Annotated in this window: 45 protein-coding genes and 1 pseudogene (1 of these 46 running past the window's edge); 33 read left to right on the top strand and 13 right to left on the bottom strand. The window is 48.4% G+C overall.

Annotation, left to right across the window (positions count from 1 at the left end):
• On the top strand, positions 1-1,132 hold the 3' portion of the coding sequence (locus tag H8K38_RS18620) for a methyl-accepting chemotaxis protein (protein ID WP_186883411.1). It extends 476 nt beyond the left edge of the window; the window shows 1,132 of its 1,608 coding nt (coding positions 477-1,608); its start codon lies beyond the left edge, outside the window; its stop codon occupies positions 1,130-1,132.
• A gap of 141 nt (positions 1,133-1,273) precedes the next feature.
• On the opposite strand, the gene H8K38_RS03395 is transcribed toward H8K38_RS18620, so the two are convergent.
• Positions 1,274-3,028: a methyl-accepting chemotaxis protein gene (locus H8K38_RS03395; RefSeq protein ID WP_186883410.1), complete on the bottom strand. Its 1,755-nt coding sequence runs from the start codon at positions 3,026-3,028 to the stop codon at positions 1,274-1,276.
• A 322-nt stretch (positions 3,029-3,350) separates the two neighbouring features.
• On the opposite strand from H8K38_RS03395, the gene H8K38_RS03390 reads away from it, so the two are divergent.
• The 4 genes from H8K38_RS03390 to H8K38_RS03375 all read left to right on the top strand — a co-directional run bounded on the left by H8K38_RS03390 (position 3,351) and on the right by H8K38_RS03375 (position 7,924).
• Entirely contained in the window at positions 3,351-4,580 is a 1,230-nt protein-coding gene (locus H8K38_RS03390) for a pyridoxal phosphate-dependent aminotransferase (protein WP_186883409.1), read from the top strand.
• Between the two features lie 25 nt (positions 4,581-4,605).
• Positions 4,606-5,916: a homoserine dehydrogenase gene (locus H8K38_RS03385; protein ID WP_186883408.1), complete on the top strand. Its 1,311-nt coding sequence runs from the start codon at positions 4,606-4,608 to the stop codon at positions 5,914-5,916.
• Positions 5,917-6,088: 172 nt separating this feature from the next.
• The gene (locus H8K38_RS03380; RefSeq protein ID WP_186883407.1) at positions 6,089-7,330 is read left to right on the top strand and encodes an MFS transporter; all 1,242 of its coding nucleotides are present in this window, start codon (positions 6,089-6,091) and stop codon (positions 7,328-7,330) included.
• A gap of 264 nt (positions 7,331-7,594) precedes the next feature.
• A complete protein-coding gene (locus tag H8K38_RS03375; RefSeq protein WP_186883406.1) occupies positions 7,595-7,924 on the top strand; it encodes an antibiotic biosynthesis monooxygenase in 330 nt (109 codons plus the stop codon).
• A gap of 194 nt (positions 7,925-8,118) precedes the next feature.
• On the opposite strand, the gene H8K38_RS03370 is transcribed toward H8K38_RS03375, so the two are convergent.
• The 3 genes from H8K38_RS03370 to H8K38_RS03360 form a co-directional block, all read right to left on the bottom strand.
• Positions 8,119-8,862 (bottom strand): NRDE family protein, encoded by a 744-nt coding sequence (locus tag H8K38_RS03370; RefSeq protein ID WP_186883405.1) that lies wholly within the window; start codon positions 8,860-8,862, stop codon positions 8,119-8,121.
• Entirely contained in the window at positions 8,853-9,140 is a 288-nt protein-coding gene (locus H8K38_RS03365) for a DUF4936 family protein (RefSeq protein ID WP_186883404.1), read from the bottom strand. The genes H8K38_RS03370 and H8K38_RS03365 overlap by 10 nt, the downstream gene beginning before the upstream one ends.
• A gap of 168 nt (positions 9,141-9,308) precedes the next feature.
• The gene (locus H8K38_RS03360) at positions 9,309-10,367 is read right to left on the bottom strand and encodes a folate-binding protein YgfZ (RefSeq protein ID WP_186883403.1); all 1,059 of its coding nucleotides are present in this window, start codon (positions 10,365-10,367) and stop codon (positions 9,309-9,311) included.
• Between the two features lie 263 nt (positions 10,368-10,630).
• Here H8K38_RS03360 and mltG point away from each other — a divergent pair, with 263 nt between their 5' ends.
• The 14 genes from mltG to H8K38_RS03290 all read left to right on the top strand — a co-directional run bounded on the left by mltG (position 10,631) and on the right by H8K38_RS03290 (position 26,597).
• The gene (gene mltG / locus H8K38_RS03355; RefSeq protein WP_186883402.1) at positions 10,631-11,617 is read left to right on the top strand and encodes an endolytic transglycosylase MltG; all 987 of its coding nucleotides are present in this window, start codon (positions 10,631-10,633) and stop codon (positions 11,615-11,617) included.
• Positions 11,618-11,671: 54 nt separating this feature from the next.
• A complete protein-coding gene (gene tmk, locus H8K38_RS03350; RefSeq protein WP_186883401.1) occupies positions 11,672-12,358 on the top strand; it encodes a dTMP kinase in 687 nt (228 codons plus the stop codon).
• Between the two features lies 1 nt (position 12,359).
• On the top strand, positions 12,360-13,394 hold the full coding sequence (gene holB / locus H8K38_RS03345; protein WP_186883400.1) for a DNA polymerase III subunit delta': 1,035 nt from the start codon (positions 12,360-12,362) through the stop codon (positions 13,392-13,394).
• Positions 13,395-13,413: 19 nt separating this feature from the next.
• Positions 13,414-13,791 carry a PilZ domain-containing protein gene (locus tag H8K38_RS03340; RefSeq protein ID WP_186883761.1) on the top strand — a complete coding sequence of 126 codons (378 nt, stop codon included), beginning with the start codon at positions 13,414-13,416 and terminating at the stop codon, positions 13,789-13,791.
• Between the two features lie 6 nt (positions 13,792-13,797).
• Entirely contained in the window at positions 13,798-14,301 is a 504-nt protein-coding gene (locus tag H8K38_RS03335) for a GNAT family N-acetyltransferase (RefSeq protein ID WP_186883399.1), read from the top strand.
• 78 nt (positions 14,302-14,379) lie between these two features.
• Entirely contained in the window at positions 14,380-15,309 is a 930-nt protein-coding gene (locus H8K38_RS03330) for a 23S rRNA (adenine(2030)-N(6))-methyltransferase RlmJ (protein ID WP_186883398.1), read from the top strand.
• 341 nt (positions 15,310-15,650) lie between these two features.
• Complete coding sequence (locus tag H8K38_RS03325; RefSeq protein WP_186883397.1) at positions 15,651-17,303, top strand: 3-(methylthio)propionyl-CoA ligase; 1,653 nt, start codon at positions 15,651-15,653, stop codon at positions 17,301-17,303.
• Between the two features lie 117 nt (positions 17,304-17,420).
• Entirely contained in the window at positions 17,421-18,656 is a 1,236-nt protein-coding gene (locus H8K38_RS03320; RefSeq protein ID WP_186883396.1) for a branched-chain amino acid ABC transporter substrate-binding protein, read from the top strand.
• A 99-nt stretch (positions 18,657-18,755) separates the two neighbouring features.
• Positions 18,756-19,703, top strand: a complete 948-nt coding sequence (locus H8K38_RS03315) for a branched-chain amino acid ABC transporter permease (protein WP_186883395.1) — start codon at positions 18,756-18,758, stop codon at positions 19,701-19,703.
• A 2-nt stretch (positions 19,704-19,705) separates the two neighbouring features.
• A complete protein-coding gene (locus H8K38_RS03310) occupies positions 19,706-20,992 on the top strand; it encodes a branched-chain amino acid ABC transporter permease (protein ID WP_186883394.1) in 1,287 nt (428 codons plus the stop codon).
• On the top strand, positions 20,989-21,756 hold the full coding sequence (locus H8K38_RS03305; RefSeq protein WP_186883393.1) for an ABC transporter ATP-binding protein: 768 nt from the start codon (positions 20,989-20,991) through the stop codon (positions 21,754-21,756). Before H8K38_RS03310 ends, H8K38_RS03305 begins: the two co-directional genes overlap by 4 nt.
• Entirely contained in the window at positions 21,753-22,460 is a 708-nt protein-coding gene (locus H8K38_RS03300; protein WP_186883392.1) for an ABC transporter ATP-binding protein, read from the top strand. Before H8K38_RS03305 ends, H8K38_RS03300 begins: the two co-directional genes overlap by 4 nt.
• Before the next feature lie 163 nt (positions 22,461-22,623).
• Complete coding sequence (locus H8K38_RS03295) at positions 22,624-24,702, top strand: 3-hydroxyacyl-CoA dehydrogenase NAD-binding domain-containing protein (RefSeq protein WP_186883391.1); 2,079 nt, start codon at positions 22,624-22,626, stop codon at positions 24,700-24,702.
• A gap of 293 nt (positions 24,703-24,995) precedes the next feature.
• Positions 24,996-26,597 (top strand): ABC-F family ATPase, encoded by a 1,602-nt coding sequence (locus tag H8K38_RS03290; RefSeq protein WP_186883390.1) that lies wholly within the window; start codon positions 24,996-24,998, stop codon positions 26,595-26,597.
• 67 nt (positions 26,598-26,664) lie between these two features.
• Here the strand turns inward: H8K38_RS03290 and H8K38_RS03285 are convergent, their stop codons facing one another.
• The 4 genes from H8K38_RS03285 to H8K38_RS03270 form a co-directional block, all read right to left on the bottom strand.
• Entirely contained in the window at positions 26,665-27,252 is a 588-nt protein-coding gene (locus H8K38_RS03285) for a hypothetical protein (protein WP_186883389.1), read from the bottom strand.
• 390 nt (positions 27,253-27,642) lie between these two features.
• Positions 27,643-29,532, bottom strand: coding sequence for a ferrous iron transporter B (locus H8K38_RS03280; protein WP_186883388.1), 1,890 nt, complete (start codon positions 29,530-29,532; stop codon positions 27,643-27,645).
• Positions 29,532-29,822 (bottom strand): FeoA family protein, encoded by a 291-nt coding sequence (locus H8K38_RS03275; protein ID WP_186883387.1) that lies wholly within the window; start codon positions 29,820-29,822, stop codon positions 29,532-29,534. The genes H8K38_RS03280 and H8K38_RS03275 overlap by 1 nt, the downstream gene beginning before the upstream one ends.
• A gap of 168 nt (positions 29,823-29,990) precedes the next feature.
• On the bottom strand, positions 29,991-31,100 hold the full coding sequence (locus tag H8K38_RS03270) for a DNA-binding protein (RefSeq protein WP_186883386.1): 1,110 nt from the start codon (positions 31,098-31,100) through the stop codon (positions 29,991-29,993).
• A gap of 228 nt (positions 31,101-31,328) precedes the next feature.
• Here H8K38_RS03270 and H8K38_RS03265 point away from each other — a divergent pair, with 228 nt between their 5' ends.
• The 7 genes and pseudogenes from H8K38_RS03265 to H8K38_RS03235 all read left to right on the top strand — a co-directional run bounded on the left by H8K38_RS03265 (position 31,329) and on the right by H8K38_RS03235 (position 39,661).
• Positions 31,329-32,279: a tyrosine-type recombinase/integrase gene (locus H8K38_RS03265; RefSeq protein WP_370587047.1), complete on the top strand. Its 951-nt coding sequence runs from the start codon at positions 31,329-31,331 to the stop codon at positions 32,277-32,279.
• 178 nt (positions 32,280-32,457) lie between these two features.
• On the top strand, positions 32,458-34,101 hold the full coding sequence (locus tag H8K38_RS03260) for a Na+/H+ antiporter (RefSeq protein WP_186883384.1): 1,644 nt from the start codon (positions 32,458-32,460) through the stop codon (positions 34,099-34,101).
• A 587-nt stretch (positions 34,102-34,688) separates the two neighbouring features.
• Complete coding sequence (locus tag H8K38_RS03255) at positions 34,689-35,348, top strand: FAD-dependent monooxygenase (protein WP_186883383.1); 660 nt, start codon at positions 34,689-34,691, stop codon at positions 35,346-35,348.
• Positions 35,349-35,494: 146 nt separating this feature from the next.
• A pseudogene (locus tag H8K38_RS03250) lies at positions 35,495-38,494 on the top strand (Tn3 family transposase).
• Entirely contained in the window at positions 38,491-38,853 is a 363-nt protein-coding gene (gene tnpC / locus H8K38_RS03245; protein ID WP_186883382.1) for a Tn3 family transposase post-transcriptional regulator TnpC, read from the top strand. The pseudogene H8K38_RS03250 and the gene tnpC overlap by 4 nt, the downstream one beginning before the upstream one ends.
• A 116-nt stretch (positions 38,854-38,969) precedes the next feature.
• The gene (locus tag H8K38_RS03240) at positions 38,970-39,251 is read left to right on the top strand and encodes a type II toxin-antitoxin system HigB family toxin (protein WP_186883381.1); all 282 of its coding nucleotides are present in this window, start codon (positions 38,970-38,972) and stop codon (positions 39,249-39,251) included.
• On the top strand, positions 39,239-39,661 hold the full coding sequence (locus H8K38_RS03235) for a type II toxin-antitoxin system HigA family antitoxin (protein WP_186883380.1): 423 nt from the start codon (positions 39,239-39,241) through the stop codon (positions 39,659-39,661). The genes H8K38_RS03240 and H8K38_RS03235 overlap by 13 nt, the downstream gene beginning before the upstream one ends.
• 42 nt (positions 39,662-39,703) lie before the next feature.
• Here H8K38_RS03235 and H8K38_RS03230 read toward each other — a convergent pair whose 3' ends face one another.
• The 3 genes from H8K38_RS03230 to H8K38_RS03220 form a co-directional block, all read right to left on the bottom strand.
• Positions 39,704-40,672 carry a site-specific integrase gene (locus H8K38_RS03230; protein WP_186883379.1) on the bottom strand — a complete coding sequence of 323 codons (969 nt, stop codon included), beginning with the start codon at positions 40,670-40,672 and terminating at the stop codon, positions 39,704-39,706.
• Between the two features lie 177 nt (positions 40,673-40,849).
• On the bottom strand, positions 40,850-42,124 hold the full coding sequence (locus H8K38_RS03225; protein ID WP_186883378.1) for a P-loop ATPase, Sll1717 family: 1,275 nt from the start codon (positions 42,122-42,124) through the stop codon (positions 40,850-40,852).
• Positions 42,124-43,188 (bottom strand): hypothetical protein, encoded by a 1,065-nt coding sequence (locus tag H8K38_RS03220; protein ID WP_186883377.1) that lies wholly within the window; start codon positions 43,186-43,188, stop codon positions 42,124-42,126. Before H8K38_RS03220 ends, H8K38_RS03225 begins: the two co-directional genes overlap by 1 nt.
• Before the next feature lie 246 nt (positions 43,189-43,434).
• Here H8K38_RS03220 and H8K38_RS03215 point away from each other — a divergent pair, with 246 nt between their 5' ends.
• From H8K38_RS03215 to H8K38_RS03205, 3 genes are all read left to right on the top strand, one after another.
• Positions 43,435-43,614, top strand: a complete 180-nt coding sequence (locus H8K38_RS03215) for a TOBE domain-containing protein (RefSeq protein WP_186883376.1) — start codon at positions 43,435-43,437, stop codon at positions 43,612-43,614.
• A 388-nt stretch (positions 43,615-44,002) separates the two neighbouring features.
• Complete coding sequence (locus tag H8K38_RS03210; RefSeq protein WP_186897406.1) at positions 44,003-44,260, top strand: hypothetical protein; 258 nt, start codon at positions 44,003-44,005, stop codon at positions 44,258-44,260.
• Between the two features lie 467 nt (positions 44,261-44,727).
• Positions 44,728-44,955: a hypothetical protein gene (locus tag H8K38_RS03205; protein ID WP_186883374.1), complete on the top strand. Its 228-nt coding sequence runs from the start codon at positions 44,728-44,730 to the stop codon at positions 44,953-44,955.
• A gap of 143 nt (positions 44,956-45,098) precedes the next feature.
• On the opposite strand, the gene H8K38_RS03200 is transcribed toward H8K38_RS03205, so the two are convergent.
• Positions 45,099-45,716 (bottom strand): 4'-phosphopantetheinyl transferase superfamily protein, encoded by a 618-nt coding sequence (locus tag H8K38_RS03200; protein ID WP_186883373.1) that lies wholly within the window; start codon positions 45,714-45,716, stop codon positions 45,099-45,101.
• A gap of 17 nt (positions 45,717-45,733) precedes the next feature.
• On the bottom strand, positions 45,734-49,801 hold the full coding sequence (locus tag H8K38_RS03195) for a Pls/PosA family non-ribosomal peptide synthetase (RefSeq protein WP_186883372.1): 4,068 nt from the start codon (positions 49,799-49,801) through the stop codon (positions 45,734-45,736).
• Between the two features lie 422 nt (positions 49,802-50,223).
• Here H8K38_RS03195 and H8K38_RS03190 point away from each other — a divergent pair, with 422 nt between their 5' ends.
• The 4 genes from H8K38_RS03190 (at position 50,224) to H8K38_RS03175 (ending at position 57,602) form a co-directional block, all read left to right on the top strand.
• A complete protein-coding gene (locus H8K38_RS03190) occupies positions 50,224-53,151 on the top strand; it encodes an EAL domain-containing protein (protein ID WP_186883371.1) in 2,928 nt (975 codons plus the stop codon).
• Positions 53,152-53,218: 67 nt separating this feature from the next.
• A complete protein-coding gene (gene pcaF / locus H8K38_RS03185) occupies positions 53,219-54,424 on the top strand; it encodes a 3-oxoadipyl-CoA thiolase (RefSeq protein WP_186883370.1) in 1,206 nt (401 codons plus the stop codon).
• A gap of 303 nt (positions 54,425-54,727) precedes the next feature.
• Positions 54,728-56,122, top strand: a complete 1,395-nt coding sequence (locus H8K38_RS03180; protein WP_186883369.1) for a hypothetical protein — start codon at positions 54,728-54,730, stop codon at positions 56,120-56,122.
• A gap of 484 nt (positions 56,123-56,606) precedes the next feature.
• Positions 56,607-57,602 carry a TonB-dependent receptor gene (locus H8K38_RS03175; RefSeq protein ID WP_186883368.1) on the top strand — a complete coding sequence of 332 codons (996 nt, stop codon included), beginning with the start codon at positions 56,607-56,609 and terminating at the stop codon, positions 57,600-57,602.
• Positions 57,603-57,671 lie beyond the last annotated feature (69 nt).

Raw genomic sequence — 57,671 nt, 5'->3', positions numbered from 1 at the left:
AAATATGGATACGCTTTTGGCATTGCAACTGAGAGTGGGAAAAGAAGAATATCAGGACAGTCAGGCGAATTATCAGCGTTTTATCTGGGTGGCAGGATGTATTGTGACGCTGGGGCTGCTGGTCGCCATTGGTATGCGTTTCTGGTTGGTGCGTTCGATTTCTGAGCCTTTGAACCGTGCTGTAGATTTTGCGGATGCGATAGCGGGTGGGGATCTGACGCGTCAGATCCGGATTGATTCCCATGATGAAATCGGCGGATTGCTGCTCGCATTACAAAAGATGAGCAGCAACCTCCAGGAAATTGTGCGGAAGGTCAGACACGGAACCGAAACGATTACCACAGCTTCGACGGAAATTGCCAACGGTAATTTAGATCTTTCCGCGCGAACTGAGGCACAGGCAGGGTCGTTAGAGGAAACGTCTTCGTCTATGGAAGAACTCAACTCTACTACCAGACAAAACAGTGATAATGCGCGTCAGGCGAATACCCTTGCTGCGTCTGCCTCCGCCATCGCAACCAAGGGCGGGGAAGTGGTTTCCCGCGTGGTCGATACCATGGGTTTCATCAATGCGTCATCGCAGAAGATCGTCGATATCATCAGTGTCATTGACGGCATTGCTTTTCAGACGAATATCCTTGCGCTGAATGCGGCCGTCGAAGCGGCGCGCGCCGGTGAGCAGGGCAGGGGATTCGCAGTTGTGGCATCGGAAGTGCGCAATCTGGCGCAGCGATCTGCCGCAGCCGCCAAGGAAATTAAAACTCTGATTACCGATTCGGTTGGCAATGTCGAACAAGGTAACCGACTGGTCGCCGATGCGGGCAATACCATGCAAGAGGTGGTCAGTAGTGTTCGACGGGTGACGGACATTATGAGTGAGATTACGGCCGCCAGTCGTGAGCAGGAAATCGGAATTGAGCAAATTAACGAGGCCTTAATTACGATGGATGGCGTGACTCAACAGAATGCTGCGCTGGTGGAGCAGGCTGCGGCCGCGGCCAAATCGCTGCAGGATCAGGCCGAAGAACTGGAGCGTGTAGTAAGCGTATTCAAACTGCAGCATCAGCAGGTGGTAAGCACGGCTGGCGGGCGCGCTCCGCAGAACCGGAAGCTTACTTTACTCGCCGGCTGAATGATGTAGTGAATTTATCTGAATCGACTTAAAAAAACAGACCGGTCAACACATGATGTCCGGTCTGTTTTTTTCATTGTTTTCCTTCGATGGGATTGCGCTCAGAAAAAACTCAGCAATTCCATTGACCTCAGTCATTCATCAGAACTCTTCCCATTGATCGGCATCCCCTTTCTTTGGTGGAGCTTGCGTTGTCAGCGTTTTCTTTGCTGGTGAAGTTTTTACGATGTTGCGTGCTGTCTGGCGCGGTGGATTTGCCTTGCTGGCTGGGCGTACCAGTTTAGGTTTAGGTCTGGCTGCATTGCTGCTGCTGGTTGGTGTGGTAGTTTCATTTTTTAATTGAAAGATGCTGACGGCACTCAGTAAATGTGCCGACTGTTCCTGCATCGCTGCGGCTGCAGCAGCTGCCTGTTCCACTAAGGCAGCATTTTGTTGGGTGACGTTGTCCATTTCAACGATGGCCAGATTCACCTGGGATATACCTGCACTTTGCTCGGTGGTTGCTGCTGTAATTTCCGCAATAACATCGGTTACTTTACGTACGCTTTCGAGAATATCGTTCATCGTTTCACCTGCCTGATCGACCAGCTGGCTACCGTGATTGACACTATCTACAGAGTCATTGATCAGCGCTTTAATTTCTTTTGCTGCTGTTGCGGAGCGTTGTGCGAGGTTGCGAACTTCCGATGCAACAACCGCAAAGCCGCGTCCCTGCTCACCGGCGCGTGCTGCCTCGACGGCGGCATTTAACGCCAGGATGTTCGTCTGGAATGCAATGCTGTCAATCACGCCGATGATGTCAACAATTTTTTGTGATGAGGCATTGATGATGCCCATCGTGGAAACAACTTCTGCGACAACAACACCGCCTTTCTTCGCCACATCTGACGCACTCAGAACGAGTTGATTTGCCTGACGTGCGTTATCGGCATTGTGCTGGACGGTGCTGGTCAGTTCTTCCATTGACGATGCAGTTTCTTCGAGCGAGCTGGCTTGTGATTCGGTTCGGGATGATAAGTCCATATTTCCTGATGCGATCTCGGTGGATGCGCTGGAAATTGCTTCTGTTCCGGTACGAACATCACCGATGATTTTTGCGATGCTGTCACGCATCGCCTGTATCGAGTACAGCAGGCTGGACTGGTCATTGGCTTTTAGCTGTATATCTGCCGTCAGATCACCTTCTGCAATTTGTCGGGTGATTTCTGCGGCATAAGCTGGTTCACCACCGAGTTGCGATAACAGCCCTTTTGCGATCAGTAATGAAATAAGTAATAAGATGCCAGTGAGTATTGCTGCTCCGACTGAGAATGAAAACAGCCTTTCATAAAATGTGGCGTTCACCGAATCAATATAAACACCCGAGCCTATGACCCAGCCCCAGGGTTTAAAACCTTTGACAAACGAGACTTTTTCTACCGGTGCCTCGCTGCCGGGTTTCGGCCACATATAGAAAACAAATCCTTCTCCATGGTCTTTTACCGTTTGTACCATCTCTGCAAACAGATGTTTTCCGGTAGGATCTTTATTTTCCGATAAATCTGCACCGTCAAGCGCTGGTTTGATCGGATGCATGACCATGTGAGTATTCATGTCATTGATCCAGAAATATTCATCCGCCCCATACCGCAATGCCCGTACAGCATCTTTCGCGGCTTGTTTGGCATCGGCTTCCGACATTTTGTTTTTACTGGACAGATCGTAGTAATGCGCGACGAGTTTTTCAACGGTTTCTACCGTTTGCCTGACATTGCTTTCACGTTCATGCAGAAGCATGGCTTTTTCGGAGAAAAGAAACAGTCCTGTTAATACAATAATGCCTAACACCGCACTGACGATAATGATGCGTAGCTGTCGGGCAATGCTCAGCCTCTGAATAACTGATAGTAGTGACATGGTGTCTCCAATCAAAAAGTTTTAGTTGCTCTAGCACATCTTTGCCGGTTTTGATACTACTCCGCTTTTGTAAAATAGAATAAATAATTAACAATCTGTGGCAATTCACATTTAATTTCGAATATTCCACTGTTATTAATCTTGGGTTGATGTGAAAAACATCAATTCTTTGCATGAAATCGCGGTTGTGAGATGGATTTTTCGAAAACGAATTGATCAAACAGGACGCACTGTGCAAAAATGTTCCGTTTCGCAATGCAGCAAAAAAAGATGTCGTTTGACTTTGCTGGCTTGCATGCTTATCGATTAAGGATATTTTTCAGTGCGCCCGATACAGAAATCACAAAAGTTAGCGAACGTTTGTTATGACATCCGTGGACCGGTGCTGGAAAAAGCCAAGCAGATGGAAGACGAAGGGCACAAGATCATCAAGCTCAACATCGGCAATCTGGCTGTGTTTAATTTTGATCCGCCGGACGAAATTGTGCAGGATATGATCCGCAATATGCACAATGCTGCGGGCTATACCGATTCCAAAGGCATGTTCGCGCCGCGTAAATCCATCATGCACTACACGCAGGAGAAATTTATTCGCGGCGTGACGATAGAGGATGTTTACATCGGCAATGGCGCGTCCGAGCTGATCGTGATGGGAATGAATGCTCTGCTCAATAGCGGTGATGAAGTGCTGGTACCGGCACCGGATTATCCTCTGTGGACTGCGGCCGTGAGTTTATCTGGCGGCAATCCTGTGCATTACGTCTGCGATGAAAGCGCCGACTGGATGCCGGATATCGACGACATCAAGAGCAAGATCACACCGAACACGAAAGCGATTGTCGTCATCAATCCGAATAATCCGACCGGCGCCTTGTATCCGGTCGAGATTTTGCAACAAATCGTCGAAGTCGCCCGCCAGCATCAGTTGATCGTGTTTGCCGATGAAATTTACGACAAGACTTTATACGACGAAGCCGAGCATGTTTCGATTGCATCGTTAGCTGATGATGTGTTGTTCCTGACGCTCAACGGACTCTCTAAAAACTATCGTTCTTGCGGCTACCGTGCTGGCTGGATGGTGGTTTCCGGTGAAAAGCGTCATGCTAAGGATTATATTGAAGGCCTGAATATGCTGGCCTCGATGCGCTTGTGTGCGAATGCGCCGGGGCAGTTTGCAATTCAGACGGCGCTGGGCGGCTATCAGAGCATTAAAGATCTGGTCGGCCCTGGTGGCCGTTTATTGCGCCAGCGTGACCTTGCTCATAAGTTGCTGACGGCGATACCGGGCGTCAGCTGTGTGAAGCCAAAAGCAGCGCTGTATATGTTTCCGAAACTGGACCCCGAGATTTATCCGATCACGGATGACCAGGAATTCATACATGAACTGCTGACCGAGCAGCGTGTATTGTTAGTGCAGGGAACAGGTTTTAACTGGATCAAACCTGACCACTTCAGGGTGGTATTCTTGCCAAACGCGGATGATCTGACTGAAGCATTCGGACGTATCGATTATTTCCTTGAGGGATATCGTAAGCGTCACGGTACTAATTAATTCCATTTTACTGTTTAAAAATCATATGAAACCCATCAAAGTAGGTCTGTTAGGTATAGGCACTGTCGGTTCCGGCACTTTCAACGTCTTGAAGCGTAATCAGGAAGAAATTACGCGTCGCGCTGGCCGTTCAATTGAAATTGCGATGGTGGCAGATCTGAACATTGAGCGGGCACGTGAACTCACGAATGGTGAAGTGGAAGTCGTCAACGATGCCAATCTGGTCGTGAATAATCCGGATATCGATATCGTGATTGAACTGATAGGCGGTTACGGCATCGCCAAAGACCTGGTGTTGAAAGCGATTGCGAATGGCAAGCACGTTGTGACTGCAAACAAGGCATTGCTGGCAACGCATGGCAATGAGATTTTTAAAGCGGCGCAGGAAAAAGGCGTGATGGTTGCGTTTGAAGCGGCTGTTGCCGGTGGTATTCCTATCATCAAAGCCTTGCGTGAAGGGCTGACGGCCAACCGTATTCAATGGATCGCTGGCATCATCAATGGCACAACGAATTTCATTTTGTCGGAAATGCGTGACAAAGGGCTGGACTTCAATGCTGTGCTGAAACAGGCACAGGCATTGGGCTACGCGGAAGCTGATCCAACCTTTGATATCGAAGGTGTGGATGCAGCGCATAAAGCGACCATCATGGCATCGATTGCGTATGGCATTCCTATGCAATTCGACAAAGCTTATGTCGAAGGCATCACCAAGCTGGAAGCCAGCGACATCCGCTATGCTGAAGACCTTGGCTATCGCATCAAATTGCTGGGCATTACCAAGCGTACCCCTGAAGGCATAGAGTTGCGCGTGCATCCGACGTTGATTCCTGAAAAACGTCTGATTGCGAACGTGGAAGGGGCGATGAATGCCGTGCTGGTGCAAGGCGATGCCGTCGGTGCGACGCTGTATTACGGTAAAGGTGCAGGCGCTGAACCAACTGCTTCTGCTGTGATTGCCGATCTGGTCGATATTACGCGTCTTGCTACCGCTGACCCTGAACATCGCGTGCCGCATCTGGCGTTCCAACCCGCAGCGATCAGCGATCTGCCGATTTTGCCGATGTCAGAAATCGTCACCAGCTACTATCTGCGCATGCATGTCGAAGACAAGCCCGGCGTGTTGGCAGATGTGACCCGCATTCTGGCTGATCTGTCGATTTCTATCGATGCGATGCTGCAGAAAGAGCCGGGCGAGGGTGAAACCCGCACCGACATCATCATTCTGACGCATCAGACTAAAGAGAAAAACATCATCGCTGCGATAGAAAAAATCGAAGCATTGGCGACCGTGACAGGTTCTGTCATTAAGCTGCGTCTGGAAGAGTTGAGTTAAGTTACCCGGCGGCAGACTCTTGATGATCGTCGTCAAGAAATAGCTGTCGTCGCAGGTGTCGTACAGAAAAAGCGTGTTCATGAAATAATGAGCGCGCTTTTTTTTCGTCGGTCTGATCCTTGATACGGTGCGGACGCATAGACGATGAACTCAAACAGAAAGAGACGTGCAGGTGAAAGCTTTTTCGCCCCCCAGATTGCTGGCGTATGGCTTGTTTGGCTTTCCACTGGCCTTGCTGGCTTTGCCGATTTACGTCTACGTGCCACAGTTTTATGCCGAGCGCTTCGGCATGTCGCTCAGTCTGATTGGCTCTGCACTGTTGGTGTCGCGTGTGCTCGATGCGTTCCTGGATCTCTTGCTTGGCGCCTGGATAGACAAGCGTCCGGCGAATCAGGGATACGGGCGCTTTATTCTTTATTCTCTGCCACTGCTGATTCCCGGTTTTTACGCACTGTTTCATCCGCCAGCGGCGACGATGGTGACGCCAATGCTCTGGTTTTTCTGTGCCTTGCTGATGGTGTATGCCGGATTCAGCCTCGCCAGTATCGCATTTCAAAGCTGGGGCGCCGCGCTGACCCAATTGCCCGGTGAGCGTCTGCGCCTGACTGCCACACGTGAATTATGCGGCGTCGCCGGTGTCGTCACTGCTGCATTGTTATCGCAATTCGCTGATATTTCGTGGCTGTCTGCGGTGCTGATCTGTAGCTTGCTGATCGCGACCTTTTTGTTGTTGCGTTTTACCCCTGACATGGTCAATCGCCATCAGGATCAGCAAAGTAGCCTGCGTTGGCGTCATTTGTTCTCGAATCCATATTTTCGCTCATTATTTCTGGTCTTTGTACTCAATGGTATTGCGGCGGCGATTCCAGCCACCTTGTTTTTATTTTTCGCCAAAGACCGGCTGCAACTGGCATCGTATTCCGGTGTGCTGTTGCTGCTGTATTTTGTCGCTGCTGCGATGTCACTTCCGCTATGGGTCAGAATTGCGCAACGCATCCACGAAAGTCGCGCATGGTTGCTGGCGATGCTGTTATCGGTGCTGAGTTTTATCTGGGCTTACAGTTTGCAAGTGGGCGATCTGACTGCCTTCGCGGTGATTTGCGTGTTATCCGGTCTGTGTCTTGGTGCTGACCTCGCTCTGCCGCCCGCCTTGCTGTCGGGCGTGATACGCCAGGCGGGGCATAGCGAACGCTATGAGGGAAGTTATTTCAGCGCGTGGAACTGGGCCAATAAAATGAACCTAGCACTCGCCGCAGGTCTGTCGCTCCCGTTGCTCGATTATCTGGGTTACACACCGGGCGTCAGCTCCGGCAGCGGATTGCAAGCATTGTCATTTGCCTACGCAGTCTTGCCCTGCGTGCTCAAAGGCTTGGCTGCTTTGGTGTTGTGGCGAGCACCGTTGGGTAAAGTTTGATATTTGCAGTCGCTTTCACGTTTTGACGACCGTGTTTGTTAATCTGAGGTCGGCAATTGCTCGTGCATGTTTTATATCCGTTGGGACTGCGGGCGACTGTAACGTGTTTTCCTAAAATCAAGCAATCGCGAGAATTTTTAGGGGATTAAATTCCCATATTGTCTCGTAAGCAATGATGCTAAGATAATATCTATAGGTAGCTCAAGCCTTTTAGCTCCGTACGAATGAAAAAACCTATACACCAAAACCAATATCGCCATTTTGATGAAAAATCCCAATCCTCCCGAATTTATCGTCCTCTATCGCTGGAAGATCAAGCCAGGCATGGAGGATCAGTTTATTGAAGGCTGGTCGCAAGGTACTGCACTTTTCCGAGAAATGGGTTCATTAGGTTCACGTCTACATCGGGGTTCAGATGAACTCTGGTATGGGTATGCTCAGTGGCCAAGCGCCGAGGCACGTAGCGATGCGTTCGGGAGGCCTCTGAATTCACCTTGGTTTGCTATGATGCATGAGGCAATTGAGATGTCGCTTCCAGAAATTATTCTCGAACCAATCTCAGACTTCCTTGTGTTACCGATCGCAGTAAATTGAGCTGGAAGTCTAAAACGTAAAGCGAAAAGTGAGCTACATTCACGCGAGAATAATCAAAGCTATATGGCCTAACTGTTCATCAGCGAAGATGTCTACGATATATTGGATGTTAGTAGGAACGTTGAGCTTGGTTCCTACCTGCATCGTTTCATTCTTTGATCTAAATTCATCTTAAAACCGAAGCCAGTGTAAATTCAACGCAGAATTTTTTCGTGGAATTCTGCCGGGTAATCCTGATGTAGTTTCACCAGAGTCGAGACGCGGGTGCCGTAGTTGGGTGAGACGATGCAGGGCGCGGACAGCAGGCGTTCCATTTCAAACGAGACGCCAGTATCCGGCAATCGGCAATCGGGGGCAGGATTGGTATTGGCGAGCATTTCAAAGAAGGCGTCTTCAGGTGCCAGCTGGCAAAGCAGGCTGCAGAATTCTGCTTTGGTCTTGATCACTTTGTGCCAGCACGTGTCTAGCGCCGCATTTGAAATGCCGTAAATGCCCGGTGCCAACGGCAGGCCGTTACGCGGATCATCGGTGTGGCGGTTCGAAAACCAGATCAGGTCTTGCGCGTCACCGACGAGCAGGTTAAAGCCATTGTAGTGATCAACTTTGCCGCGCAATTGGGCGACGTAGTCCTGCGCAGACATGTCATTTTGCAGATAATCAGAAACCAGACCGCCACGTGAAGGTGCATCGTCACGTTTTTCGGAAGGCGCACGGACGTTAGTGATGGCGGCAAATTTTCTGGCCGGCGCATCGGCTTGTGGGCTTTGTATTCCCAGCCAGGTGCCGCCGGATTGCAGATCGCGCCCTGCATAAATCTGCGGATGGTCTTGCCACCAGCCTGCGGGCGCCGCCGGGCGGTCATAGTATTCATCGCGATTGGCTGCGACCAGCAGCGGCGTGGCGGGGAGTAACTTCCATGCAAAAACGATCAGGCACATACATCTACATCCAAAAAATATTCAGTACGACGTTCACTGTACTGCAATTCAGCTAAGCCCGTTTGCTGCACCAGTTTTTCCAGCAGCACGGAAAAATCACCGGGCACATTCGCGTACACCTCCATCCAGGTGTGCAGATCATTCGCAGATTCAGGGCGTCGTTGCAGTTTCCCCCTGATTCCCAATCGCGCCAGTACGAGTTGTTGCAGGGATTTTTCTGCCGCGATCACTTTTTCCTCCAGCGCGGTTCCGGCTTTGAAATAAATATAACAATCCATCGTGTGTTTTAAGGAAAAAGGGGGAGTATCTGCCAATTTACCGCTAATGTCCGCATAGAATAAGGGCTGTAAAAAATACTCCGGGGAGTATATTTTTGCCCTGAAATCACTTTTCTGAGCTTGTTTTGCGCTTATTTTGTGCGGCCGAGGTCTGGATAAACGGCAGATTTAACGCGTGATATCGGTAATCTCATAGGGTAGTGGCAAGAGTTGTGCCAGCGGGCCGTCTATGCTGCCGCAACGGATCATGCCGCTTTCCTGATCTGCCAGCGTCATTTCGATTAAGGCCAGACTGCTGTTCTCATTGATTTGTTCCGCATTCACGATCACGCCGCACGGCTGTTTGTTGTCGCCAGCATTGGTATCGTCGCCATCGCTGACATGAAAGACATCCATGCCGTCGGTTAGCCCGACAGCCGGAATTTGCGCCAGCGTCATGCGTCGTTTGAGTTTGCCCAGATACTGACTGCGGGCAACGATCTCCTGACCCGGGTAGCAGCCTTTTTTGAAATTCACGCCGCCGACCAGTTCAAAGTTAATCATTTGCGGCACAAATTTTTCCTGCGTATATTGATTGATGTACGCGATGCCTGCCTGAATCTCACTCAGATTCCAGTCAGCAGTATTGGTCGGCTGTAATTGTGAGCTGAGCGAGCCCCAGACCGCACCGGCATTCTCAGTCGGACAGAACCATTGATAGCGGGCGACGTTCAGCACATCGGCACAACGGATCAACGTGCCGTATGTATTGCTGACATGCGCGTTGACCACAGGTATATCTGGAAACCAGTTGGTCAGCGCCTGTGCTGCCTGTGCGCCGCCGAGTGCGAAACTGACATATTGATCGCTGACATCGTTGAGTTTTACCTTGGCGCGCAGAACAAACATGGCCAATCGCTTTTGTACCGGTGCCTGTATAGATTTGGATAACTGTAAAACGATCGCTGCATCGGTCTTCCAATATACAAAGCTGGCCAGCATCCGCCCCTTTGCAGTGCAATACGCGGCACGGCGAACTTCACTCGCGGACAAATGTTCTACGTCATTGCTAAGCTGGTTGTGCAAGAAGCTGGCGGCATCGTCACCGTCGGCTCGAATCAGGCCGGTATCCGGCAGCAGTGTCACGAAGCCCTCTTGAAATGCTGCCTTGTTCCAGACCGATGCTTGTCCGCTGAGTTTGCCATCGTTGATCTGTAGATGCTGTTGCTCTGTAAATTCTTGCCACATGATTAGATTTGCTTTCTGCTGAACTGAATGAAAACCGGCGGCATCTGCGCTGTCTGTGCGCGTTGCCTGCTGACGGTATTTTTGATGAATTATAGTAGCCCCAGCAAATCTTGGTGCAGCAGGCGCATTTTTTGCTGCCCGACAACGGCAGGATCAGAGAATAGCGTAGCGACTTGCGTTACACTACGCGCCTCAGATTTAATTGGCATATTATTTTCGCTATTTTTTTTCGCCATCGTTCCGCTATCAACCCACGCGCTTGTATGAGACTGATCAAAACTCTTTTTCTGTTGTGTCTATTGTCAGGCGCCGCTGCAATTGCAGGCTTTATTTACTGGACTGAGCAACCGATAGCACTGACGTCGGCATCCGTCGAATTTACGATCAAACCCGGTAGCGGCGTTCGCAGCGCGACGAAACAGATACAGGAAGCAGGCATTCCATTGCCGCCGTTTGCATTTGAAATTTTGGCACGCGTGACGGATAAGGCGAATAAGCTCAAGGCAGGTTCTTACGAACTGTTGCCAGGGAAAACACCGGTTGAATTGCTGGATAAAATCGTCAACGGTGATTTTTCACAAGGCTCGGTCGCGATCATCGAAGGCTGGACCTTTGCACAAATGCGCAAGGTCATCGATGCGAGTACGGCATTGAGACACGATACCAAAGGGCTGACGGATTCAGAGTTGATGAAGAAAATCGGTGCTGAATTTAATGCAGGCGAGGGCATGTTTTTTCCGGATACTTATTTATTCGCCAAAGGCAGCAGCGATATACAGCTCTATCAGCAGGCGTATGCAAGTCAGCTAAAGCGTTTAAATGATGCATGGGAAGCGCGTGCTGCGAATCTGCCTTATCAATCGAAATATGAAGCGCTGATCATGGCATCTATCATCGAAAAGGAAACCGGCCAGCCGTCGGAACGCGCACAGATTGCTTCGGTATTTGTGAATCGTCTGAAAACCGGCATGTTGTTGCAGACCGATCCAACGGTGATTTACGGCATGGGTGACAAATATCAGGGCAAGATTTATAAGCGTGATTTGCTCACAGATACGCCGTACAACACCTACACCCGTGCCGGTTTACCGCCGACACCGATTGCCTTACCGGGATTGGCATCGATTACGGCAGCCTTGAATCCGGCGCGCAGCGATGCTTTATACTTCGTGGCACGCGGTGATGGCACCAGTCACTTTTCAGAAAACCTGAGTGAACATAATCGCGCAGTGAATAAGTATCAACGCTAGAACAACGTCAGTGGCAACGCAAATATTGACGCTAACAACCAATAAAAAGAAAAAATGAAAGCAACTGGAAAATTTATAACGTTTGAAGGCATCGATGGTGCTGGTAAATCGACGCATATTGCGTATGTCGCCGAGCGACTCAGACAAGCGCTGTCGCCACGCGGTGTCGATGTCATCAGCTCACGTGAGCCTGGTGGCACGCCTTTAGGTGAAACCTTGCGCGAAGTATTGTTGCAACAAAAAATGCATCTTGAAACAGAAGCGCTGCTGATGTTTGCAGTACGACGCGAACACATCGCACAAGTCATCCAGCCTGCGCTGGAACGCGGCGACTGGGTTATTTCAGACCGTTTCACCGATGCGAGTTTTGCGTATCAGGGCGGCGGCCGTCATTTGTCGCTCGATAAGCTGAACGCTCTCGAACAATGGGTGCATCCGGATTTGCAACCCGATCTGACCTTGTTGTTTGATGTGCCGCTGGCAGTGGCGCGCGCACGTCTGGATGCGACCCGCGAACTGGATAAGTTTGAACAGGAAAAAGCGGATTTTTTTGCCGATACCCGCAATGAATATTTGCGCCGTGCGGCAGAATTTCCTCAGCGTTTCCGTATTATTGATTCCACCCAAAGTATCGCTGCTATCCGTGATGAACTCGACGGCATCATTGATGCGCTGTTATTGTCTGCAACAGAACAGACTCAAGTACATCAGATTCATCAAGTAAAAACGGGTAACGCCTGATATGACCAATCCGCTTTTCAGCTGGCAAACATTTGCGTGGGACTATCTGCAATCATTGCAAGGTCGCATGCCGCATGCATTTTTGTTGCATGGACCTGAAGGCATAGGAAAAACGGTATTTGCTGAACACATGGCAAAGTCTTTGTTGTGTGAGCAGCCGGATGCCGCCGGACATGCGTGTGGTGCTTGCGGTTCCTGCGGCTGGTTCAGTCAATACAGTCACCCTGATTACCGGCGCGTTCGACCTGAATTGCTGGATGAGGAAGAAGCCTCTTCGGCTGACACTGATAGCGAGCCCGCCGCAAAAACGAGCAAAGCGAGCAAGACGCCATCGAAAGAAATTGTGATCAATCAGATCCGGGCGCTGGCGGATTTCATGAACTTGTCCACACACAGACAAGGGCGGCGCGTGATTGTGCTCTATCCTGCCGAGGCGCTGAATATTCCGGCGGCGAATGCCTTATTAAAATCGCTGGAAGAACCCGGCGCGGATACCGTATTTATTCTGGTTTCGAATAGCATTGATAAACTGTTGCCGACGATATTATCGCGTTGCCATAAATTACCGATGGGGATGCCGGAACGATCGGTTGCGCTCGCGTGGCTTAAGCAGCGCGGCGTGAGTGATGCCGATGTCTGGTTGGCACAGCAGGGCGGTGCGCCGCTCGCTGCACTGGCGATGGCCGAGTCAGATACGCGTACAGAGCTGGATGATTTCCTACGACAATTAGCGCGCCCCAGTGTCGATACCAGCCTGAAGTTGGCCGATAAAATGCAAAAAATGGAGATGCCGGTGACGGTTGCGTGGATGCAGCGTTGGCTTTACGATATATTTTCTTACAAACAAAGCGGGAGAATCCGGTATTATCCACGCTATGAAAAAGAGGTAAAGGCGTTGGCTTCCGCTATATCCAATGAAGCATTACTGAGCTTGATCAAGAGCAGTAACGAACGTCAGGCAATCGCGACGCACCCTTTATCGCCGAAATTATTTTTAGAAGATATGTTGCTTGAGTATTCTGCACTCTTCGCATAACCGCAGCGAAAGTATGTCTATGTCAGATTTAGCATTAGAACCGATGCACAATGCACCGAATCGCCCGTCAGTATTATCTCTGGCGATTAAGGAAAAAGCCGCGTTATTTGCTGCTTACATGCCGTTTCTGAAGAACGGCGGTATTTTTGTTCCGACCAATAAGGCGTACCGTCTCGGTGATGAAATATACCTGATCCTGACTTTGCTTGATGATCCTGCAAAATACCCGATTGCGGGTAAGGTGGCGTGGGTGACACCGGCCGGTGCCGGCAATAATAAGTCTCAGGGTATAGGCGTTCATTTTCCCAGCGACGAAAGTGGAACAAGAATACGCTTGCGTATCGAAGATGCGCTTGGTGCCGCTATACGTTCTAATCGGCCTACACACACTATTTAGAGTATCATGCCGGATCATTTTTCATACAGAATCGCCAATTTTGACGATTTGCCAGCGATTGTCGCTATTTATAATTCGACGATCGCCTCCCGCCAGGTGACAGCCGATACGGAACCTGTGACAGTGGAATCACGGCATCAATGGTTTTACGATCACGCGCCAGAGCGTCGGCCTTTATGGGTCAGTGAACAGGATGGTCAAATTACCGGTTGGTTGTCGTTTTCCAATTTCTATGGACGCCCTGCATATGCAGGAACCGCGGAATTATCGATTTACCTGCATGAAAATGCGCGCGGCAAAGGTCTGGGAAAACACTTTCTGAGTCTGGCGATCGGGCACGCGCCGGCAATCAATGTCCATACCTTGTTGGGATTTATTTTTGGCCACAATACGCCTAGTCTGAAATTGTTTGAAAATTTCGGATTCGGAACCTGGGCTCACATGCCACGTGTTGCCACTTTGGATGGGATAGAGCGCGATCTGATTATTGTCGGCAAGCGTGTAGCCTGACATCCCTGTTCAACGGCTTGGTTATTATGGCAATCTGCGCAGGCAGGTTGCCTTTCATTTTTTATAGGAATTCAATTCATGCTCAGTTATCGTCACGGCTTTCATGCTGGCAATCATGCCGACGTACTTAAGCACCTGGTCTTAATTCAGTTGCTGCAATACATGAATCAGAAAGACGCAGCATATACATATATCGATACCCATTCCGGCGCAGGTTTGTATGCACTGGACAGTGGTTATGCCATGAAAAATGCTGAATATGAGACTGGTATTGCTCCTTTGTGGGATAAAAAGGATCTGCCGCCAGCGCTGGCAGAATATATGGCGCTCATCAAAGATCTGAATCCCAGTGGCAAAATGCGTTATTACCCGGGGTCACCATATTGCGCCGATAAGGTCATGCGTGAGCAAGACCGGCTGCGCTTATTCGAGTTACATCCGAGTGAAATCAAGATACTCAGTGAGAACTTCCGTAAGCTCGACGCGCACGCCGCCGAACAGGGGCGACGCCCAACGGTGCGTGGTAAGCGGGTGATTATTTCTGATGGCGATGGCTTTGAAAGTATGAAGGCATTATTACCGCCACCATCGCGTCGTGGATTAGTGCTGATTGATCCACCGTATGAGGTGAAAGACGATTATCGTCGCGTTAAAGTAGCACTGGAAGATGCATTGAAACGCTTCCCGACAGGGACTTATGCCGTATGGTATCCGGCATTACAACGTCAGGAATCGCGACAACTGCCGGAAAAATTGAAGCGACTGGCGTCAAAAGAATGGCTGAATGTGACTTTATCTATCAGTGGGCCATCGCCTGACGGATTTGGCTTGCATAGCAGCGGTATGTTTATTCTGAACCCGCCATGGACCTTGATGGCAACCCTGAAAGAAACGATGCCGTATCTGGTTGCAGCATTAGGACGTGATAAAGACGCCCGTTTTGAACTGGAAAGCGGCGCACCGCTGACGGGCATGAGCGCAAAAGCATTGCGCCCTCAACGCGGATAACACAGAAATAATGAAAACTTGACGGTAGTTACTTGCATAGCAGTAATTATTCTTGCTTGTTTAATAAAAAGGGTGGCAGACATTGCGTGTCTGCCACCCTTTTTTTCATTATCAGGAGCAGCTTATTTTTTCCGTTTTTGCGCAGTGCAATATGCGGGAATGCGTTGCCAGAAAAGAGTTTGTAATGAATAGAGGAAATTCTCTAAGAGCATATGTTGCTATGCAAAAAAAATAGTGATTGACGGATTAGTACGGTCGTACAAAAATCAGCTAAGAATAAAATTTAGAAAATGCAGTTAAAAACGAAGTAAACAACTTAGTAGTTCATCAGAGGAGAACAAATGTCAGCGTACCCTAAGAGTCCGGTCATGGGCCAAATGATGCAAAAGCCTTTGCTTATCTCAAGCCTTATTGAGCATGCGGATCGGTATTTTGGACAAAGCGAGATCGTCTCTCGCCGCGTTGAAGGTGATATTCATCGCTACAACTACACTGAGTGCCATCGCCGCTCGAAAAAGCTGGCGAATGCTTTATCGAATTTTGGCGTCAAAATAGGTGACAGAATAGCGACGCTGGCATGGAATGGTTATCGCCATCTCGAAGCGTATTACGCCGTATCCGGCTCTGGAGCAGTGCTGCATACCATCAATCCACGTCTGCATCCCGAGCAAATCACTTACATCGTGAATCACGCCGAAGATCAGTATCTGATGTTTGACATCACGTTTTTACCGATAATCAAAGCGATTGCAGCACATTGCCCGACGGTAAAAGGTTTCATCATGATGTGCGGGCGTGAACACATGCCCGAAGACAGCGGGGTTCCGAATCTGTTGTGCTATGAAGAATTGATTGATGCGAATACAGATGATTTTGTCTGGCCATTATTTGACGAAAATTCGGCTTCCAGCCTGTGCTACACATCGGGTACAACAGGCCATCCTAAAGGTGCTTTGTATTCACATCGTTCGACTATTTTGCATTCGTATGCGTCGGCGATGCCGGATGGACTGAATGTATCTGCAAGGGACTCTATCGTTCCTGTGGTTCCGATGTTTCATGTGAATGCGTGGGGCTTGCCGTATTCAGCACCATTAACCGGCGCCAAACTGGTTTTCCCCGGTCCGCACCTTGACGGTAAATCCTTGTATGAATTATTTGAGCAGGAAAAAGTCACTTTTTCCGCTGGCGTTCCGACGGTATGGTTAGGTTTGCTGAACTACGTGGAGCAAAATAAGCTGACGTTCTCTACGTTCAGACGCACTGTTATTGGTGGCTCAGCCTGTCCTCCGGCGATGATGCACACGTTCCGCCACACCTATCACGTCGAGGTCGTGCACGCTTGGGGAATGACGGAAATGTCTCCGCTGGGAACGGCTTGTTCCTTGCTGACCAAACATATGGATCTGAGTGAGCCGGAAAAAGAAGCTGTGCTGACCAAACAGGGGCATGTGTTGTACGGCGTTGATATGAAAATCGTCGGCGATGATGGCAAAGAGTTACCTTGGGACGGTAAGACTTACGGCAACCTGTTGGTCAAAGGCCCGTGGATCATTAATTCGTATTATAAAAATGAAGGTGGCGAAGTGCTGGAGGATGGCTGGTTCCCGACTGGCGATGTGGCGACGATCGACGCCGATGGCTTTATGCAGATTACCGACCGCAGCAAAGATGTGATCAAATCCGGTGGCGAATGGATAGGTACGATAGATCTGGAAAACGTTGCAGTTTCTCATCCAGCGGTGATGCAGGCGGCGTGTATCGGTATTTTTCATCCTAAATGGGATGAGCGCCCTTTACTGCTGGTGGTAAAAAAGGCAGGGGCAGAAGTAACGAAAGAAGAACTCTTACAATTCTTTGAAGGCAAGGTCGCGAAATGGTGGCTGCCGGATGACGTCGCATTTATCGATGCATTGCCATTGGGTGCAACCGGTAAAATTTTGAAAAACAAACTGAGAGAACAATTTAAGGAGCACAAACTACCGACAGCATAAAAGATCAGATTGCATTACTTTGGCTGCCTCTTACATAAAACATTCCAATGAGGCAGCCAGCGCAAGACAAGTCAGCAGGGTAAAAAATTTCCATTCCTAAAAAACGGAGAGAGACAAATGAAATTCCCATTACGCGCATCTTTCGTCGCAATTGCATTCGCTTTAACTTCACCAGTGTCGATGGCAGAGAATATTAAAATAGCCTACATCGACCCTTTATCCGGCCCGTTTGCGCCGGTTGGCCAGAACATTCTGAATTCCTTCCAATATATCGCCGATAAGGCAAACGCTGAAAAATGGGCAGGCAATAATACGTTTGAAGTCGTTGGCTTTGACAATAAAGGCAGCCCACAAGAGTCACTGAATGTACTGAAAACAGCGATCGATAAAGGTTTTCGTTATATCACGCAAGGTAATGGTTCTGGCGTCGGTCTGGCATTGCTGGATGCAGTCAATAAATACAATGAGCGCAATCCAGGCAAGGAAATCATTTACCTGAATCATGCCGCTGTCGATCCTGATATGACGAACAGTAAATGCAGCTATTGGCATTTCCGTTTCGATGCCAATTCCGACATGAAGATGGAAGCGCTGACGACTTATATGGCAGCAGATAAGACTGTGAAGAAGGTCTATATCATCGGTCAGAATTATTCTTTCGGTCATCAGGTAACGCGGGCTGCGAAAGAGTATCTCGCACGCAAACGCTCCGACGTACAAATCGTCGGTGACGATCTTCATCCTATCGGCCAGGTCAAGGATTTTTCCCCTTACATTGCCAAAATCAAAGCTTCCGGCGCGGATACTGTCATCACAGGAAACTGGGGTGCCGATCTGGCCTTACTGATTAAGGCAGCCAAAGATGCCGATCTGAAAGCCAACTTTTATACCTACTACGGTTCGACCACAGGCGTGCCGACTGCAATGGGTGCGGCCGGTATAGATCACGTGAAATACGTGGGCTACTGGAATGTGAATAATGAGACCTACGCCGGTAAAGATATCGTCGAGGGATTTAAAGCCAAATATAAAGACGACTACTATTCCATGGCGACGTATTCCATCATTCAGGCAATGTCGCAAGCGGTAAAACAAGCAAAGAGTGCTGAACCGGCGAAAATTGCTGCTGCACTTGAAGGTGCGACCTTTAAGAGCCTCAATGGTGAAGCGGTGATGCGTAAGGTTGACCATCAGTTGCAGCAACCTCTGTACATCGCTACCTGGGTAAAAACCAATGGTAAAGATGTGAAGTTCGATCAGGAAAATACAGGACTGGGCTGGAAAACAAATCAGAAAATTGATGCGTTTGTGGCTTCCCAGCCTTCGTCTTGTCAAATGAAGCGACCAGGTTAATTTTTAAATCTGAAAAGAGAGTCATGCCACAATTGACTCTCTTTTTTTGTCACAAAATAGTACGATCGTTCATAAGATGTCGCTGAAAGGGATGTTGCTGTGGAATTTACCCTTATTACTTTGTTGAATGGGATCAGTTATGGGCTGCTGTTGTTCATGCTGTCATCTGGCCTGACACTGATTTTCAGCATGATGGGTGTGCTCAATTTTGCGCATGCCAGTTTTTATATGCTGGGTGCCTATTTTGCCTACATGCTGAGCTCCAAATTTGGATTCTGGACGGCTTTTTTTATTGCGCCTTTGCTGGTCGGCGTTCTCGGTGCCTTGGTTGAGCGTTACGGTTTGCGCTCGGTCCATAAGTACGGGCACATTCCGGAACTGCTGTTCACGTTCGGATTGTCGTATGTGATCGTGGAAGTCGTGCAACTGATTTGGGGGCGATCCGTTGTTCCTTATGCGATTCCGGCATCACTGGATGGCCCGTTGTTTACTCTCTACACCACAACCTTCCCGATTTATCGCGGCTTCATGATGCTGGTCGCCTTGCTCATGCTGCTGTTTATTTATCTGCTACTCACCAGAACCCGGATTGGTCTCGTGATTCAGGCAGCATTGACACATCCTGATGCGGTGGAGGCGCTGGGACATAATGTGCCGCGCGTTTTCATGCTGGTATTTGGTGGTGGTTGTGCGCTCGCAGGTCTGGCCGGCGTTGTCGGTGGTAACGCATTCGTTACCGAACCCGGCATGGCAGCGACGCTCGGCAGCATTATTTTCGTTGTCGTCGTCGTGGGCGGAATGGGATCGCTGGCGGGGGCGTTTGTCGCGTCTTTACTGATCGGTGTGTTGCAGACATTTGCTGTTGCACTTGACCATTCGTTTGCCACCGTACTGGCTAAGTTTGGCGTACTGATCAGCGCAAGTTCTCCTCTGTATTCTTTGCTGAGTCTGACGATTGCGCAGATCGCTCCAGTGATGCCGTATCTGTTACTGGTGTTGATTCTGATCTTCAGACCGCGCGGTTTGCTTGGCACACGTGAGGGATAAAAATGACTACCACTTTACAATATAAGCCCTTGAATCTGGGCCGCTGGCTGACCTGGAGCTGCTTTGCATTGATTCTGGTCGTCGCTCCGCTGATTTTTCATGAAGGTGCTGCCTTATCTCTGCTGTCGCAGATGGGGACGCTGATGATTTTCGGTTTGTCTTTCAATATGCTGTTGGGACAGGGCGGTATGCTGTCATTTGGTCATGCAGTGTATTCTGGCCTGGGGGCATTTTTTGCAGTCCATGCGATGAACATGATCGCAGAAGGCAGTCTGCCGATTCCCGTCTCCATGATTCCGCTGGTGGGGGGGATTGCAGGAATGGGATTCGGAATTTTATTTGGCTACGTGACGACCAAAAAATCCGGCACTACTTTTTCCATGATCACGTTGGGGATGGTGGAACTGGTCTTTGCATGTTCCCTGATGTTCCCTAAGTTTTTCGGAGGTGAGGGCGGAATCTCGACCAACCGGGTCATAGGACAGGCATTCATGGGTATCACTTACGGGCCGCAAATCCAGGTCTATTATCTGATCGCATTCTGGTTGTTCGTCAGCGCGGTCGCGATGTTTGCTTTTACGCAAACGCCGCTGGGGCGCATGATTAATGCTGTCCGCGACAATCCTGAACGTGCAGAGTTTGTGGGTTACGACACACAATGGGTACGTTATCTGACCCTGATTTTGTCAGCGTTTTTTGCCGGCATTTCCGGTGGTTTGTCTGCGATCAATTTTGAAATTGTGACGGCTGAGAACGTCAGTGCCATTCGTTCCGGTGCGGTATTGCTGTTCACGTTCATCGGCGGCATAGGCTTTTTCTTCGGCCCATTGATCGGAGCTATTCTCGGTGTGTTTTTAACGGTGATGCTGTCGGACTTCACAAAAGCATGGCAATTGTATCTGGGGGTATTTTTCATATTGATCGTGATGTACGCGCCCGGTGGCATTGCCAGCATCCTGATGATGAATCTGCGTCTGGTGAAGTTTTCAAAATTTGGCCGCGTCTGGCCAGTCTTGTGGAAACTGTTGGTTTCATCCTTGATCGGTATCGCCGGTCTGGTGCTGGCCATAGAGATGCTGTATCAACTCTCACTCGAATCAACACAAAATCCTGTGATTTCCATTTTTGGTATGACATTCAATTCTGTTGGCGGTGGCTCGTGGGCCATTGCTTTACTGACGCTGGCGACAGGTGTTGCCGGGTTTGTCCTGTTTAAAGCACCTTTCCAAAAAGTATGGGGCGAGGTGAATACAGAAATAGAAGAAGCTATGCGGAGGGCGCAGGTATGAGTGGTTTTTCGCTGGAATTAAAAGACGTCCGGAAAAGTTTTGGCAGCGCTGAAATTATTCGTGGTGCAAATCTGCAGGTGCCGAAAGGGGAGCGTTTTGCCATTATCGGCCCAAACGGAGCCGGAAAATCAACCTTGTTTAATCTGATTTCAGGACGATTCGGTATCAGTTCAGGTGACATTCTCCTGAATGGCAACAGCATCCGGAATCTGAAGCCATACGAGATTAATCGCAGTGGTTTGTCACGCAGCTTTCAGATTACGAATATTTTCCACCGACTCACTGTCTTTGAAAATTTACGCTGTGCAGTTTTGTGGTCCTTGGGCTATAAATATTCGTTCTGGCAAAGGCTGAACGGCCTGAAAGATGCTCAGGAACGTGCAGAACATGTGCTGGAACAGATAGGTTTAAAACGGCGGCGTGATGTCACTGCTGGCTTGCTTACTTATGCAGAACAACGGGCGCTGGAGATCGGTATTACGATTGCTGGTGGTGCAGACGTGATTTTGCTGGATGAGCCGACTGCGGGGATGAGCCGTTCTGAATCTGATGCGGCGGTTGAACTGATACGCAAGGTCACGGAGGGTAAAACTTTATTGATGGTCGAGCATGATATGAGCGTCGTTTTCGGGCTGGCCGATAAAATTGCGGTGGTCGTCTATGGCGAGGTGATTGCCTGCGATACGCCACAAAATATACGCAACAATCAAAAAGTCAAAGACGCTTATCTTGGTGGTCACGCACCGACGGAGGAACACGCATGAGTGCGCTGCTTGAAATTAAAGATTTAAATGCGTTCTATGGCAAAAGCCATGTATTACATGGCGTCGATCTGCATGTCAATGATAGCGAGATCGTCAGTTTGCTCGGACGTAACGGAGTAGGGCGTTCAACCACGGTCAAAGCAACGATGGGGCAAGTTCATGCAACCGGATCTGTCTTATTCAAAGGCGAGCAGATGATAGGTCTGAAAGCCTTTCAGATCGCGCACAAAGGCCTGGGCTACGTGCCGGAAAATCGCGATATTTTCCCGACGCTGACGGTAGAGCAGAATTTACTGCTAGGTGAAAAATCGAATACCAAGACGAAACCACGCTGGGAAATGGAAGATATGTACCAGATGTTTCCACGCTTACGCGAAAGGCGTAATACCCTGGCTGGCGTGATGTCTGGTGGCGAACAACAAATGCTGACCTTGTGCCGGACGCTGATGGGGGATCCTGATCTGATCATGATTGATGAACCAACCGAAGGTCTGGCGCCGAAGATCGTTGAACTGGTGGCTGAGTATCTGAAAGAGCTGAAAAACCGGGGAGTTTCTGTGTTGCTGGTCGAGCAAAAATTAGCGATTGCACTGCAGATTTCGCAGCGGGTCTATGTCATGGGGCATGGCAGTATCGTGTTTGAAGGGACGCCCGAAGATTTGCTTGCCAACGACAAAATCAGGCAAGAATGGCTGGAGGTGTAATCGGTCTGTTGAATGGCGAAAAAAAGAAAATCAATAAAAATAACACGACCGTACTATTTTTAAGTTATAGTCAAGTTTGTGTGTGTTTTGTTTGAATTCGCCCACCAGATTTGATTCATTTAGAAAAACCAATTCCATTCGTATTTCAACCTTAGGAAGAGACATGAGCGCAGAATACAAAGTTGACGGCAGCATTGCCGTTATTACCCTGAACAATCCACCGGTCAATGGTCTGGGGCATGCGACCCGCCACGCGATCGTCGAAGGCATGAAGCAGGCGCAGAATAACGATGCGGTCAAAGCCATCATCATCACTGGTGCAGGCAAAGCGTTTTCAGGCGGTGCAGACATCAAAGAATTTAATTCTCCAAAAGCATTTGCTGAGCCCAGCCTGCATACCGTGATCAGCGTCATTGAATCGTCAGACAAACCAGTGATCGCAGCAATACACAGCGTTGCCATGGGCGGTGGTTTGGAATTGGCTTTGGGTTGCCACTATCGTGTCGCCAGCCCTGGCGCACAGATTGCGTTGCCAGAAGTGAAGCTGGGCATTTTACCTGGCGCAGGCGGCACACAACGTTTGCCACGCGTCGTCGGACTGGAACTGGCCTTGAATATGATTGTTTCGGGAACGCCGATCGCTTCAGAAAAACTCGCGAAAACAGCGCTGTTCAATGAACTTGCCGAAGGCGATCTGATGGCCGCAGCAACCGCATTTGCGAACAAAGTGGCGGATGTGCGTCCGTTGCCTAAAGTACGCGACATCAAAATCGATTACCCGAACTACGAAGCCTTCCTGCAATTTTCCCGCAATACCGTACGCGCAATGTCAGGCCCATTCCCTGCGCCATTGAAATGCGTCGAAGCGGTGGCCGCTGCGGTAACGAAAAAGTTCGATGACGGTATTAAATTTGAACGTGACTTATTCCTCGAATTAGTACAAACAACAGAATCTAAAGCGCTGCGTCATGCTTTCTTCGGTGAACGCGCAGCCAGCAAGTTGCCGGATGTTCCTGATGACACACCGACTCGTCCGGTGAAATCGGTCGCAGTGATCGGCGCCGGCACCATGGGGGGCGGTATTGCGATGAACTTTGCCAATGCCGGCATTCCTGTACAGATTCTCGAAATGAAACAGGAAGCGCTGGACAAAGGTTTGGCAACGATACGCAAAAATTACGAAAACACGCTGAAAAAAGGCAAGCTGACGCAAGAAAAATTTGAGCAACGAGTCGCCTTAATTACCGGCACCTTATCGTATGAAGCGATCGCTCAGGCAGACATGGTCATCGAGGCCGTTTTTGAAGATATGGGCGTTAAAGAGCAAGTCTTTAAAAAGCTCGATGAAGTCATGAAGCCGGGTGCGATTCTGGCGTCCAATACATCGACGCTTGATGTCGATAAAATTGCTGATTTCACTAAACGTCCGCAAGACGTGGTGGGCACGCATTTCTTCAGCCCGGCCAATGTCATGAAGTTGCTGGAAATCGTACGCGGTAAGAAAACGGCGAAAGATGTGTTGGCAACGGTGCTGGCGATTTCTAAAAAAATCAAAAAAACAGGCGTGGTTTCTGGTGTCTGCGACGGCTTCATCGGCAATCGTATGATCGAGCAATACAGCCGTCAGGCAGGATTCTTACTGGAAGAAGGCTGCACGCCGGAACAAGTCGATAAAGCCGTTGAAAAACTCGGTTTTGCAATGGGACCTTTCCGCATGGGTGACTTGGCAGGGAACGATATCGGCTGGTATATCCGCAAACGTCGTTACGTAGAAAAGCCACACATCACTTATTCAAAAACAGCCGATTTGTTGTGCGAGTTGGGCCGCTTCGGTCAGAAAACCGGCGCTGGCTGGTATGACTACAAACCGGGTGATCGCAAGGCTTATCCATCTGCCGTGGTCAATGACATGATCGTCAAACATTCTGCCGATCTGGGTATCGAGCGCCGCAAAATTTCCGATCAGGAAATCGTTGAACGCCTGATTTATTCGCTGGTGAATGAAGCGGCATACATCCTTGAAGAAGGCATTGCAACACGCGCTTCTGATATCGACATGGTGTATCTGACTGGCTATGGCTTCCCTCTGCATACCGGCGGCCCTATGTTCTACGCGGATACAGTCGGCTTGCCGAATGTAGTGCGGGCTATGGAGAAATATGCCAAAGGTCGCCACGGTGATGCGTGGAAACCAGCGCCATTGCTGGCAAAACTGGCAGAGGAAGGGAAGACGTTTAATTAAGTCTGCCGCAGTTGATTTCAACTGAAGTATTTCAGTTTGAAAACCTGAACAAAAAGCACGACGTTGATCGTGCTTTTTGTTTTAGCAGACAAAAATGATCAAAAAAGGGCGAAATATACTCCCCCCAGTATGTTTGAACCCCCATTGTTTCTGCGGAGATTAAGCGGTTTTATGCGGATACTCCCCCAAAAACCTGATTGAAGCAAAAGACTTCAAGGCCGTAGTGAAAATCCTTCTGTTCAGCAATGTTATAATGCACGGTTAATTCATATCATTTTGCAAAAGGTTTTTCCGTGCTATCTACCGCAAATATCACCATGCAGTTTGGCCCTAAGCCGCTGTTTGAAAATATCTCAGTCAAATTTGGCGAGGGCAATCGTTACGGTCTTATTGGTGCCAACGGTTGTGGCAAATCTACTTTCATGAAAATCCTTGGCGGCGATCTGGAGCAGTCTTCCGGCACAGTCATGCTGGATCAGAATGAACGTCTGGGTAAATTACGTCAGGATCAGTTTGCGTTTGAAGAGATGCGCGTTCTGGATGTCGTAATGATGGGGCACACAGAAATGTGGGCTGCAATGTCTGAGCGCGACGCGATCTATGCAAACCCTGAAGCAACCGACGAAGACTACATGAAGGCGGCCGATCTGGAAGCCAAATTTGCCGAATATGACGGTTACACGGCAGAAGCACGTGCAGGCGAGTTGCTGTTGGGTGTTGGCATTCCGACAGATCAGCATCAGGGTTTGATGAGTGCGATCGCACCGGGCTGGAAGTTGCGCGTTTTGCTGGCGCAAGCCTTGTTTTCTAACCCTGATATTTTGTTGCTCGATGAACCGACCAATAATCTGGATATCAACACCATCCGCTGGCTGGAAGATATTCTGAATCAGCGCAATTCAACCATGATCATCATTTCGCATGATCGCCATTTCCTGAATCAGGTTTGTACCCACATGGCGGATATGGACTATGGCACGCTGAAAATCTATCCTGGCAATTACGATGACTATATGCTGGCATCGTCGCAGGCACGTGCGCAGCAAATGGCCAACAATGCCAAGGCCAAGGAAAAAGTCGCTGAGTTGCAAGATTTCGTGCGTCGCTTCTCTGCTAATAAATCGAAGGCACGTCAGGCAACTTCCCGCGCCAAGCAAATCGATAAAATTAAAATCGAAGAATTTAAACCTTCAAGCCGCCAGAATCCCTTCGTGCGTTTTGATGGCGAGAAGAAGTTGCATCGTCTGGCAGTAGAAGTGCAAGGCCTGACGAAGGCATATGATCGCACGCTGTTTAAGAATGTCGATCTGATGATCGAGGCGGGTGAGCGGGTAGCGATTATCGGTGCCAATGGTATTGGTAAAACGACTTTATTGCGCTGCATTGGTGGCGACGATATCGCTGGTCTGCACGCTGATCGCGGCACTGTCAAATGGGCAGAAAATGCGAATGTCGGATATATGCCGCAAGATCCTACCGAAGAGTTCGCATCAGACAAAAATCTGACAGACTGGATTGGCCAATGGACGCAAGAGGGCGATGATGATCAGGCCGTGCGCTCCATCCTCGGACGCCTTTTGTTTGGCGGCGACGATGTGAAGAAATCAGTGAAAGTTCTGTCCGGTGGTGAAAAAGGACGAATGATGTACGGTAAGCTGATGTTGGGTCGTCACAATGTATTGTTAATGGATGAACCGACGAATCACATGGATATGGAATCGATCGAGTCATTGAATATCGCCTTGGAAAAATATGCGGGAACCCTGATTTTCGTCTCGCATGACCGTGAATTTGTATCGTCGCTGGCAACCCGCGTACTTGAGATCAAGGAAAATGAAATCATTGATTTCCAAGGTACCTACGAGGAATATCTGAGCAGTCAGGGGATTGAATAAACTACTGCGGCAGCGCACGTGGTGCAATAAAAAAAGCCGGGCTATCCCGGCTTTTTTTATGTACTGATTACTTGTTACTAAAGTTGATTGCACTATCACGTAATAATGTATCGCTCTGCTGCACTTGTTCACCTTTGTATAGCAGATAATCGAGTCTGTCCCGCAAGCTGCGCGCCATTTCCCTTCCTTTTGATTTCAGCACCGCTTCCAGATAAGGCTGCCGTAACTTCTTGAAATCATCCAATGTACTTGCACGCTCAACCTTCATCTGTAAGGTGAACCCGCGCAATCCAAGAACACTTTTAATCGTTTCGTTGAAGAAGGTATACACCTCGCGAAATTGTTCAGATTCGCTCATCTCTTCAACCGCAACAGCGACGGGCGGAGGTAAGTCGCTGACGAGATTAATTTCAGGCGCAGCAGCGACGGGCATTTCCCCGGCTTTGCTGACAACGGTGATAAATTCCTGATCTAAAAGTTCCTGTACATTATTTTCATCAAACCCTAATGCGGATACTTTTTTCAATAGATCTGTGGCGCTTTGTTTTCCGTCCACCATGACCAGCAATGTGCGAAGACGGTTAGCCAAGTGATGTTTGCGGGTAGCGATTTCCTCGCGCCCTTTTTCTGTCTTATCGTAAATGCTGTTCAACATATTGAGCATCGGCCCCAAATCATTGTTACACCAGAATCAGTATCTGGAACTCAGCAAAAGAATACAACACACTTGCCGTCGATGCTACAGGTATTGAAGGGGGTAACGGATAAAACACCTGACAATGTCAGATTTTATGGATAGGAATGACAGGTTTAGAGTGTTGGCTCAATTGTGTGGGTTGCGATGTTTCATCGCAACTATGACACGATGAAGAGCAAGAACTGGCGCAGCTTTTCGCCGCACCTTCAAAGTGACTTGCGAGCTTGGGATGGCGACCACTCAGCTTGACGTGTATTTTTTTTCTGACAGACGCTGGCATCCATTTCAGCAGGAGATAGATCAACGCTGCGAATAAAATCAGAAAAGTGATTGCCATTTGTAACATGATTAAGCCCCGGTAAAGAATAGCGCCAATCGATACGTCATAAAAGACGCAATATAGGCAAGGCCAAATAAATACGCTGCCATCAATACAGGATATCGCAAGGTATTCGTTTCACGCTTTACCACACTCAAGGTTGCGATACATTGCGGCGCGAAGACATACCAAGCCAATAAAGATAAGGCGGTTGGCAGACTCCAGGATTGCGCAATAAGCGGCTCCAGCATGCTGCTAAGCTCGTCGCCGGATTGCGACAGGGCATAGACAGTGCCAAGTGCGGCAACGGCGACTTCACGAGCGGCAAGTCCCGGAACCAGTGCAATACAAATTTGCCAGTTAAATCCTATCGGGGCAAAAACGAATTCAAGCAGGCGCCCGAGATGGCCAGCAATACTGTAATAAATCGGTGGTTGCGTTGCATTTTCAGGTGCACCAGGGAAGCTGCTGAGAAACCACAACAGAATCATTAACGCCAGAATGATGGTGCCGACGCGGGTGGTAAAGATTTTTACCCGCTCCCACAAGCCTAACAGTAAATTGCGCGTGTTCGGCAGGCGATAATCGGGCAACTCCAGCATAAGTGAATGCAGCTCGGCTTTACCCCATTGATATTTAAAAAACAGAGCGACCAGCATCGCAGAAACAATGCCGGCAATATATAAGGCAAACAAGACTAAACCTTGTAGGCTCAATATGCCGAAGACTGTTTTTTCAGGAATAAAAGCCGCAATAATCAGAGCATAGACTGGCAATCGCGCTGAACATGTCATCAGAGGGGCGATCATGATGGTGACCAGGCGATCACGTGGATTTTGAATCGTGCGGGTCGCCATGATGCCAGGGATCGCGCAAGCAAAACTGGACAACAAAGGAATAAACGCGCGACCGGATAAGCCCACTTTCCCCATAATTCTATCAAGCAAAAATGCTGCCCGGGGAAGATAGCCAGAGTCTTCCATCACGAGAATGAAGAAAAACAGAATGACAATCTGTGGCAGGAAAACCAGAACGCTGCCGGCACCGCCGATGACACCTTTGACTAGCAGTTCTTGCAATATGCCTGCTGGCAGGGCCGATTCAACCAGGCTACCCAAACCTTCAATGGATGACTTAATCAATTCCATCGGTAACTGCGCCCAGGCAAACACAGCCTGAAATACCAAAAACATGAGACTGGCAAAAATCAGCGGGCCGAATACCGGATGTAATATCCATCGATCTATACGGTAACTGAGTGGGGCTTCTTCTTTGCCTGCATCTTTTACTTGCTGTACGCACGCGGCAATTAATGCATTCACTGAACGTTGAATTTCTTCTGGTGATCGTGTTAATGCAGTCGCTGCGGGCGGGGCATTATCAGTACCATCTAATGATTGCGCAAGTATTTCCAGTTGACGAAGCAAGGCGTCAACACCTTCAGTTTCAACGGCAATCGTCTCAACAACGGGAATATTCAGCGCCGATGCCAATGCATTGATATCTATATTAATCTGGCGTTTTTTTGCCAGATCCATCATGTTGACAGCGAGAATCAGTGGTAAACCGAGGTCTTTAAGTTCAAAGGCAAGTCGCAGGCCCCGCTTGAGATTGGTTGCATCCACGACGCAAAGAATGGCATCAGGCAAAGCTTCGTTAGCGCGCTGACCTTTGACGACTTCTTCTGTGATTTTCTCATCGGGAGTGATCGCATTCAGACTATATGTGCCCGGAAGGTCAAGCACACTCCAGTGACGGCCATTTGGTGCCGTGAAGTGTCCTTCCTTGCGTTCTATTGTTACACCGGCGTAATTGGCGACTTTTTGTCTTGCGCCAGTCAGCCGGTTAAATAAGGCAGTTTTACCGCAGTTGGGGTTGCCGACTAATGCAATGCGCTGTGGCTTGAGATGTTCAGTCATTACGCTGCCTCCGTTTTGCTGACGCCTATCAAGGCTGCCTCAAAATTCCGGAGGGCAAACGTCGATTCTCCGACCCGGACCGCAATGGGTTCGCCGCCAAAGTAACCTTTGTGCAATATTTTGATCTTCTCCCCATGAATAAATCCCAATTCCTTCAAGCGGCGGATGATATCTGTTGCCTGAATCAGATTGCTTTGGGCTGGTTGGAACAGATCAGTCACGATGGCGGCATCGCCGACGCGAAGATGATTCAGGGTGATCGGGGAGGGGGATACAGGCAAACTGCTCATGGCACCAGACGGTAATTGATGTGAAGTAACTCTAAATGATAATGAGAATATATATCAATATCGCAGTCTATTCAATCATTCTTCCGCGTTCTTCCTGCTATTGAAAGTGAAGCGATTGATTTTACTTGGTTAAATTGAATTAAATATCTTCAGATAATATTAGCCGCTTCAGCGATCTGGCTTCGTTGTCGGGATGTCTTGTATGAGATGCTTGCTTTGGCTTTCAAGTGCCGGGTTGTCGTTAAGATTTTCGTTGGGCGTAACATCATTTGCCCTGGTTTTGATGAGCTCTATTATCAGCGCCTGTTTTTCCTCTTCAACCTTTCTTGTTTTTATTTCAGACTGTTTCAGTTGCTCAGTCAGCACGTCTTGCAACTTTGCAGAGACGGCAGTGGATGTCTGTAAACGTTGTGATTCCAGTTGAGTTGCTGATAGATCCTTTTTGAGAAGGAGATTTTCTTGCTTCGTTTCTTGCAAGAGAAAGTCTGTCTGATAATGCTTTATCTGAAGGGCTTCCAGATCTTCTTTACGCTTTTGCGCATTGTTGGCAATTTCAGCGTTAATTAATAGCAACTGTTGAATCTCTGCTTCCTGCTTTGTCTGAGTGCTTTCCAAAGTTTGATTATTTTTTCTGGCAAGCTGCAGCTCGCTTTCTATTTGTGTTATGCGAGCTTCGTAAGCTCTTCTGTCGTCGGCGCGTTGATTCGCTGTTGCGGTCTGGAAATGTTCAAACTGATGACGCATTGCCTCATTTTTCTGTTTTAACTCTTTGACTTCCTGACTTCTGTCGTCAAGCCGCAGCGTTAATCCTTCTTTTTCACTTTGCATGCCAGTGAATTTTAATTGAAGAGTTGAATATTTCTCTTCGATTGACTCCAGCTTTTCCTGCGTTGCTGCCAGTTGTGCCTCAAGAGTGATTTTGCTTGTAGTGAGAGACTCTATGAGGTCGCTAAGCGTTGCCTGCTGGGTCTTTGCGGCCTGAACCAATGCATCGTGCTCTGCGGTCAGAGCAATAATCTTGTTCTCGCAGTCGCTTTGCAGCAACGCGTAAACTCCACGTACCGCATTCAGAATGGATTCGGGCAGGCCAGATTTGGCTGCCTGAGCTTCGTCCTGATGTTCCTCTTTCCATCGTTTAAGCATGGGGGCAATGGTACTTTTGCTCCCTGTGTCGCCCATCATCTTTCGCACATTATCTACGGTAGCGGCTTCTCCTTTTGCCGCAAGTTCAGTGGCGGCTCGTGCAACGTCAGAATAAAGAATGCCTGCTCTTGCCATCACTCACCTCAATAAGATAATAAATTACATAATACGTAATATTACGATAAAAACTAAAAAAGTTATTTTTATTTATTGGAAATATAGGTGTTGATAATGTATATTATCGAATGTTATATATAAATTTAATCCAGTTTTCCCCGTTGCCTGTTACGAAATATGAATTCACTGCCAGAGTCAATCCAACTAACAGATAACATTTCTGAGTCAGGCAGGAGTACGCGGGCAGTGTTGCTGCCTGGTTCGCAAAATGGATCTTTGACTACCTCTGCAAAGCAACTGGCTGTATTTCTCGCGGCAGCAACGTCTGAGAACACCCGCCGGGCGTATCGGTCGGCCATCAGACATTTTTTGGAGTGGGGCGGACTGTTACCCACCGATGAGGCCAGCCTGGTTCGTTATATGGCAGAACATGCCGGGAAACTTAATCCTCGCACGCTATCTTTACGAATTACGGCGTTATCTCAATGGCATAAGCACCAGGGCTTCCCTGATCCCTGCACTCATCCTAACGTACGAAAAATCCTGACTGGCATTACGCGAGTCCATGCGAAACCTAAAAAAAAGGCGAGGGCATTAGCTATCGAAGAGCTGGAGCGCATTGTGCTTTATCTCTCTGAACAGAGCGATATAAGAGCAATAAGGAACAGTGCTTTGCTGCAAATAGGCTTTTTCGGAGGTTTTCGTCGCTCTGAATTGGTGAGTTTGCGATGTGAGGACGTGAAATGGGAAGCAGAGGGAATTACCCTGCTGCTGCCGCGATCAAAAACTGATCAGGCGGGGGAGGGAATCGTAAAAGCAATTCCTTATGGCGATAGCAGTTGTTGTCCGGCGACGGCGTTGAAACGATGGCTTAGCGTTTCGGGTGTTTATACCGGTGCAATCTTCAGGCGGATAGATCAGTGGAAGTATGTCGGCGAACAGGCTTTGCATGCGAACAGCGTGAATAAAATACTGACTGAATGCGCGACTGCAGCGGGTTTGGATTATGTCCCGGAATTCAGCAGTCATAGCTTGCGGCGCGGCATGGCTACCAGTGCTTACCGTGCCGGTGCAAGCTTCCGGGATATCAAGCGCCAAGGTGGTTGGCGTTTCGACGGGACTGTTCAGGGTTATATTGAGGATGCAGATCAATTCAAAGAAAACGCCATGCATAGTCTGTTGCGTCAAAAGAAATAAACTCAATGACAAATCGCTGACGCCATAGTGGCGTTCTGATCCGATAACAAGGTAAGACATTGATGATTTTCTCGTGAATCATAGGAATTACCGAGATAAGCGGTAAATAGCTGTAACTCTTCTGCTATGATAATTGAGATGCTTTCTTGGTCTGGAAAGCAATTTTTCCGGTAGAACGATGCAAATAATAACAATGGTTTTGATTCTGCTGCTTGCTGTTACTGTGAGCGGCTTTATTGTCAGATTGTCTCCGGTCGCACTGCCATTGCCACTGATTCAGATTGCAACCGGCGCCATTATTGCTTCTTTTTCCCCGTTTGATGTCTCGCTAGATCCAGCCATTTTTTTTCTGTTATTTATTCCCCCTTTACTATTTTTGGATGGCTGGCGCATACCGAAAGAAGCCTTTTTTCTCGATATGAAGCCCATACTGATGCTGGCCATCGGCTTGGTCATTTTTACTGTTGTTGGTATGGGGTTTCTGATCGACTGGCTGATTCCAGCGATTCCGTTACCGGTAGCATTCGCCCTGGCAGCAATTTTATCGCCAACTGATCCGGTCGCTGTTTCTGCAATAGCCGCCAAAACACCGATTCCACCGAGGCTGATGCACATTCTTGAAGGTGAGTCGCTGTTAAATGATGCGTCTGGTCTTGTCTGTTTTCGTTTTGCTGTCTTGGCAGCATTAACCGGAAATTTCTCCCTCGCCAAAGCATCCTGGACTTTCATGCTGGTGGCTGGCGGCGGTGCTTTGATAGGAATTGTGCTGACCTACACCATTAATCTGGCAAATCGCTGGCTGATACGGCAAACCGGAGAAGAACCGGGTGTACAGATTATGATTAGCTTGCTGATCCCGTTCGCTGCTTACCTGACAGCCGAACATCTGAATGCATCAGGAATTCTGGCTGCGGTAACCGCCGGAGTTACCATGCATTACTCTGATCTGACCGGGCACACTTTAGCGGCAACCCGCATGCAACGGCGCACTGTATGGGATACGGTGCAGATGATATTGAATGGCATCATGTTTATGCTATTAGGTTTGCAGTTGCCGCGAATACTCGAAAGCATAGAAGAAATTGCGATTGATACCGGTATCGCCAGCCTTGCACATTTATCTGCGTATATTGTTTGCATTACTTTTGCACTGACGACTTTGCGTTTAATCTGGGTTTGGGCTTCGCTCAAACTGACTTTATTTGGCAAAAAGGGAAATGTCGCAGATAAAAAGTCTTTTCCACGGTTATTGCTGGTTACCGCGTTTGCAGGTGTGCGTGGGGCAATTACCCTGGCGGGTATTCTCACTTTACCCTTGACCATGTTAGATGGCACCGATTTTCCGGCTCGTGATCTGGTGATTTTTCTCGCAATGGGCGTTATTTTACTATCGCTGATTGTCGCCAGCATTGCATTGCCTATCCTGGCTGCCGGCTTTGAGTTCTCCGAGCCTGTGGCTCAGATTAATAAGGAAACGGTCGCACGTAATGCTGCGGCATCTGCTGCAATCCGCCGGGTTGAAGATTTGTATCGTGGCATCCCCAATGATCAGCCTGAGAGCCTGGTGCAAATGGAAGCCGCAATGCACGTAATTGAGTTATATCGACGCCGCTTGGCACATGGGTTGCGGCAGAATGGCTCGTCACACCATATTCGGGAATTGGATGTCGAACGGCAGATGCGCATCGAAGCTTTACGTGCCGAGCGCGATCAACTGTATCAATTGCGTTTAAACAGGCAGCTGGATGACGTGTTGCATCGTCAGTTGGTGCATGAAATTGATCTGATAGAAACAGCGCTGACCAAACAAAAACAGCACTAATGTGATGCATCGGTATGATTTCTTGTTTTAAGGCGGCGCCCAAAAAATCATTGACGATCAGTTCCTTCTCAAAAAAATGAATGACGGATAAAAAAATAGCCCGCTACGAGCGGGCTAAAATCCAAACCTTGACGGTGTTGGAGGAGACAGGAATGACTTTACCGCATTGCAGCAAATATTCAAAATCAAATTTACAGATATCGATTATTCATTAATTTAATAATTCTGATCTTTGGGCTCACTTAGATAGGTAGTCGAGATTTTCTAAAATACGCGATTTTCGAACCATGCAACGCCTGGAGTATTGCCCTTATCGACATGTTAGTGTGTGTGATAAAATCTCCGCTGTCGAAAAAGGTGGACTGGCGTGGTGAGCCCCGGTCAGCGTCCAACCATGGGACGCCAAATGCATCTGAAATTGTTTCGGATGACCACGGCGAGAGCGGACGTGCGCCGATTTCTCGTGGAGCCTTTGATCGACAAACGAAACGGTAAATCCCGTTTTCCATCCAAAGTTTTCTTCACGGTAAGCACACGTCCTAATTCTGTTTATGGCTAATTCAATGGCCAAATATTAAGGACGAATCATGTCACTTACTCCTGTTCTCATCGTTGGTGGTAGCCTTGTTGGTTTATCTGCATCTGTCTTTCTCGCTTGGCGCGGAATACCTCATATCTTAGTAGAAAAGCACTCCGGCAGCTCCACTCATCCGCGTGCCATGGGTTATACCGAAACCACGCTGGAGCACTACCGCATGGTTGGTATTGCCGACCGTATACCCCAAACACCTCAAAATTTCCGCTTACGCCGCGTTAAGGCATCAAGTCTTGCTGGCGAATGGCAAGGTGAACAGGCTTGGACGCCCGGCGAAGCCGACACGCACAATACTGGCCTGTCACCCAATACGGGAGCGGCCATTGCGCAGGACAAACTTGAACCTATCCTGCGCATGGCAGCGCTAGAGTTCGGTGCAGATCTTCGCTACAGCACTGAGTTGCTACATTTCGAGGATCGTGGCGATAGTATTGTCGTGCAGTTACGGGATCGAAATGCTGGTCGAGATTATGCAATCTCAGCCGATTACATGATAGCAACAGATGGCGCCGACAGTCCCATTCGCGAACGTCTTGGCATTGCACGGGAAGGTGTGGGAAATATCCGGACAGTCCGCAGTGTACTGTTCAAGTGCCAGGAGGCGGATCAGTATCTGGGGTTGAGCCGAGATACGGGTAAAAATAGCCCATAATACTTTTGGTTATAATGTTTTAAAAATATCTCAATAATTTGAATTAGTGAAGCTTGGAAAAATTTGAGATAAATACACCAAGGACAATATATATTTTTAGTTCGACGTAGTTATAATATTTGCCATTCCAAATATTGGAGGCATGAATGGCATCGATTGAACGTACCGCGTACCCTCGTTTCCCGACCGTGCTTCCAAGCCGGGACATTCAAACATACTACACACCTTCGGCAGAAGAAATCGAATGGGTCGCTACCTTAGCCCGAGGCCAGGGCAGCCAGCTCAGTGTTTTGGTGCTCCTTAAATGTTTTGAGCAGCTTCACTACTTTCCCCAGATAGATGAAATTCCAGCCGAAATTATTTCTCATATTGCTACTGTCCGCGGTTTTCCGACTGCCTCTAATATTCACTATAAAAGCACAACCACGCTATACCGGCATCACGCAGCAATACGCAAATACTTGGGCATTGCTACATTTGAAGGCGCAGAAGCCAGGAAGTTAGCAATACGTATCGCGCGGGAAGCTGCGCAGGTCGCTGACATGCGCACCGATATTATCAATGCGACGGTTGAAGAGTTGATCGGACTCCATTACGAATTACCTGCGTTTAGTACGCTGGATAAGATTGCGGAACAAGTACATACAACTATTCAAGATCAAGTATTTCGACGAGTTGCTAAGCGTCTCAACCAAGAACAAAAGGACTTCTTGGACAACCTGTTAATTACTGATTTTGCACAACGACAGACACAGTTTCATCAGATTAAACGAAGTGCTAAACGTGCATCTAAGAAGCACTTAGAAAATGTTCTGGATCAGTTAATCTGGTTGGAATCTATCATCGACGTGGATAAACCTCTTGAGGGAATTCCGATATCAAAATTAAGGCATTTTTCCAGTCAGGCAATGGCACTTGATGCCGCAGAACTAAAAGATCTGAACTTGGAGAAGCGCTACACGCTTATCCACTCGTTCGCAATATGCGGGTTCGGGCACGAGATGATTTGGCTGAAATGTTTATACGCCGGATGGCCGTCATTCATAAAAAAGCTAAAGAGGAATTGGCCTCTATCCAATTGAAACAAAGAGCATTGTCAGAACGCCTGGTCGCTAAACTTGACGGTGTTCTTGATATTTTGGTCGAGGATCTTGATGATCAAAAAACCGGATTGGAAATCCGGAAACTCTTAGCTCCCGGCGGCGATCTGGAGCGACTGAGAGAAGAATGTGCAGCAATTCGCGTATGGAGTGGCAAAAACCATTTACCCCTTTTATGGAAACCATTCACTAGCCATCGTGCTGTAATTTTTCGCATTGCCCGCGTTTTGGAGTTCAAAGCCGCAACACAAAATCGCGCACTAACAGATGCGCTCAATATTGTCCTCGAAAACGAATCTCGCAGAACTGATTGGATGGAGGACGAAGTGGATATGTCCTTTGCTTCGGATAGGTGGCAAAAATTAGTAAAACGACCGCACGATGAAGGAGAGCCGACTAATCGGCGTTATCTGGAACTCGCTGTTTTTTCTCATTTGGCCAGCGAACTGCGCTCAGGCGACATGTGTGTTGCTGGCTCTGAGACGTTTGCGGACCATCGCGATCAGCTGTTGTCATGGGATGAATGCCAGAAGCTGTTACCAGCCTATTGTGAAAAAGTTGGACTTCCGAATAACGCGAAGGATTTCGTCGCGATGTTAAAGGAAAAACTAACAGAAAAGGCCGAAGAAGTTGATCGTAATTTCCCGGATCACCATGGCGACGTGTCTATAGGCTCGAATGGCGAGCCTATACTCAAACGTGTGGTTGCGAAAGAAATTCCTTCGTCCGCGATAGCTCTGCAAAGTACTATCATGAATCGGCTTCCGACTAGGAACTTGCTCGATGTCCTTGCCAATCTCGAACACTGGTGAAATTCACCCGACACTTTGGCCCAATCTCCGGTAGCGACCCAAAACTTAAGCGTGCGGCCGAACGCTATCTGCTTACGATTTTTGCGATGGGCTGTAATCTCGGTCCCAATCAGGCCGCAAGACATCTGGCCGGCGACGTCACTACCCATATGCTTTCTTTCGTGAATCGTCGCCATATGACAGTTGAGAATCTGGATGCCGCAATTCGCGACTTGAATGAGCTTCATTTACGCCTAGATCTTCCGAAACTATGGGGGACGGTAAATCGGTTGCCGCAGACGGTACGCAATACGATTTTTACGAAGAAAATTTGTTGGCCGGTTTCCATTTTCGGTACCGGAAAATGGGGGCCGTTGCTTACCGCCATGTGGCGAATAACTATATCGCAGTATTCCGCCATTTTATTGCCCCAGGCGTTTGGGAAGCCATCTACGTTATTGAAGGGTTGTTAAAGGCGCAATTATCTGTTGAAGCTGATACCGTTTATTCGGATACGCAAGGGCAATCTGCGGCCGTTTTTGCTTTCACCTATTTACTTGGTATCAATTTGATGCCGAGGATTCGTAACTGGAAAGATCTAGAACTTCACCGCGCCGAGAAAAAAATTCGATACAAGCACATTGACCGACTTTTCACTGCAACAACTAATTGGGACCTCATTGAGTCTGAATGGCAAAACATGATGCGTATTGCGCTGTCAATTCAGGCGGGTCGTATCGCCTCGCCTTTATTACTAAAGAAATTAAGCGCAAAAAATGGACGTAGTAAATTATTCTCTGCCGTGCGTGAAATGGGCGGTGCAGTTCGTACAATCTTCTTGTTGAAATGGATTTCGGATATCAAGATGCGGCAAGAAGTTACAGGTGAGACTAATAAGATGGAGTCGTACAATGGTTTTGCGAAGTGGCTTTCATTTGGCGGTGACGTCATCGCGCAAAACGATCCCGAGGAACAACAAAAGCGTCTGAGATATAACGATCTGATCGCTGCTGCAGTAATTTTGCAAAATACCGTCGACATGATGCGTGTCATTCAAACTTTGATTGCCGAAGGACATAAATTTGATGTGGACGATCTGACTTTCCTAAGTCCGTATATCACCAGCGGCGTCAAACGATTTGGTGACTATCATCTCAATTTAAAACGCGCGCCGGAGCAATGGATTCGCGATTCGCTTTTCCGCAAAGCCGCGGACGATGCAAAGCAAAAGGGAAATGAGGGGAATGCTGAATGACCGTACCAAAAGGGAAAGTGATACCTACGCCATATGGTGACATGAATGCGCTCGTATTAGAACAGCTCAGAGAAAGTTATGACACAGGGGATGTCCTCGAAATGATTGAGCAACTGGACACTATCCGTGTCCGCCTGGAGGGAGTAAATGGCATTCGCGACGATCTGATTGCCCTGCACGCTATGTCACATACTGTGATAAATGGTGCTCGTTTGGCCGTACCACCCCAGGAAACGGCCCTATGGGAAGCGGCTGAGGAGTTAGTTTCTGAATTTTCAGATTTTTCCAGGCTATTTTCAGAATTTTCTGAGCGCTTACGCCCCTTGTCCGAGCTCATGCCATTAGATAACAATGACTGATTGACGTTCGAATGCGATCCGTGCAGCAATTAATTTAATGAATTTTCAGTGTTATAGCAGCGAAAGTATTAAGAAAATGATCGCTAAATAATCTCAAATTGAGATATACTGAGCCCATGAGAGTCATATCCAATAAAGCCCTAACGGATTTTTCTGCCACGTATTCGCTGTCGCATGAGCCGCTGCAGGCCTGGCGAAAAATCATTGAATCCCGGCCATTTGCTAATTTTGCAGAGATTAAAGCCACATTTAACGCAGTCGATAAGGTCGAGACGTATTACGTGTTTGATATTGGCGGCAACAAATATAGGATCGTCAGCGCGATTCATTTTGATACGCAGAAGCTGTTTGTTCGGCAGGTTTTTACACATAAGGAGTACGATAAATGGAAGCCGTAATTGATCGCTCCACAGTCAAGGAAATTTCCGAGCGTTACCAGGCATTGACTGAGTTTGTGCCGCTGAAATCCATACACAACGATGCCGACTATGAGAACGCGATTGTTGCATTGAATCAGTTGATGGATGCCGGCGGTGCAGATGAAAAGTCTCCGTTAGCCGAGCTGGTCAATAGTCTGGGTTCGTTAATCGCAGATTATGAAGACATGCAGCCCGCTGTACAGTCGGTCTCGCCCGTGGCGACACTGAAATTTCTGATGACACAACATCAGCTTACCCAATCAGATTTACCGGAACTGGGTAGCCAGGGCGTTGTATCGGAAGTTTTGCGCGGCATCCGTGATTTAAACGTGCGCCAAATGAAGGCGCTGGCTGATCGTTTTCACGTGCCTGCAAGCGTTTTTTTATAAGTTATTTGCTGTTTGTGCTAAGCTGGAATTTATCTCGATAACCTATTCGGATTTAACCTGTAGCGCCTTAGCCCCGGAGGCAAGCATGGTATTGATTCTGGTCTTGGAAAACGGGTCGGCACTCTCGACATAACGCATGGCCGATTGCACATTTTTCCAGCCCACGTACTCCATCAAGGTTTTGATATCCCAGCCATTGGCCGTCGCCCAATTCGCGAATCCACGCCGCAAGGAGTGTGCGCTATATTGCATTGTCGATTCGACGCCAGATTCTTGAAACAGCGATCGTAGCAAAGGGATCAGGCTGTCCGCATGTAATCCGTCCTGGCTGACATGACCCCAGCGATCAATCGCGCGAAATACCGGTCCGGCCTGCAGACCGGCCAACTCAATCCAATCCAGATAAGCCGACACTGGGCATAATTGGGACGATGCCGGTGCCTTGAAGCTGCTGCCCTTGAATTGCCGGTCAGCTTTCGTTTGCGGAAAATAGCAACTCATTCCTTCCCCGGACACGACGTCGACGTGCTCGATCTGTAGTCGTGTGAGTTCGTCACCGCGAAAACCGCGCCAGAAACCCAGCAATAAAATCGCTTTATTCCGGACATGGCGTAGTTCGTCGGCATGCTTTCCGGTTAGGTGCGACGTCTCGATGGACTGGTCCAGCCAGAGTACGACTTGAGCTAATTGCTCCATTTGCATCGGTTTGGCGCGTTTTCCTTGTGCGGGATGCAGCGCCTGAATACCGCGAAATACTTTACGCACAATAGGAGCCTTGGTGGGATCCGGGAATCCCTGGGTGATATGCCACTGTGCGAGTGCCGCAAGACGTTGACGCAGTGTATTGATGGAAAGCGACTCGGCATGATCGGCCAGATAGCGCGCCACACTGTCTGCCGTTGCCGGCAGAAAGCCACCCCATTCGACCTCAAAATGGCGCACGGCAGATTGGTAGCTGTTACGTGTGTTGTCCCGGGTCGCCGCGTGAACGTACTGATCGAGTTTGCTCATAGGTAGTGCGAAGCTTGAAACGAGTCTGCGATTCGTCACACTATAGCAAACATTAATGATCATACCTTAGTGGTAAGTTTCGATGCAAATGGGGAGTCGGCGTGTTCATTCAAGTGACTAGCCTATTGAGGGGCATTGAGCTCGTCTACGTAATTTGCAATTTATCCGTCTGCCTTTCTATTGTGATGACTGGTCCGTAATGCCCAAAGCATCCCAAAATGCAGGGTTAAATACATAACGGGCGTTTTCACCCAAGCGCTGCGCCCGCGTAGTTAATATTTTTGAATCATAGTTAACATCGAAAATGTATTGAACTCCGGTCTCGGTTTTAAGACCAATCACTCCGTAGTAGAGCAAAAAGCCGAAGATATTCTCTACTTGATCTGCGCTCACGCCACCGTTAGCAAGCGTTGCATTTAGCTCGTGCTTGCTCACCTCGCTTGGCTGATCAATGAAGTGATATAGCAAATCGGGAACATCCGGGCAAACATCAGACAATTCATGGTCTAACTCGATGAGCAAATCCTGGGAAAAGGCTTTGACGCCTTTTTCTATATCACTTTCCTCAATCTTACTGTGGTTAAAGTTAATCGCGAAACCTTTACTATGGGCAAAAATCTTTAATACGTTTCTTGGGCGCATAAGGGATCGCTCAATAAAATAAGCAGAGGTGTCCTCTCCGCGATAATGAGATATACAGATATCGCGCCATATTTTTTCGAAAGTTACGTTTGACTCGACTCCATCCATGCCCGACACCAATCGTAACCTTAGCATTTCCCGCAGCATGTCGGGATCAGTCCAATCCAAAACAGCGCGCATGTCTTTGCCATAGTCGGCGCTGCCTTTCATCAACAATTCGTACACATCATTTCGCACGAAAATGACGCAGTACAATTTGTGTTCGTGCTTTCGCATCTCTCGTTCAATTTTTCTCCCAGCCTCCACGAGACAACGCAGAACAATAATGTCGATTTCATCGACACCACCCGTATTCCAACCCTTATCAAGATTGTCAAACAATATCCAAACAGATTGCTTTGTGCTCAGATAGTCGGACAATTTTTGTCGTAATGATCGAATGTCGTGGGCGTGTACCAAAGACGTCACATCATCAACCGTTAGCTTGACATCTGACGACTCACCAAAACGCGCTCGATACGAGGAGGCTATTCGATTAGATAAAACAAGTAGGCGCTCGGAAAAATCGCCTTCGGTAGAAAAATTTTCCACCTTATAGCTAGCCTCAAGATCAAGATATTTTTCATATATCTCGTGATTGTGTTTATGAGTCGTCCGATCTTTTTCCAAAACCTTGTACGTGACTTCAAGTAGTAAAAGGTATTCCCAAAAAGCCGTTATCAAATGCTGCCGCGATCCTTCGGTGAGATAGGAAAGTAAATCTTCTTTCAATTTTATAAGTTGATAGCCTTCTGGTTTCAGATCGACCATTACGTTTCGCTTGTCAGCTCGTATTCGACGCGTAACTGCAAAAACAAAGCTGTCTTACCTGCCCCCTTTCGCCCGACAACGAGGTTTACTTCTCCGCGCACAGCCCGAGTGAACTGCTCGGTCTGCATATAGTAGGCGCTCAACGTGGTCATTTCGTTTTCTGCCGTTGGGTCGCCGAATGCCATATTTTGTAAAGAATTATGGGAGACCTTTAAAGGGGGTTCCACAAGTTGCAAGTAATCAGTTAGCTCCAAAGCAAAGGATGCAACATGTTCGGCAATGTCATCGGGATGTGCGTAGTGCTTCACGTCATCTCGCACATCAAGCGGAGCCTGGAATCCGTTTGGAGCCAAAATCAGACAAGGTTTATCCATTCCATCTGCCAGGCCCGCCACGAACATGGTTCTGAGGTTATGAATGACGGCCCATTCCTTGCTATCCGGCTCAAAAGAAACCAGCACACCAGCTGAACTAGATACTTGTTTAATGGCATCTGTAGCAGAGAGGCGGGAGTCTTCACTGGGGTTAAAACTCCGATATCTATAGCGAGTTTTCTTCAGTCGCGAAGTCATCATGGTCGCCGCGTCCCCTTTATGTGGGGGTTCAACCACGTATGCAGGTGCCTTATTGTCGATCCCCTCCAATATTTGCAACGGCTTTGGATCGATGTAGCCAGTGAGTCGGTAGGATAGAGCATCGGCGTCCGAATATTCGGAGTACCCAAGCGTATCGAATATGCCGACGCGATTTGCAAGATCTTTGTCCCCCAGGGTTCCGGTATGACGTATTAAGAAAACTCGCTTCTTTTTTCCTATCGCATAACCAATTTCGTATACGACGTTTGAATTTAGATAGGAGATATCTGCGACGATAAAGCTTGATTGGTCAATTTTTTCAATAATTGGGGAAATTAGCGGTGTGCCAGCGATGTCGTTGAACTCCCAAGGTTCAAACCGAATGTTATTGAGTTTTGGCGAAGCCTTGGCTATGCCGTCTTTTATTACGGTTGTTAGATTTTTGTCTCGAGATGAATATGCAACGAAGACTAGTTGAGAGTCGGTCATGACAGGTCCTAGATATTTTGCGGCAATTGAATTCTTCCATTGTCATTATGCCAGCTTGCCAGCCGCTCAGCCCTGATATCTAAACGTTAATTCACAGATGACAAAATTAAAAACAAAGGAGGCATCTAAATAAGGCCTCCCCAAAAACACCCCAAAATGCCGAAATCTTGGTAGTGACGCTAAATTTCACTTAAAAACAAGCAATCATGCAGGATAAATATATATTAGCCCAGCTCAGGAACAGATGTGGAAGCATTCTTCGTGCTACTTTTTCTGAAGCGCGAGTTGATACCTCGGGATCTAAGTCTATTGCTAGGAAACGTCGTATTACTGTCGCGCCTGACCAGGCGAGCAGCGGCATTGCTCGGTATAGCTTCCGGTCAACCAGTGTGGGTGCAGGTGAAATCTGTTGCGCTTATAGAATAGCGACGGCGGGAGCCGCAGAGGCATAACTACCCTTTGACAGGTACAAAAATTGGTGTTTGCGGAACTCATTTAGCTTAATTCCGGCCGGCCCTCAGATAGCTAGATAACCACTCACCAAAAATATCGATGCAAAAACTGCCAACAACTTTTAATGCAAATTAACTAAATAATATCAAATACTTAGCTCACTTTTTGGCGAAAAATTCCTGAATCCCGGCCAACCCTCAAGAACTCCTCAGCTACAATCTATCTATTTAAGTAACTCAATAAAAAAATGCCAAATGAAGACATCCGAGCATTTTCTGTCGATTGGAATGACGAAAATAGCATTCGAAAGCTGAGAATAATCCTTGATGAGCGCGGAAAGGAGATTCGAGAGGAGAGAGTTATGGATGCCTACAAACAGAAACATCCTCGTGCTATCTCTGCACCGGATCCAGAAGCCGACCTCCAAAAAACAACCGACTTCGGAAGAGATGCTCGCATCTTGAGGGAAACGTTAGCAGGACTTGGTGTTTCGAAGTTAAGGCATTTGCTAGCTTATAAAAAATCCGATTTAGAGTCTACCTCGCATATTTCATTAAACGATCGACGTAATATTTATAAATTTTTATGGAAAAATTTTGGTATTGAGTTGAAAGATTAGTTGCACAACTACAGTAATGAAATAAGCAGCGTTTTTGGCGAAAATAACCGGAATCCAGTCCCTTCTTCCACATTTTCTAATTTTAGTTATTAAAAGCATGATTTTTATAACTAAAAGTGTTATGGGCTATTTTTACCCTTATCTCGGCTCGACCCCTAATATTGCTGGAAAGTGAAGCCAGATAATGCTTTGCGGGGATATGCAGATTTCTCAGTAGTGGAAAGTTTGCGACACTTTTAAATATACTGATTGCATATACAGCATTTTATGTTAAAGTACTTTCCATGGACAAACGATGAGTCAGTGATGGATGAAAGCCTCACTGAACGATGCACTCGATGATGTCCTTCACGATCTTTTTGTATCAGGGAAGTTCGCATTTTTCTGTAGTGACCGGAAATGCTCTGTGTTTCAAGTGTCAGAGAAAAAGTATGAACTGCCTTTATAACCAACCCGGAGATTCATTTATGGCATACCTCGATCAGTCTTTTGATACGCGTTTCAGTCTGCAATTGTCGCCAACTTCTTTTTTACTGCGCTTAGGTCGTCGCGAGATATTTGTCTGCCGCGATTACAGACAACGTGCGTATTACGTCAATCCCGTATTGGATTGTTCCACAGGCATACAGGCCGGGCATCTGGAAATTTTGTTCTGCAAGAAATGGCTGATTATTTTATCCAAGGCAAACTGGTAAGCGCTGAGGATTCGCGCCTTATGCTTCGCAATATGCACGCCTGATTTTGCTATTTTTGTTATTGCTTGCGCATGCCATAGGGCAGCAGCATCAGCAAGCGCAACAGTCTGAGCAATAGCCTTGCAGGTAAGGCTGGGGAATGATCAGGGTCGCAGTATCAGAGTGCCGATATAGCCAGCGGGCAACGTCAGTGCGTAGCTGCAGGAGTCTTTTAAAGCCGATGCCATCTGTTGCTGAACGTGTTCGTCGTACTCCGTCATGGCAATGCCCGCACATTTAAAACGTGCTTCCATCATCGTCCAGTACTGCGCAAACAGCGCTGCGCGTTCATCGTCTTGCGCCTGTTGTAGTGCTGCGATTTGCTGAGGGCTGAAATAGATATCGGCAACATCCTGCCAGTCATCCATAGCCTTTACTGCCATCAGATCGATACCCGGCAGTTGTTTCTGACTGATGGCGGCTACCGATAAACCAGGCTCATGGCTGACGGAAATAAAAATTTCTTGTGTGGCGATGAAGCATTGCAGCCTGCTACCTGCGACACGGATCAGTCGTATCTGTTCCGCTGTACAAGAAAATGCCTGCATCAATAATTCAGTGATGGCGAGATGCAGTTGTTGCCTGGCAGTTTCGCGTTGAAGATTTTGCGGGAAAGACAGGCATATCACAACATTGGACTGTTGACTGAAATAGTCCAGAGCAGACAGGCATTGTGCTTCCCAGTCAAATACCGAAAAAGCTGGCAGACTTACGCCTTGCATGTCTGTCTCATTCGTACTTATTTACCCGTCATCGCAGCTGGGCAACCGCGCCAATGCGAATTCGCAGGCATAAATTCCCCTTTCATGACTAGCGTCAGCGCCCCCAGGCTTGCATCATTACCGACAACTGCGCTGTACAACACGGCACTGCGCGGCCCCATGTAAACGCGTTCACCGATGTTGACGTGATCAATTTTCATGACGCGATCTTCAAACAAATGAGTTTGCGGGCAGGCGAGGGCATTGATTTCGCTGTGCTCGCCAATGCTGACGCAATCAAATTCAGTAATATCCGTGGTGTCCATATACACACCGCGCCCAATTTTGCAGCCGAGCAGATTGAATGCCAGCGGTAACCACGGTGTACCACGCAGATAACGCATGAAATTCGGCACAGCAATCCCTTCGTATAAATTGGTAATGCCTTCCGATAACCAGACAAATGGCGTCCACATGGGTACGCTGGCTTTCTTGTAGCGGAAAATCAGCAGCCATTTCAGTACCAGTACAAAGACAAAGCTGCCTATCCCATACAGCAAACCTGCCGCGACCAGGTAGTACAGCACTTCAGCCCAACGGTCTTCTCCCGCCAGCGGCATCAGATCAAGAACGACGGTGTAACCAACGGCAATGACCATCGCATGGGGCGCAATAATCCGGAAAGTTTCGACCAGCGTGCGTCCTATGCGTCGCATCACTGAAGGTTTGAACGTTAGACTTTCAGGGAAACCTTTGACCTCTTCACGTGCTGGCAAATTGATCGGTGGCGAACCCAGCCAGGTATCGCCATTTTTCATTTGCGCATTGTCTGGTGCGCAGGTATGCACGCCTATCAGCACATTTTCGGGCAATACTGTTCCATCCGGGATGTAGGCGCCATTGCCGACAAAACTACGCCGGGAAATGACGGTTGGGTGCATGGTCATCCAGCCACGATCTATCTGCTCATCGCCGAGTAATACGGCGTCGGCGATAAAGGTTTCATCGCCCAGTGTCAGCATGTCCGGCACCACGCCCAATGCCGTCGAAATTTCAGCGCCTTTGCCGACTTTGGCACCCAGCATCCGGTACCAGAACGGCGCATATACTGTCGCATACACGCCATGCAGCACATTCAGACTCGATTCCTGAATTTGATTGACCAGCCACTTGCCGCAATAGATGTTGCCATGTACCGCATAACTACCGGGTGTTAACTTCGGCAAAATGCTCCAGCGTATGCCAGCAGAAAGCAGGGCTGTGCAAACGATCAGAACAGCTGTCGCCGGAAACGCGAGTATGAAATATTTGGCCAGTTGCAAAGGAACGGAATTGGTTTGCAGCCATGGGAAATTATCCGCATTATCGAACCAGTCTATCGTCACAAAACTGGGGAAGACCGGCATAAAAAACAGCGCGCTGATAAACAGCGAGCCCACGACGAAGAATGTATTTTCGCCGATTGCGCGTAGCTTACTGTAAGCTGGCCTTGCCGGATAAGCATTGGCATCAAATGCGCCGATGTCTTTTGCCGGTGATCCTTTCCAGATACGATCCCGTGGAATAGTCTGACCTTCCGCCAATGCTGATTGGCCTTCCAGATGCGCGCCTTCTTCCAGCGTGACATTTCCTTCGAGTACGCAATACGAACCGACGTAAGCATCTTTGGCAATGTTAATACTGCCGATCAGAAGTTCACCATGCTGAACACGGACGTTTTCCAGATTCGTTGCATTGCCTATGCTGGCACCATCCCCGATGGACAGTAGATCCGGCGCGCGCAAGGTAATTGAACCTATCATGACATCGCGGCCTATCTTCGCGCCGAGTGCACGTAACCACCACGAATACAATGCAGAACCGCTCAGCATATAGACTGGCGCGGCATCGACCAGCCGGTCTGCCAACCACCAACGGAAATACGTCACGCCCCACAGCGGATAACGTCCGGCTTTCAGCCGACCGGCGATCAGCCATTTCCCGATAATCGCAATCGCGAATTCAGCTACCGTCAGTAACAAAAATACGCCCACAGATAACAGCACTGCGCGGGTAATCGAGTCGCCGGGGTCGCCGGTAAAAAAATGGTAAGCAAAAAATGGCGTCAGCCATTGCACCATGCGCATCGCCACCAGCCACGGCACCGTGGCTGCCTGCGCCGCGCCGCAGATCCAGCGTTTCCAGGCAGGTGCCGGGTTCCAGGTTTCCTGAGCATCAGCGAGGGTCGCATCCTGCAGCAGGCCAGCCGCCTCCAATACCTCAGAAATACCTTGCACACTACGTTTCTGATATATGTCGGCAATCTTAAAATACGCAAACCGGGGATGTTTTCGTAATACAGAAACCAGTTTTGCCGCCATCAGCGAATGGCCGCCAAGATCATTGAAAAAATCAGCATTGCGCCGTATCGTCTGTCCGGGGAATAAGCTTGCCAGCGCACTGAACAACACTTCCTCAGTTGCGGACTCCGCGACGTCCGATTCGCCGGATGCGACTACGGCTTGTAAGTCACATCGTTTTAATTCGTTGCGGTCGATTTTTCCCGAGGTCAGGCGCGGAACTTCATTCATAAATTCAAAGCGCGACGGCACCATATACGGTGGCAGAAGCGCGCTGAGTATGCCCCGTAAGCCTGCACCAAATTCAGCGTTGGATTGCGTCGCCATCGGTGCAACCGTATTTTCTGCATGATTGTCTTCGCGAACGATGAAAGCGACGATCTGGTCTATACCCTGATCCTGACGCAAGACCACGGCCACGGTACCAACACCGGCTTGCTGGGCCAAAACGGTTTCAATTTCCCCCAACTCAACCCGGAAACCACGAATCTTCACCTGATCATCGGCACGTCCAAGACAGACCACGCTGCCATCTGGCTGTATGCAGGCAAGATCGCCGGTTCTGTATAAACGTGCTTCGTTTGCTTGTCTGGCCCACGGATTCGGCAGAAATTTTTCTGCCGTTAAATCGGGACGTCCCAGATAACCGGTTGCAACGCCCGGTCCCGAAATACATAGCTCACCAGTTTCGCCCCACGGCAATAAGCGCAAACCATGTTCAATATCAGTCGCAATCACCATCAGCGAATAATTCGGCAACGGTTTGCCTATCGTCACGGCTTGCTGTGGCTGTAAAGGCGCAAGACTGGCAGATACCGTCGCCTCCGTTGGCCCATAGGTATTGAACATCTGCCGCCCCGGCTTGCTCCAGCGATTGACCAGTGCTTCCGGGCACATTTCGCCACCAAGATTAATCAGACGCAGGCTGGCAACATCCTGCGAAAATAAAGCGAGCAGGGTGGGGACGGCATGTAATACGGTAATGTTATTTTCTGCAAGCGCGACAGGCAAAAGATCCGGATCTGCCGTAATCGCTTTCGGTGCTATCCATAAGGTTGCACCAACCAGGTAACTGATCCAGATTTCTTCGAATGACATATCGAAGGCTACTGAAAAACCCTGATAGACGCGATCAGTCGATTGGATTCCTAACACCTGATTTTCACTGCGTAAAAAATGGCAGATGCTGGCCTGACTGACCAAGATGCCTTTGGGTTTTCCCGTCGAGCCTGAGGTATAGATCACATAGGCAGGATAATCTGATTCACTGGCGCGACGTCGCAACCATGTTTCTGGCTGATGTGCCGCCGCAGTTTCTGCGATCCAGACCTGATGACGCGATGAATGCAACTGCGCTTCAAACTCGGCACAACTCAGAATACCAATGGCGTTCGCGTCTGCCAGACAAACGGCAATACGGTCAACGGGTGTGTCAGCATCAAAAGGCAACCAGGCTGCGCCTGTTTTCGCAATACCCGCCTGCATCACCAGCAAATCAATGCCACGCGGCAACCACAAGCCCACGATTTGCCCGGGGCCGACTCCGGATGCAATCAGAAATGAAGCTACACGGTCGGCAGCCAGATTTAACTCACCATATGTTAGTGAACGATCTTCAAAAATCAGTGCCGTTTTGTCTGGATAAAGAGAGGCGCTAGCCTCCAGAATGTCAGCAAGAATTTCTTTACGAATCAGATCGGGTTGAGACTGTCCATACAAAATTCCGCTATCGGATGAGCTTACAAGGGTGCTGCTAGACGAAGGCATAAGTATTCAGAAGTGGTGACGACGATTGTTTAATTGTTTTAATTATTACTGGCAGCGTTGATAGTTGATCTGGATCAGAAAGCGGGAATAACGCGCAATGTCGATAGAGTGAGAGTTTATCATTTCGGGAAAGTAAATAATGTCGAAATAGCGCACTTAGCAACATCTGTTTCTATTTATTGCGCATGATCATATTGCGTATGATTAAAAACCGGACTCGATCTTGTCCGTTCTTGGAATAACAAAAAAAAGACGATGCTGCAGGAAAGCGGTTGACCATACTGAAGTCTGTCAGCTATGGTTTGCATTAGATTGTTTGATATATAAGATCAATTACATAAGATCAATAAAATCTACGAGGATTTCTCAGTTAGCGCCGTTAGCAATCGTGTTTAGAACGACTGATCGTCATTTTTTTGCCCATGTTAAAAAAAGAAAACCTCCCCAGCAGTTTCCTGTTCATTCCATGGGTCATTCTGATTTTTGGATTGGCGCTTACTTATGCACTGCAGGATACTCCACGTGAGGCGAATCGTCAGGCGCTGCACGATGAGTTCGAATACAGATCAAATGAGATCATTGACAATATCAACCGACGATTACAAAACTATGAACAGGTTCTGGAAGGTGTGGCAGGTCTGTTTACTGCCTCCCATAAAGTCACTCAGGCTGAATTCAGCCGTTACGTAGAGACGCTGAAGTTTGAAGATAAATTTCCGGGCATTCAGGGCGTGGGGTTTGCCCGTTTTATTAAGTCGAAAGAAAAAGCAGAGCACATCGCCGTCATGCGCGCGACCGGATCAAAAGAATACGATATCCGGCCATCAGGTGAGCGCGAGATATACGCTCCGATTACTTATCTACAGCCGCCCAACTGGCGCAATCAACGCGCAATCGGCTATGACATGTACTCGGAAACCGTTCGTCGTGCTGCGCTGAATAAGGCAACAGAGGAAAATACAGCCATCATTTCAGGTAGGGTAAAACTGGTACAGGAGACTGACCAGGACGTGCAGGCGGGCTTTCTCATGTATATGCCCATTTACCGCTTGCATAGCAAGCATGCCAACATCGAAGAACGGCACGAGAATATTGAAGGTTGGGTGTATGCGCCATTTCGCATGAATGATCTGATGACAGGGATACTCGGTCATCGTTTCGACGAGAGCAGCTCGCCTTTTCATCTGCTCATCTATGACGGCAATTCAATTGACAAAAGTCAGTTGATGTTCGAGTCAAAACAAATCACAGAGAACAATAACTCTGCTTTTCGTACGACGAAGGTATTGAATCTATTCGGGCACGAGTGGAGCATCGTCATTAGTTCATTGCCAACGTTCGATGCTAGATTGAAAAGTGATAGGGCAAATATCATTGCTGCCACCGGAAGTATCGCCAGCATACTCTTAGCGATCGTGGTGTGGCTGTTGGTCACTGGACGCTCCCGCGCATTGGCAATCGCACGCAGTATGACGAGTGAATTAAGACAAAGCGAAGCGGAGCAAAAGAAACTCAATCGAGCACTAAGACTCATCAGCGACTGTAATATCGCGCTATCACGTAGTGAAAACGAACATCATCTGTTGTCCGAAATTTGCCGCTTGTGCGTAGATAATGGTGGATATCTGATGGCCTGGGTTGGCTATGCAGAAGAGGATCCGGCGAAAACAGTGCGCCCGGTTGCGCAAGCTGGCTATGAAAGCGGCTATCTGGAAACGATTAATATTTCGTGGGGTAACAATCAACAGGGGCAAGGCCCGACTGGTACCGCAATCCGGACAGGTACGCCACATATTATTCAGAATATCCTGACGAATGCCAGTATGGCGCCGTGGCGCAAAGCTGCGTTAGAACGCGGCTATCAGTCCAGTGTTTCCTTACCGCTGATCTGTGATGCAAAAATTCTCGGCGCTTTGAATATTTACTCTTGTGAAGCAGATGCCTTTGATCCGGCAGAAGTGCAGCTGCTGGAAGAACTGGTTGACGACATAGCTTATTGCATTGTCAGCTTACGCACGCGTGCAGAGAATGCAGAAACCAGAGAGAAACTGGAATTCCTGACGAATTTCGATCCCTTGACCAATCTGCCAAACCGCTTGTTACTACGCGATCGCTTTGATCATGCTGTTATTGTCGCCAACAATGAAAACATGACGGTCAACATGCTCTATCTCGATCTTGATCACTTTAAACAAATCAATGACAGTCTGGGCTACGGTATTGGCGACCAGATACTGCTAGAAGTGGCAAACCGTTTGCAGCATAGCATTCCGGCGACAGCCACGATGAGTCGTCTGAGTGGTGACGAATTCGTGATTCTGCTTACGGGAAAATATGATGTTCCGGGAATTGCAGAGGTTGGCAATACGATCTGCGAGGCATTTTCCACACCATTCACCATCAATAACGATGTCGTGAATTTGTCTTGCTCAATTGGGATAGGACTCTATCCTATCGATGGCGATGATTTCGACACCTTATTAAAACACTCTCACACCGCTTTAAACAGTGCAAAAGAAGCAGGGCGCAATACTTACCGCTTCTTTACACGGGATATGAATGCAGGTCTGGTTGAGCAAATCCGTTTAACCGGAGGCTTATCCAGCGCGGTACGCAATAATGAGTTCGTGCTTCACTATCAACCTCAGATTGATATCAAAAGCGGAAAAATCATCGCTGCGGAGGCGCTGATACGCTGGCAACATCCGATGGATGGACTGATTGCACCCGGCAAATTCATCGGGCTTGCCGAGCGCAGCGGCCATATTATTCAGATCGGTGAATGGGTCATCAACGAAGCATGTCGCCACGCGAGGGCGTGGCAGGATAAATACCCTGTGCCACCAGTGGTAGCTGTCAACCTCTCGGCCTTGCAATTCAAACGCGGCGATGTACTTAAAATCGTCAGTAATGCACTTGCTGTTTCCGGCTTGCGGCCAGAACTTCTGGAACTGGAGCTGACTGAATCAATTCTGCTGCAGGACGTCGAAACAACTATCAAGTCTTTACACGGTTTGAAAGAATTAGGCATCAAACTGTCGATTGACGATTTTGGAACCGGATATTCAAGCTTGTCCTATCTGAAGCGACTTTCCGTTGATAAACTCAAGATAGATCAGTCATTTGTCCGGGATATGCTGAGTGATTCTGATGGAGCATCTATCGTCAAGGCCATCATTCAATTAGGCCATACCCTACAGTTATCGGTCATTGCGGAAGGCGTTGAAACGGCCGAGCAACTAGCCTTTCTGGAAACGTCAGCTTGTGACGAGGCGCAAGGATACTTATTCAGCCGCCCCGTACCTGTTGAACAGTTTGTGCAATTAATCACGCAGGATGAGCGTAGATAACGCGTAAAACTCGGTGGGTAAAAGTGGCAAGCATATAAAGACAAACCAAAGGAATGACAGAGACACGATGAAAAAGAGCGCTTTTATTTGTGATGCAGTGCGTACCCCGTTTGGCCGTTACGGCGGAGCCTTATCCGGGGTCAGAACAGATGATCTGGCGGCCCTACCCATTAAAGCGCTGATTAGCCGCCATCCGTCACTGGATTGGAGCAGGGTGGATGATGTGATTTATGGCTGCGCAAATCAGGCGGGTGAAGACAATCGAAATGTCGCCCGTATGGCAAGCCTGTTAGCGGGGCTGCCTGTGGAAGTGCCCGGTAGTACGATTAACCGTTTATGCGGTTCCAGTATGGATGCACTGGGGGTGGCTGCGAATGCGTTAAAAAGCGATAGTTGCGATCTGATGATTGCAGGTGGCGTAGAAAGCATGTCGCGCGCGCCCTTTGTCATGGGCAAGGCGGACAGCGCCTTTTCACGTGCAGCAAAAATAGAAGATACGACCATAGGCTGGCGCTTTATCAATCCATTGATGAAGTCCTTGCATGGAATTGATTCCATGCCGGAAACAGCAGAAAACGTCGCTGCGGAGTTTGGCATTTCCCGCGCCGATCAGGATCTGTTTGCGCTATCGAGTCAGTTACGCGCAGCTCGCGGCCAAAAGGAAGGTGCATTTCAAGATGAAATTATTCCAGTCGCATTGCCGCAGCGTAAAGGCGAACCAGTCGTTTTCAGTCAGGATGAGCATCCTCGAGTGACCAGTCTCGAAGTGCTGGCAAAACTGACAGGTGTAGTGCGTGCAGATGGCTCCATAACTGCGGGGAATGCTTCGGGTGTAAATGACGGTGCATGCGCACTGTTGTTGGCTTCGGATGCCGGTATTGCGCAATTTGGCCTGACACCTAAGGCACGCATCATCGCAGTAGCTACCGCCGGTGTCGCGCCGCGGATCATGGGTTTTGGCCCGGCACCGGCAATTCGTAAAGTGCTGGCGAAAGCGAATTTAACGCTGAATCAAATGGATGTGATTGAACTCAATGAAGCCTTTGCAGCACAGGCGTTAGCGGTGATGCGTGATCTCGGTTTGCCGGATGATGCCGCGCACGTCAATCCTAACGGCGGCGCCATCGCATTGGGACACCCATTGGGAGCATCTGGCGCACGCCTGGTGATAACGGCGATGTACCAATTACATCGCACCAATGGACGCTATGCCTTGTGCAGCATGTGCATCGGCGTCGGGCAAGGGATTGCCATGATCATAGAACGCGTATGAAACTGAAGAGCGCCTTTTTACATTCAAATGGACTGTACACGAAGAAAAACTGACCAAACAGGTACATTTAACCGAGCAGTGCGTACAGGTTGGCAAGAACGCAGCATGGTCGTATAAAAACGTAATTCTGTAAAAAATATTTTTCTGTAAGTCCTTGTTTTTATTGGCTACCGTTTCTGTTCATTTACACCTTTAATTTCATGATCTTTACCTAAAAGTGTGGGTCTTCCACCGTTTTGCGTAATACTGTATATTTTTCACCACTGATTAATGTTGCTGATCACATAACCGAGGTGGAAAGCAATGCGCGCGAAAAACAGCCGACGGCTAAACGCTGAAGAACTCAGGGTATACGACTGGAAGTACCCAGACGAAGGAGCACTTCCTCAAGGCCCTACTAAAGATGGCTACTTCGCACGGAAGAAGGCCATAAAGCTGTACTTCGAAGGAGCCACAGAAAGCGAGATTAAGAAACAGGCCGACATAGGGCTCTCGCAGACAATTCGACTTATCAAGGAGCGCTGTCTGCTGGTTCATAGGGATGGAGAGGTATGGGGTTGGCGCGCCCTGGTTCCTTGGGAGCGTATCAATTCCTATCAGCGCAAGCACAAAATCAACGTCGATAAGTTCGGCCAGGGAGCTGTGGGCGCCTTAAATACGGTGTTAAACCAGCATCCTGCCTTACGAGAAAAATTCCTCAAACGTATTCTGTCCGCCGGCTCGCAAAATCGGATATCGGTCAGCAAACGCAATAAGCAAGGCCATTGGCAATGGTTCCTTGGAGAACTCCGCGTGCTCCGCTATGAAACCGAAAACAAGTGGCCCTTCAATACGAAAAACATGGGCTACGTTTCAGTCTGCCGATTCGTCAAATCCGTTCTAGACGAAAATCCTGAATCAGCGGCATTGGTCGTCGGCGGGCCTGACAACAAAAAGAAGATGTTGACGGGCGACGGCACCGACAGGCCAGTCCACTTATTGTTCCAGCGAGTGGAAATGGACGCGCATAAGACTGACGGTCGTTTCAGCGTCATGATTCCGCAGCCTACCGGCGGATATGTTCAAAAAATCGTCCATCGATTGTGGGTGGTCGTGATTCTCGAGGTAACGTCGCGCGCTGTGCTTGGCTACCACTTCAGCATGCGCAAAGAAGTCTCGAAGGTTGACGTACTTCGAGCCTTAAAAATGGCCCTAACCAAATCCAAGCGACTGCCAATCACCTTTGGAGATCATGCCTATTATCCGAAGGCAAACCTGCCGTCGGCTGTTTCAGAAAAATTCGTCGGTGCCTGTTGGGACGAGATCAGCGTTGACGGCTCTTTGGCCGAAACCTGCAAGCATGTAAAACAAGTATTGAAAGACGTGGTCGGATCAGACTTGCTTGAGCCCGAGAATAGTTTCGCGGTGAGAAGGAGTAAAGACGACCGTCCGTTTATCGAGACTTTTTTCCGTACGCTCGGGCAGCGTGGCTTCCAGAAGCTATCGAACATGACCAGCGGAAAACCCTCAGACAAAGGCGGGCGAGACCCGGACGAAGTCGCTCTCACCAGCCAGTTCCAGCTTGAGTATGCAGCGGAGTTGCTTGCTGTCTTGAGCCAATTACAACGCCACCCCTCATTCAAGTCTTGGCGGCCGCTCGCCGCTCGACTATCTCGAATTCCGCATGACGTATCCAGAGCGATCACTACGCTACGCTGATCCGAATTCGGTAAGCGATATGGTGAGTTTCCGGAAACTCTGTCCCGTCCACGGCGGATATACGCAGGGCAGACGGCCCTTCGTGTACTTCGCGCATGGCAGATTCTACTGTCCTATTATTACTTTAATCAACTTTCACGCGTGAAAGTTGATCGACTGGGAAGCCGATCATATCTGTAACCGTTTTATTGGTTGCAAACTATGCAGCTTCTTCGCAATTAAGACCTTCAATTTAAAAAATATGATTTTCGTCAAGACAATTCAAGTGCAATCTTTACAGCGTTATATGCAAGTGTATATTACGCATTTGCCAAGCCAATAAAAAAAACTACGCAATAAATTTCACATGTTGAAAATAATTTTGTCGGCTAACCGCGACGTAGGAGACCGATGAGATATGCCGCAAGCATTTCGAGAAGCCGTCGATTTTTTTTAAATACCGTTATATATAAGTTGCTATTACGATTTTATCGGAAGAAGACATATGGGTAAGCATCAGAATAAAAAGCGCGTTGTAACAACCAGTCCGCAATTGAAGATTCGAGTAGTCAATGCGGCAATTATTGCGACATTTATCACTTCCACTGCATGGGCTGAGGATAAATCTGATACTTCCGCGTTCGAACTAGGAACCGTTTTGGTTGTAGCAAAGCGTTTGCCAACAACCGAAATAGGTGACGTGGGCGGCGACCAGATTGCATCGGTCGTCACCAGCAAAGACTTACTGCAATTTAATAGAAATAACGTCGGTGACGCGCTCAATCTATTATCCGGAGTAACGCTGTCAACAAATTCCCGTAACGAAAAAACTGTTGCAGTGCGCGGATTCGATTCTCGTCAGGTCCCTTTATTTATTGACGGTATTCCTGTTTATGTTCCATACGATGGCTATGTCGACTTCAATCGTTTCAGCACTGCTGACCTCGCGGCAATTCAAGTAGCAAAGGGATTCAGCTCCTTGGCCTATGGTCCCAATACGTTAGGTGGAGCAATCAATCTCATTTCCCGCAAGCCCAAAAAGGCGTTTGAAGCGGATGCAATGGTAGGCGTAGCGACTGAGCAAACATCCGCCAATGTAGGTACCAACCAGGGCATGTGGTACCTGCAAACCGGGGTTTCCTACATACAGAGTGATGGCTTTCCCATGTCATCGGATTTCATTGCGACCAGTACAGAAAATGGTGGCGCGCGAAACAATGCCTATCGCAAGGATAGTAAGTTTTCCCTCAAATTCGGCCTTACTCCGAATGCACGTGACGAATATGCCATTAGCTATTACAAGCAAAATGGAGAGAAGGGACAGCCTCCTTCAACAGTTCCAGCGTCAGCACGCTACTGGAAATGGCCCTACTGGGATAAAGAAAGTTTGTACTTTATCTCGAACACAACGCTGGGTGACTATGAATCGGTGAAAGTCAGATTGAGGGTCGGCCGGGATTCCTTAAAATTCCGCAGGAATGCATTTAACTCACTGATTTAATTGAGATATTTCGACTTTTTTAAACGCCAATTAAATGGACGATTCGCTATTGCTTCCCTAGTCCAGTCC

Origin of the sequence: Undibacterium sp. FT79W (assembly GCF_014284215.1) — a bacterium.
GTDB lineage: Bacteria > Pseudomonadota > Gammaproteobacteria > Burkholderiales > Burkholderiaceae_D > Undibacterium > Undibacterium aquatile.
This window is presented reverse-complemented; position numbering and strand designations above follow the sequence as displayed.

Excerpts from the sequence above, each read along its gene's own strand:
- H8K38_RS03285 (WP_186883389.1), bottom strand. The coding sequence starts at position 27,252 with ATGTTGAACAGCATTTACGATAAGACAGAAAAAGGGCGCGAGGAAATC.
- H8K38_RS03230 (WP_186883379.1), bottom strand. The coding sequence starts at position 40,672 with ATGAGCAAACTCGATCAGTACGTTCACGCGGCGACCCGGGACAACACA.
- H8K38_RS03180 (WP_186883369.1), top strand. The coding sequence starts at position 54,728 with ATGCGCGCGAAAAACAGCCGACGGCTAAACGCTGAAGAACTCAGGGTA.
- H8K38_RS03360 (WP_186883403.1), bottom strand. The coding sequence starts at position 10,367 with ATGTGGCAAGAATTTACAGAGCAACAGCATCTACAGATCAACGATGGC.
- H8K38_RS03200 (WP_186883373.1), bottom strand. The coding sequence starts at position 45,716 with ATGCAAGGCGTAAGTCTGCCAGCTTTTTCGGTATTTGACTGGGAAGCA.
- H8K38_RS03365 (WP_186883404.1), bottom strand. The coding sequence starts at position 9,140 with ATGGATTGTTATATTTATTTCAAAGCCGGAACCGCGCTGGAGGAAAAA.
- H8K38_RS03280 (WP_186883388.1), bottom strand. The coding sequence starts at position 29,532 with ATGACTGAACATCTCAAGCCACAGCGCATTGCATTAGTCGGCAACCCC.
- H8K38_RS03395 (WP_186883410.1), bottom strand. The coding sequence starts at position 3,028 with ATGTCACTACTATCAGTTATTCAGAGGCTGAGCATTGCCCGACAGCTA.
- H8K38_RS03310 (WP_186883394.1), top strand. The coding sequence starts at position 19,706 with ATGACTACCACTTTACAATATAAGCCCTTGAATCTGGGCCGCTGGCTG.
- H8K38_RS03385 (WP_186883408.1), top strand. The coding sequence starts at position 4,606 with ATGAAACCCATCAAAGTAGGTCTGTTAGGTATAGGCACTGTCGGTTCC.
- H8K38_RS03175 (WP_186883368.1), top strand. The coding sequence starts at position 56,607 with ATGGGTAAGCATCAGAATAAAAAGCGCGTTGTAACAACCAGTCCGCAA.
- H8K38_RS03320 (WP_186883396.1), top strand. The coding sequence starts at position 17,421 with ATGAAATTCCCATTACGCGCATCTTTCGTCGCAATTGCATTCGCTTTA.
- H8K38_RS03295 (WP_186883391.1), top strand. The coding sequence starts at position 22,624 with ATGAGCGCAGAATACAAAGTTGACGGCAGCATTGCCGTTATTACCCTG.
- H8K38_RS03210 (WP_186897406.1), top strand. The coding sequence starts at position 44,003 with ATGGATGCCTACAAACAGAAACATCCTCGTGCTATCTCTGCACCGGAT.
- H8K38_RS03195 (WP_186883372.1), bottom strand. The coding sequence starts at position 49,801 with ATGCCTTCGTCTAGCAGCACCCTTGTAAGCTCATCCGATAGCGGAATT.
- holB (WP_186883400.1), top strand. The coding sequence starts at position 12,360 with ATGACCAATCCGCTTTTCAGCTGGCAAACATTTGCGTGGGACTATCTG.
- pcaF (WP_186883370.1), top strand. The coding sequence starts at position 53,219 with ATGAAAAAGAGCGCTTTTATTTGTGATGCAGTGCGTACCCCGTTTGGC.
- H8K38_RS03275 (WP_186883387.1), bottom strand. The coding sequence starts at position 29,822 with ATGAGCAGTTTGCCTGTATCCCCCTCCCCGATCACCCTGAATCATCTT.
- H8K38_RS03335 (WP_186883399.1), top strand. The coding sequence starts at position 13,798 with ATGCCGGATCATTTTTCATACAGAATCGCCAATTTTGACGATTTGCCA.
- H8K38_RS03375 (WP_186883406.1), top strand. The coding sequence starts at position 7,595 with ATGAAAAATCCCAATCCTCCCGAATTTATCGTCCTCTATCGCTGGAAG.
- H8K38_RS03220 (WP_186883377.1), bottom strand. The coding sequence starts at position 43,188 with ATGACCGACTCTCAACTAGTCTTCGTTGCATATTCATCTCGAGACAAA.
- H8K38_RS03270 (WP_186883386.1), bottom strand. The coding sequence starts at position 31,100 with ATGGCAAGAGCAGGCATTCTTTATTCTGACGTTGCACGAGCCGCCACT.
- H8K38_RS03300 (WP_186883392.1), top strand. The coding sequence starts at position 21,753 with ATGAGTGCGCTGCTTGAAATTAAAGATTTAAATGCGTTCTATGGCAAA.
- tmk (WP_186883401.1), top strand. The coding sequence starts at position 11,672 with ATGAAAGCAACTGGAAAATTTATAACGTTTGAAGGCATCGATGGTGCT.
- H8K38_RS03330 (WP_186883398.1), top strand. The coding sequence starts at position 14,380 with ATGCTCAGTTATCGTCACGGCTTTCATGCTGGCAATCATGCCGACGTA.
- H8K38_RS03205 (WP_186883374.1), top strand. The coding sequence starts at position 44,728 with ATGGCATACCTCGATCAGTCTTTTGATACGCGTTTCAGTCTGCAATTG.
- H8K38_RS03255 (WP_186883383.1), top strand. The coding sequence starts at position 34,689 with ATGTCACTTACTCCTGTTCTCATCGTTGGTGGTAGCCTTGTTGGTTTA.
- tnpC (WP_186883382.1), top strand. The coding sequence starts at position 38,491 with ATGACCGTACCAAAAGGGAAAGTGATACCTACGCCATATGGTGACATG.
- H8K38_RS03190 (WP_186883371.1), top strand. The coding sequence starts at position 50,224 with ATGTTAAAAAAAGAAAACCTCCCCAGCAGTTTCCTGTTCATTCCATGG.
- H8K38_RS03340 (WP_186883761.1), top strand. The coding sequence starts at position 13,414 with ATGTCAGATTTAGCATTAGAACCGATGCACAATGCACCGAATCGCCCG.
- H8K38_RS03325 (WP_186883397.1), top strand. The coding sequence starts at position 15,651 with ATGTCAGCGTACCCTAAGAGTCCGGTCATGGGCCAAATGATGCAAAAG.
- H8K38_RS03260 (WP_186883384.1), top strand. The coding sequence starts at position 32,458 with ATGCAAATAATAACAATGGTTTTGATTCTGCTGCTTGCTGTTACTGTG.
- H8K38_RS03240 (WP_186883381.1), top strand. The coding sequence starts at position 38,970 with ATGAGAGTCATATCCAATAAAGCCCTAACGGATTTTTCTGCCACGTAT.
- H8K38_RS03305 (WP_186883393.1), top strand. The coding sequence starts at position 20,989 with ATGAGTGGTTTTTCGCTGGAATTAAAAGACGTCCGGAAAAGTTTTGGC.
- H8K38_RS03225 (WP_186883378.1), bottom strand. The coding sequence starts at position 42,124 with ATGGTCGATCTGAAACCAGAAGGCTATCAACTTATAAAATTGAAAGAA.
- mltG (WP_186883402.1), top strand. The coding sequence starts at position 10,631 with ATGAGACTGATCAAAACTCTTTTTCTGTTGTGTCTATTGTCAGGCGCC.
- H8K38_RS03235 (WP_186883380.1), top strand. The coding sequence starts at position 39,239 with ATGGAAGCCGTAATTGATCGCTCCACAGTCAAGGAAATTTCCGAGCGT.
- H8K38_RS03370 (WP_186883405.1), bottom strand. The coding sequence starts at position 8,862 with ATGTGCCTGATCGTTTTTGCATGGAAGTTACTCCCCGCCACGCCGCTG.